Origin of the sequence: Parageobacillus sp. G301 (assembly GCF_030268025.1) — a bacterium.
Classification (GTDB): domain Bacteria; phylum Bacillota; class Bacilli; order Bacillales; family Anoxybacillaceae; genus Parageobacillus_B; species Parageobacillus_B toebii.
The window spans coordinates 481,201-538,871 of record NZ_BSDB01000002.1; the positions used below are offsets into that span (position 1 = coordinate 481,201).

General features: G+C 43.0%; 58 protein-coding genes, 1 tRNA gene and 7 pseudogenes (2 of these 66 only partly in view). 59 read left to right on the top strand and 7 right to left on the bottom strand.

Translation table 11 applies throughout. The annotated features are described in order from the left end of the window. Nucleotides 1–924 carry the 5' portion of an RNA-guided endonuclease InsQ/TnpB family protein gene (locus QSJ37_RS11040; protein WP_285755199.1) on the bottom strand. It extends 252 nt beyond the left edge of the window, so the window shows 924 of its 1,176 coding nt (coding positions 1–924); the start codon lies at nt 922–924; the stop codon falls past the left edge of the window. A gap of 237 nt (nt 925–1,161) precedes the next feature. Then, nucleotides 1,162–1,668, bottom strand: coding sequence for a MerR family transcriptional regulator (locus QSJ37_RS11045; RefSeq protein WP_285755200.1), 507 nt, complete (start codon nt 1,666–1,668; stop codon nt 1,162–1,164). 232 nt (nt 1,669–1,900) lie between these two features. Here QSJ37_RS11045 and QSJ37_RS11050 point away from each other — a divergent pair, with 232 nt between their 5' ends. The 12 genes from QSJ37_RS11050 (at nt 1,901) to QSJ37_RS11105 (ending at nt 14,235) form a co-directional block, all read left to right on the top strand. Next, on the top strand, nt 1,901–3,088 hold the full coding sequence (locus QSJ37_RS11050; RefSeq protein ID WP_285755201.1) for a PDZ domain-containing protein: 1,188 nt from the start codon (nt 1,901–1,903) through the stop codon (nt 3,086–3,088). Between the two features lie 16 nt (nt 3,089–3,104). After that, nucleotides 3,105–3,326 (top strand): CsbA family protein, encoded by a 222-nt coding sequence (locus QSJ37_RS11055; RefSeq protein WP_285755202.1) that lies wholly within the window; start codon nt 3,105–3,107, stop codon nt 3,324–3,326. A 166-nt stretch (nt 3,327–3,492) separates the two neighbouring features. Further along, nucleotides 3,493–5,472 carry an excinuclease ABC subunit UvrB gene (uvrB, locus tag QSJ37_RS11060; protein WP_285755203.1) on the top strand — a complete coding sequence of 660 codons (1,980 nt, stop codon included), beginning with the start codon at nt 3,493–3,495 and terminating at the stop codon, nt 5,470–5,472. A gap of 9 nt (nt 5,473–5,481) precedes the next feature. Then, a complete protein-coding gene (uvrA, locus tag QSJ37_RS11065; protein ID WP_285755204.1) occupies nt 5,482–8,346 on the top strand; it encodes an excinuclease ABC subunit UvrA in 2,865 nt (954 codons plus the stop codon). An 88-nt stretch (nt 8,347–8,434) separates the two neighbouring features. Beyond that, nucleotides 8,435–8,761: a magnetosome magnetite crystal formation protein family gene (locus QSJ37_RS11070; protein WP_285755205.1), complete on the top strand. Its 327-nt coding sequence runs from the start codon at nt 8,435–8,437 to the stop codon at nt 8,759–8,761. Nucleotides 8,762–8,782: 21 nt separating this feature from the next. Continuing rightward, nucleotides 8,783–9,862, top strand: coding sequence for a DUF4097 family beta strand repeat-containing protein (locus QSJ37_RS11075; protein WP_285755206.1), 1,080 nt, complete (start codon nt 8,783–8,785; stop codon nt 9,860–9,862). A gap of 33 nt (nt 9,863–9,895) precedes the next feature. Further along, a complete protein-coding gene (locus QSJ37_RS11080) occupies nt 9,896–10,255 on the top strand; it encodes a phage holin family protein (RefSeq protein ID WP_205424417.1) in 360 nt (119 codons plus the stop codon). Between the two features lie 100 nt (nt 10,256–10,355). Then, nucleotides 10,356–11,291 (top strand): HPr(Ser) kinase/phosphatase, encoded by a 936-nt coding sequence (gene hprK, locus QSJ37_RS11085; protein ID WP_285755207.1) that lies wholly within the window; start codon nt 10,356–10,358, stop codon nt 11,289–11,291. Nucleotides 11,292–11,311: 20 nt separating this feature from the next. Beyond that, nucleotides 11,312–12,121 carry a prolipoprotein diacylglyceryl transferase gene (gene lgt / locus QSJ37_RS11090; RefSeq protein ID WP_285755208.1) on the top strand — a complete coding sequence of 270 codons (810 nt, stop codon included), beginning with the start codon at nt 11,312–11,314 and terminating at the stop codon, nt 12,119–12,121. Nucleotides 12,122–12,137: 16 nt separating this feature from the next. Next, the gene (locus QSJ37_RS11095; RefSeq protein ID WP_285755209.1) at nt 12,138–13,076 is read left to right on the top strand and encodes a nucleoside recognition domain-containing protein; all 939 of its coding nucleotides are present in this window, start codon (nt 12,138–12,140) and stop codon (nt 13,074–13,076) included. Continuing rightward, a complete protein-coding gene (ppaX, locus tag QSJ37_RS11100; RefSeq protein WP_285755211.1) occupies nt 13,073–13,720 on the top strand; it encodes a pyrophosphatase PpaX in 648 nt (215 codons plus the stop codon). Before QSJ37_RS11095 ends, ppaX begins: the two co-directional genes overlap by 4 nt. After that, a complete protein-coding gene (locus QSJ37_RS11105) occupies nt 13,717–14,235 on the top strand; it encodes an acyltransferase (protein ID WP_285755212.1) in 519 nt (172 codons plus the stop codon). Before ppaX ends, QSJ37_RS11105 begins: the two co-directional genes overlap by 4 nt. Nucleotides 14,236–14,449: 214 nt before the next feature. Here the strand turns inward: QSJ37_RS11105 and QSJ37_RS11110 are convergent, their stop codons facing one another. Further along, nucleotides 14,450–14,905, bottom strand: a complete 456-nt coding sequence (locus tag QSJ37_RS11110; protein ID WP_285755214.1) for a MarR family winged helix-turn-helix transcriptional regulator — start codon at nt 14,903–14,905, stop codon at nt 14,450–14,452. 250 nt (nt 14,906–15,155) lie between these two features. On the opposite strand from QSJ37_RS11110, the gene QSJ37_RS11115 reads away from it, so the two are divergent. The 6 genes and pseudogenes from QSJ37_RS11115 to QSJ37_RS11140 all read left to right on the top strand — a co-directional run bounded on the left by QSJ37_RS11115 (nt 15,156) and on the right by QSJ37_RS11140 (nt 18,617). After that, nucleotides 15,156–15,338, top strand: a complete 183-nt coding sequence (locus tag QSJ37_RS11115) for a hypothetical protein (RefSeq protein ID WP_043906059.1) — start codon at nt 15,156–15,158, stop codon at nt 15,336–15,338. Then, nucleotides 15,314–15,775: pseudogene (locus QSJ37_RS11120) on the top strand (RHS repeat-associated core domain-containing protein); the annotation flags it as partial. The gene QSJ37_RS11115 and the pseudogene QSJ37_RS11120, both read left to right, overlap by 25 nt. 108 nt (nt 15,776–15,883) lie before the next feature. Next, the gene (locus tag QSJ37_RS11125; RefSeq protein WP_285755215.1) at nt 15,884–16,750 is read left to right on the top strand and encodes a leucine-rich repeat domain-containing protein; all 867 of its coding nucleotides are present in this window, start codon (nt 15,884–15,886) and stop codon (nt 16,748–16,750) included. A 19-nt stretch (nt 16,751–16,769) separates the two neighbouring features. Beyond that, nucleotides 16,770–16,850 (top strand): annotated as a pseudogene (locus tag QSJ37_RS11130) (ribonuclease E inhibitor RraB); the annotation flags it as partial. Nucleotides 16,851–16,943: 93 nt separating this feature from the next. After that, nucleotides 16,944–17,744 (top strand): annotated as a pseudogene (locus QSJ37_RS18105) (RHS repeat-associated core domain-containing protein); the annotation flags it as partial. Nucleotides 17,745–18,203: 459 nt separating this feature from the next. After that, entirely contained in the window at nt 18,204–18,617 is a 414-nt protein-coding gene (locus QSJ37_RS11140) for a hypothetical protein (RefSeq protein WP_285755216.1), read from the top strand. 191 nt (nt 18,618–18,808) lie between these two features. Here QSJ37_RS11140 and QSJ37_RS11145 read toward each other — a convergent pair whose 3' ends face one another. The 3 genes and pseudogenes from QSJ37_RS11145 to QSJ37_RS11155 all read right to left on the bottom strand — a co-directional run bounded on the left by QSJ37_RS11145 (nt 18,809) and on the right by QSJ37_RS11155 (nt 21,546). Beyond that, the gene (locus QSJ37_RS11145) at nt 18,809–19,609 is read right to left on the bottom strand and encodes an ExeA family protein (RefSeq protein WP_011229854.1); all 801 of its coding nucleotides are present in this window, start codon (nt 19,607–19,609) and stop codon (nt 18,809–18,811) included. After that, nucleotides 19,602–20,833, bottom strand: a pseudogene (locus QSJ37_RS11150) (IS481 family transposase). Before QSJ37_RS11150 ends, QSJ37_RS11145 begins: the two are co-directional and overlap by 8 nt. Before the next feature lie 149 nt (nt 20,834–20,982). Beyond that, nucleotides 20,983–21,546 (bottom strand): DUF6431 domain-containing protein, encoded by a 564-nt coding sequence (locus QSJ37_RS11155; protein WP_285755218.1) that lies wholly within the window; start codon nt 21,544–21,546, stop codon nt 20,983–20,985. Between the two features lie 742 nt (nt 21,547–22,288). Here QSJ37_RS11155 and QSJ37_RS11160 point away from each other — a divergent pair. The 29 genes and pseudogenes from QSJ37_RS11160 (at nt 22,289) to QSJ37_RS11295 (ending at nt 46,284) form a co-directional block, all read left to right on the top strand. After that, nucleotides 22,289–22,576 (top strand): hypothetical protein, encoded by a 288-nt coding sequence (locus tag QSJ37_RS11160; RefSeq protein WP_244380311.1) that lies wholly within the window; start codon nt 22,289–22,291, stop codon nt 22,574–22,576. An 88-nt stretch (nt 22,577–22,664) separates the two neighbouring features. Beyond that, on the top strand, nt 22,665–22,826 hold the full coding sequence (locus QSJ37_RS17965) for a hypothetical protein (RefSeq protein ID WP_352177323.1): 162 nt from the start codon (nt 22,665–22,667) through the stop codon (nt 22,824–22,826). An 11-nt stretch (nt 22,827–22,837) separates the two neighbouring features. Further along, nucleotides 22,838–23,296 (top strand): DUF4304 domain-containing protein, encoded by a 459-nt coding sequence (locus QSJ37_RS11165; RefSeq protein ID WP_244380310.1) that lies wholly within the window; start codon nt 22,838–22,840, stop codon nt 23,294–23,296. 258 nt (nt 23,297–23,554) lie between these two features. After that, complete coding sequence (locus QSJ37_RS11170) at nt 23,555–24,721, top strand: IS256 family transposase (protein WP_285755219.1); 1,167 nt, start codon at nt 23,555–23,557, stop codon at nt 24,719–24,721. Between the two features lie 257 nt (nt 24,722–24,978). Beyond that, nucleotides 24,979–25,893 (top strand): hypothetical protein, encoded by a 915-nt coding sequence (locus QSJ37_RS11175; RefSeq protein WP_285755220.1) that lies wholly within the window; start codon nt 24,979–24,981, stop codon nt 25,891–25,893. 12 nt (nt 25,894–25,905) lie between these two features. Continuing rightward, a pseudogene (locus QSJ37_RS17970) lies at nt 25,906–26,664 on the top strand (RHS repeat-associated core domain-containing protein); the annotation flags it as partial. Nucleotides 26,665–26,673: 9 nt separating this feature from the next. Beyond that, nucleotides 26,674–27,102 (top strand): YxiG family protein, encoded by a 429-nt coding sequence (locus QSJ37_RS11185; protein ID WP_221198441.1) that lies wholly within the window; start codon nt 26,674–26,676, stop codon nt 27,100–27,102. Nucleotides 27,103–27,397: 295 nt separating this feature from the next. Next, a complete protein-coding gene (locus QSJ37_RS11190; protein ID WP_052009605.1) occupies nt 27,398–27,826 on the top strand; it encodes a WapI family immunity protein in 429 nt (142 codons plus the stop codon). Between the two features lie 181 nt (nt 27,827–28,007). Beyond that, nucleotides 28,008–28,424, top strand: a complete 417-nt coding sequence (locus QSJ37_RS11195) for a DUF4304 domain-containing protein (protein ID WP_285755221.1) — start codon at nt 28,008–28,010, stop codon at nt 28,422–28,424. Nucleotides 28,425–28,522: 98 nt separating this feature from the next. Continuing rightward, the gene (locus QSJ37_RS11200; protein ID WP_285755222.1) at nt 28,523–29,269 is read left to right on the top strand and encodes an immunity 26/phosphotriesterase HocA family protein; all 747 of its coding nucleotides are present in this window, start codon (nt 28,523–28,525) and stop codon (nt 29,267–29,269) included. Nucleotides 29,270–29,314: 45 nt separating this feature from the next. Beyond that, nucleotides 29,315–30,223, top strand: a pseudogene (locus QSJ37_RS11205) (RHS repeat-associated core domain-containing protein); the annotation flags it as partial. 23 nt (nt 30,224–30,246) lie between these two features. Beyond that, a complete protein-coding gene (locus tag QSJ37_RS11210) occupies nt 30,247–31,044 on the top strand; it encodes a hypothetical protein (protein WP_285755223.1) in 798 nt (265 codons plus the stop codon). A gap of 362 nt (nt 31,045–31,406) precedes the next feature. Beyond that, on the top strand, nt 31,407–31,730 hold the full coding sequence (locus QSJ37_RS11215) for a hypothetical protein (RefSeq protein ID WP_006324135.1): 324 nt from the start codon (nt 31,407–31,409) through the stop codon (nt 31,728–31,730). A 237-nt stretch (nt 31,731–31,967) separates the two neighbouring features. Further along, nucleotides 31,968–32,274: pseudogene (locus QSJ37_RS11220) on the top strand (RHS repeat-associated core domain-containing protein); the annotation flags it as partial. A 482-nt stretch (nt 32,275–32,756) separates the two neighbouring features. After that, nucleotides 32,757–33,935 carry an ATP phosphoribosyltransferase regulatory subunit gene (locus tag QSJ37_RS11225; RefSeq protein ID WP_285755227.1) on the top strand — a complete coding sequence of 393 codons (1,179 nt, stop codon included), beginning with the start codon at nt 32,757–32,759 and terminating at the stop codon, nt 33,933–33,935. 293 nt (nt 33,936–34,228) lie between these two features. Then, nucleotides 34,229–34,849: an ATP phosphoribosyltransferase gene (hisG, locus tag QSJ37_RS11230; RefSeq protein ID WP_062755683.1), complete on the top strand. Its 621-nt coding sequence runs from the start codon at nt 34,229–34,231 to the stop codon at nt 34,847–34,849. Nucleotides 34,850–34,863: 14 nt separating this feature from the next. After that, on the top strand, nt 34,864–36,132 hold the full coding sequence (gene hisD, locus QSJ37_RS11235) for a histidinol dehydrogenase (RefSeq protein WP_285755228.1): 1,269 nt from the start codon (nt 34,864–34,866) through the stop codon (nt 36,130–36,132). Nucleotides 36,133–36,145: 13 nt separating this feature from the next. Continuing rightward, entirely contained in the window at nt 36,146–36,733 is a 588-nt protein-coding gene (gene hisB, locus QSJ37_RS11240; protein ID WP_285755229.1) for an imidazoleglycerol-phosphate dehydratase HisB, read from the top strand. A gap of 2 nt (nt 36,734–36,735) precedes the next feature. After that, entirely contained in the window at nt 36,736–37,371 is a 636-nt protein-coding gene (hisH, locus tag QSJ37_RS11245; protein ID WP_205424423.1) for an imidazole glycerol phosphate synthase subunit HisH, read from the top strand. Then, complete coding sequence (gene hisA, locus QSJ37_RS11250; protein WP_062677263.1) at nt 37,371–38,108, top strand: 1-(5-phosphoribosyl)-5-[(5-phosphoribosylamino)methylideneamino]imidazole-4-carboxamide isomerase; 738 nt, start codon at nt 37,371–37,373, stop codon at nt 38,106–38,108. Before hisH ends, hisA begins: the two co-directional genes overlap by 1 nt. Continuing rightward, nucleotides 38,105–38,863 carry an imidazole glycerol phosphate synthase subunit HisF gene (hisF, locus tag QSJ37_RS11255; protein WP_062677264.1) on the top strand — a complete coding sequence of 253 codons (759 nt, stop codon included), beginning with the start codon at nt 38,105–38,107 and terminating at the stop codon, nt 38,861–38,863. The genes hisA and hisF overlap by 4 nt, the downstream gene beginning before the upstream one ends. Next, nucleotides 38,860–39,492, top strand: coding sequence for a bifunctional phosphoribosyl-AMP cyclohydrolase/phosphoribosyl-ATP diphosphatase HisIE (gene hisIE, locus QSJ37_RS11260; RefSeq protein WP_285755230.1), 633 nt, complete (start codon nt 38,860–38,862; stop codon nt 39,490–39,492). Before hisF ends, hisIE begins: the two co-directional genes overlap by 4 nt. 107 nt (nt 39,493–39,599) lie before the next feature. Next, nucleotides 39,600–41,081 carry a tetratricopeptide repeat protein gene (locus QSJ37_RS11265; protein ID WP_285755231.1) on the top strand — a complete coding sequence of 494 codons (1,482 nt, stop codon included), beginning with the start codon at nt 39,600–39,602 and terminating at the stop codon, nt 41,079–41,081. 76 nt (nt 41,082–41,157) lie between these two features. Beyond that, entirely contained in the window at nt 41,158–42,105 is a 948-nt protein-coding gene (gene trxB, locus QSJ37_RS11270; RefSeq protein WP_062755699.1) for a thioredoxin-disulfide reductase, read from the top strand. A 569-nt stretch (nt 42,106–42,674) separates the two neighbouring features. After that, nucleotides 42,675–43,133 (top strand): 8-oxo-dGTP diphosphatase, encoded by a 459-nt coding sequence (locus QSJ37_RS11275; protein WP_285755232.1) that lies wholly within the window; start codon nt 42,675–42,677, stop codon nt 43,131–43,133. An 18-nt stretch (nt 43,134–43,151) separates the two neighbouring features. Next, nucleotides 43,152–44,045: an RNase adapter RapZ gene (gene rapZ, locus QSJ37_RS11280; protein ID WP_062677268.1), complete on the top strand. Its 894-nt coding sequence runs from the start codon at nt 43,152–43,154 to the stop codon at nt 44,043–44,045. After that, the gene (locus tag QSJ37_RS11285) at nt 44,042–45,013 is read left to right on the top strand and encodes a gluconeogenesis factor YvcK family protein (protein ID WP_062755701.1); all 972 of its coding nucleotides are present in this window, start codon (nt 44,042–44,044) and stop codon (nt 45,011–45,013) included. The genes rapZ and QSJ37_RS11285 overlap by 4 nt, the downstream gene beginning before the upstream one ends. Before the next feature lie 33 nt (nt 45,014–45,046). Next, complete coding sequence (gene whiA / locus QSJ37_RS11290) at nt 45,047–46,009, top strand: DNA-binding protein WhiA (protein ID WP_062677270.1); 963 nt, start codon at nt 45,047–45,049, stop codon at nt 46,007–46,009. 17 nt (nt 46,010–46,026) lie between these two features. After that, nucleotides 46,027–46,284: an HPr family phosphocarrier protein gene (locus QSJ37_RS11295; RefSeq protein WP_015865028.1), complete on the top strand. Its 258-nt coding sequence runs from the start codon at nt 46,027–46,029 to the stop codon at nt 46,282–46,284. 45 nt (nt 46,285–46,329) lie between these two features. Here the strand turns inward: QSJ37_RS11295 and clpP are convergent, their stop codons facing one another. Beyond that, nucleotides 46,330–46,920 carry an ATP-dependent Clp endopeptidase proteolytic subunit ClpP gene (clpP, locus tag QSJ37_RS11300; RefSeq protein ID WP_015865027.1) on the bottom strand — a complete coding sequence of 197 codons (591 nt, stop codon included), beginning with the start codon at nt 46,918–46,920 and terminating at the stop codon, nt 46,330–46,332. A 236-nt stretch (nt 46,921–47,156) separates the two neighbouring features. On the opposite strand from clpP, the gene QSJ37_RS11305 reads away from it, so the two are divergent. The 12 genes from QSJ37_RS11305 to rnr all read left to right on the top strand — a co-directional run. After that, nucleotides 47,157–47,228 (top strand) — tRNA-Arg (locus QSJ37_RS11305). A 229-nt stretch (nt 47,229–47,457) separates the two neighbouring features. Continuing rightward, a complete protein-coding gene (gene rpoN / locus QSJ37_RS11310; RefSeq protein ID WP_285755234.1) occupies nt 47,458–48,771 on the top strand; it encodes an RNA polymerase factor sigma-54 in 1,314 nt (437 codons plus the stop codon). Nucleotides 48,772–48,777: 6 nt separating this feature from the next. Beyond that, nucleotides 48,778–49,023, top strand: a complete 246-nt coding sequence (locus QSJ37_RS11315; protein WP_285755235.1) for a glutaredoxin family protein — start codon at nt 48,778–48,780, stop codon at nt 49,021–49,023. Nucleotides 49,024–49,146: 123 nt separating this feature from the next. Further along, the gene (locus tag QSJ37_RS11320) at nt 49,147–50,166 is read left to right on the top strand and encodes a sugar-binding transcriptional regulator (protein ID WP_285755236.1); all 1,020 of its coding nucleotides are present in this window, start codon (nt 49,147–49,149) and stop codon (nt 50,164–50,166) included. Nucleotides 50,167–50,208: 42 nt separating this feature from the next. Then, entirely contained in the window at nt 50,209–51,216 is a 1,008-nt protein-coding gene (gap, locus tag QSJ37_RS11325) for a type I glyceraldehyde-3-phosphate dehydrogenase (RefSeq protein ID WP_285755237.1), read from the top strand. A gap of 122 nt (nt 51,217–51,338) precedes the next feature. After that, nucleotides 51,339–52,523 carry a phosphoglycerate kinase gene (locus QSJ37_RS11330; protein ID WP_285755238.1) on the top strand — a complete coding sequence of 395 codons (1,185 nt, stop codon included), beginning with the start codon at nt 51,339–51,341 and terminating at the stop codon, nt 52,521–52,523. A 38-nt stretch (nt 52,524–52,561) separates the two neighbouring features. After that, nucleotides 52,562–53,323: a triose-phosphate isomerase gene (gene tpiA / locus QSJ37_RS11335; RefSeq protein ID WP_285756110.1), complete on the top strand. Its 762-nt coding sequence runs from the start codon at nt 52,562–52,564 to the stop codon at nt 53,321–53,323. After that, nucleotides 53,316–54,863: a 2,3-bisphosphoglycerate-independent phosphoglycerate mutase gene (gene gpmI, locus QSJ37_RS11340; protein WP_285755239.1), complete on the top strand. Its 1,548-nt coding sequence runs from the start codon at nt 53,316–53,318 to the stop codon at nt 54,861–54,863. Before tpiA ends, gpmI begins: the two co-directional genes overlap by 8 nt. A 2-nt stretch (nt 54,864–54,865) precedes the next feature. Continuing rightward, the gene (eno, locus tag QSJ37_RS11345; RefSeq protein WP_017435721.1) at nt 54,866–56,158 is read left to right on the top strand and encodes a phosphopyruvate hydratase; all 1,293 of its coding nucleotides are present in this window, start codon (nt 54,866–54,868) and stop codon (nt 56,156–56,158) included. Nucleotides 56,159–56,351: 193 nt separating this feature from the next. Continuing rightward, on the top strand, nt 56,352–56,585 hold the full coding sequence (gene secG, locus QSJ37_RS11350; RefSeq protein WP_015865018.1) for a preprotein translocase subunit SecG: 234 nt from the start codon (nt 56,352–56,354) through the stop codon (nt 56,583–56,585). A gap of 82 nt (nt 56,586–56,667) precedes the next feature. Further along, nucleotides 56,668–57,408 (top strand): alpha/beta hydrolase, encoded by a 741-nt coding sequence (locus QSJ37_RS11355; RefSeq protein ID WP_062678962.1) that lies wholly within the window; start codon nt 56,668–56,670, stop codon nt 57,406–57,408. A 23-nt stretch (nt 57,409–57,431) separates the two neighbouring features. Further along, nucleotides 57,432–57,671 carry the 5' end (the start) of a ribonuclease R gene (rnr, locus tag QSJ37_RS11360; protein WP_285756111.1) on the top strand. 2,049 nt of this gene lie beyond the right edge of the window, so 240 of the gene's 2,289 nt are visible here — the first part of the coding sequence; its start codon is at nt 57,432–57,434; its stop codon lies off the right edge, out of view.

The following is a 57,671-nucleotide window of genomic DNA, read 5'->3' on the forward strand; positions in this document are numbered from 1 at the left end:
CACTTTCCCGAATGACCAATTCGAGAGCTTTTGTGCTTGTTTGCGGCTTGCCCGCTTTTTCTTTCTTGTGTTTCGCTGCACCCCTTCGACGTTTCCGATATACACATCGGAGGCGGACTGTTTTAAGCACCAGTCGACAAACTGTTTCGTTGTTTTATGCAACGCATCCCGCAGCTGTCTTTCGGATTTGGATAACACGTATTGTTTCGCCCGCTCATACTTTTTCCATCGGCGGGATCCTTTTTGACATTTCGATTGTCGCCGCTGGATCTCCGCCAGTTTTTTATTCCGCAGCCGGTGCAGGGAGCGTATTTTTCTTCCCGTGATGAGGAGGGCTTGCCCGTTTTCGCAAAACGCTCCGATCGTATGCACTTCCCCAAGATCGACTCCGACGGAGAAGTTCGGTTTGTACGCTTTGGCCTTTTGTCCATCTTCATACGTCACAGCCAAATAAAGACCATGATCGAAGCAGCATTCGATTTCTTTGATCGTTCCTTTTGGCAGATGCGACACATACACGACGATTGGCTTTTCCCGTTTTCCGTGATGAATGCCCATGGAGAGTTCGATTTTTTCATTTTCATACACTTTGAAACCGTCTTTCACCCATTTCGTTGGGAAGTATTTCTTTTTCTTGTAGGGATAACGAGCAGGATGTCCTTGCTGGATGGCTTGGTGTGCAGCTTGTCTTGCGAAGAGGTATTTGTGGCAGACGGATTGAATCGATTGGCTGTGAAGATGGAACTTCCTTTTCGTTTGTTTTTGTAGCTCGCTTTTGGTGATCCAGCATCCATGTTGGAGAAAGTGTTCTTTTGCTAAGCGGAGACATTCATTCCAAACACGGGCGGATTCCCGATTGCAGGCATACAATCGGTCCAAATCCGCTTTCGATGCCCGGAAGAACACTTTTTGGCCACGAAGCATGAGCATTTCCTTCTTTCTTTGTTTGATGGATGGCTCAATTATAGCACATATGTTCGTATTTGGGAATCAAAAACCTCCTGATTTATCTTCCTCCTTCACTCCGTTTAGAGGAAGGGAGACTTCTCGGGAAAAATGTTAAAAAACAATAAAGAATAAATGAAGATGTAAAGGAAGTTTTTTAAAAGAAAAACTCCTTCTCTCTCTTTTTGGAAAAGAAAAAAGAGAGAAGGAGGGAGATTATACAAATAGACTCATAATGCGGCTGATGCCACGGCGTTTCGGTTTTTGCTTTGCATTTTCCGTTATAATCGCTTGTTCTCTATTAACGTTTTCTTCTAAGCGGGCAAGGCGTTGTTCAAGTGAATGAAGCTGGGAGGCTAGTTCTTCAATTTCTCGGCGATGATGCAAAAGCTGGACGGAAACGATATCGTCCGCTTTTTCGTTGAGCTTTTTTTCGATATTTTGGAGGCGGGAGGTAAACTCATTGAGCTGTGGTTCGATATAAACGTTGAACAACTCGTCAGCGGAGAATGGATGCTGCGGATTTTCTTGATTGATGCATGGTTCTAGGGCAGCGCCTTGTTCAAATTTAATTTGTTCCAGCAAGGCAACCGCTTCGGCATCGAATACGTAGTGTCCCGCTTCATTTTTTTGACACGGGACATTATATTTCTTTACCCAGCGCTGAATCGTTTTCGGTGATACACCAAGACGCTTCGCGACACTGCTTGTTTTTAATTCCATCTAAATGATTCCTCCTTTTTCATCCTCTTTTATATCATTTTCCATCAAGACGGAAATCCCTTCCTGCCTGACAAAACTAGTGTGGATTCGGCAAAGAAAATCGTTATGCGAAAGGATTCGCCAATAATAAGCAAATAATGTTGAAAAAATGTGTATGCGATCATAGGATTTATGAAAGTGATTTGGTAGAATAGTAGATAAAGAATCGCGAACATAGCGAGGTGGCGGCGATATGGCGATATGGGTGTTGGAGGCGCTCAAAGGCTTTGGGCGGCTGCTTGCGCAACCGTTGTTTTATTATGGGATCGCACTGGCGCTTGTTATCGGATGGCGGCGGGTGAAGCGGGAAAGAAGCTATTTTTCTATTCGCGTATACAACATGTTTCATGAAAGCAAGCTTTTTTGGCGAAGCGGCCTCGTTGCCGGCGGTATTTTGTCGTTAGCAGCGGTTGCTATTGGCATCGTGTTTCCGCGCGATGCTATTTCAATGATTGCACTTGTGACGATCATCATCGGATTGACGATGCAAATGCGGCTGCTTTCCCCGGCGTATACGATGGGGCTTGTGTTTTTTATCGTTAGTATTCTTGCCAATGATAAAGAAACGGCACCAGCTTTAAAGCGTTTTTTCCCGGAACTTAGCGAGACGAATATGGCTGCGCTTGCTATTTTGCTTGCTTTATTGCTTTTTGTGGAAGCATGGCTTATTTTACAAAACGGCGCTATCGAAACATCTCCACAGTTAGCGAAAAGCAAGCGTGGTTTTGTTGTCGGAGAACATTGGTCTCAGCGGCTCTGGTTCGTTCCTGTGCTGCTTCCGGTAACAGGAGAACTTCCGTCTCCATTTTCATGGTGGCCATTATTTCCTGTTGCTGGCGATTCTTATTCATTGATGCTTGTGCCGTTTTTGATCGGATTTTCTGAGCGTGTACAAGGGATGCATCCAAAAGCCTCGATTCGTTTAACTGGAAAAAGAGTGATGTTGCTCGCATGGATTGTCAGCTTGTTTGCTATAGGAGGCTATTGGTATGCGCCGCTTTCGATGATTGCGGCAGCCCTTGCATTGATTGGAAGGGAGTGGCTTGCTTTCTTCCAGCATCGTCAAGATCGCTTGAAACCTCCGTATTTTTCGAAGCGTGAGCAAGGGCTTGTCATTTTAGGGATTCTTCCGAATTCCAAGGCGGAAAAAATGGAGCTAGAAATTGGTGAAGTCATCACAAAAGTGAACGGAATGACGGTAAAAACGGAAACAGAGTTTTATGAAGCGTTGCAACGGAACCGCGCATTTTGTAAATTAGAGGTAGTCAATGAACATGGAGAAGTTCGTTTCGTTCAAGGGGCGTTATATGAAGATGAACATCACGAACTTGGGCTGCTGTTTGTAAAAGAACGGGAAAAATGGGCGTTAGAAGCCGTCTAAATAAGGAGTTTTTCATATGTGGTTTATAGCTGCGTTAATTGTGCCATGTTTGCTTGTACTGTTATTTACCCGTGTTACGTACAATCATTATATCGGAACACTATTGACCATCGCGCTATTGGTTGCTTCCTATTTCAAAGGATATACAGACGAACTGCATGAAATTTTAGCAGATATCGTATCAACGACAGTTGGGTTTTTGTATGCGCAAAAAATGGTAAAACAGTTGAAAAAATAATCGCGCGATAATGTTCGATAGTGGCGGACGGCGAATGCTGTCCGCCATTTTTCATTGGAAGGTACTTTCTATTTTGGAACGAATATAAGTTCGCATATTTTATGCATCTTTTTTAACAATGTGTTACAATGAAAATTAAGATGAAACGAAACAGGAGGTCGAATCCGTGGGGGACCGTTTTGAATTAGTGTCGGCATATAAGCCTCAAGGAGATCAACCACAAGCGATTGCAAAATTGGTCGAAGGAATTCGAAAAGGAGTAAAGCATCAAACGCTGTTGGGGGCAACAGGAACGGGAAAAACGTTTACGATTTCCAACGTCATTAAAGAGGTGAACAAACCGACGCTTGTGATTGCCCATAATAAAACGTTAGCGGGGCAGCTGTACAGCGAGTTAAAAGAGTTTTTTCCAAACAACGCGGTTGAATATTTTGTCAGCTATTACGATTATTATCAGCCGGAGGCGTATGTGCCGCAGACCGATACGTATATTGAAAAAGATGCAAGCATTAACGACGAAATTGATAAGCTGCGGCACTCGGCAACATCAGCGCTATTTGAGCGGCGCGATGTGATTATTGTCGCCAGTGTATCGTGCATTTACGGATTAGGGTCACCGGAAGAATATCGCGAACTGGTCGTGTCGTTGCGCGTCGGGATGGAAATCGAGCGCAACGCTTTATTGCGCCGCCTTGTCGATATCCAATATGAACGGAACGACATTGATTTTCAGCGCGGAACGTTCCGCGTTCGTGGGGATGTCGTCGAGATTTTTCCTGCTTCTCGGGACGAGCATTGTATTCGCGTTGAATTTTTTGGCGATGAAATTGACCGCATTCGCGAAGTTGACGCATTGACGGGGGAAATTATCGCAGAACGCGAGCATGTCGCGATTTTCCCGGCATCCCACTTCGTTACGCGTGAAGAAAAAATGCGTTTAGCGATCGAAAATATTGAAAAAGAATTAGAAGAGCGGTTGCGCGAATTGCGGGAACAAGGAAAACTGTTAGAAGCGCAGCGGCTCGAGCAGCGGACGCGTTACGATTTAGAGATGATGAGAGAAATGGGCTTTTGCTCGGGGATTGAAAACTACTCCCGGCATTTAGCGTTGCGTCCGCCAGGCTCGACTCCATATACACTGCTTGATTATTTTCCAGATGATTTTTTGATTATCATCGATGAGTCACACGTGACATTGCCGCAAATTCGCGGCATGTACAACGGAGACCGGGCGCGCAAGCAAGTGCTTGTCGATCACGGCTTCCGTCTGCCGTCTGCGCTCGATAACCGTCCGTTAACGTTTGAGGAGTTTGAACAAAAAATCAACCAAATTATTTATGTTTCCGCGACACCTGGTCCGTACGAGCTGGAACATAGCCCGGAAGTCGTGGAACAAATTATTCGTCCGACAGGGCTGTTGGATCCGACGATTGACGTTCGTCCGATTGAAGGGCAAATCGATGATTTAATCGGGGAAATTCATGAGCGGATCAAGCGAAATGAACGCACTCTCGTTACAACGTTAACGAAGAAAATGGCGGAAGATTTAACAGATTACTTAAAAGAAGTCGGCATTAAAGTCGCGTATTTACATTCCGAAATTAAAACGCTCGAGCGCATTGAAATTATTCGCGATTTGCGCATGGGCAAATACGATGTGCTCGTCGGGATTAACTTGTTGCGGGAAGGATTGGATATCCCGGAAGTATCGCTTGTCGCCATTCTCGATGCGGATAAAGAAGGATTTTTGCGCTCGGAACGTTCGCTTATTCAAACGATTGGGCGTGCGGCGCGAAACGCCAACGGCCATGTCATTATGTATGCCGATACGATAACAAAATCGATGGAAATTGCCATCAACGAAACGAAACGGCGCCGCGCGATTCAAGAAGCGTATAACAAAAAGCACGGCATTGTGCCGCAGACGGTGAAGAAAGAAATTCGCGATGTCATCCGTGCGACTTATGCAGCGGAAGAGAAAGAAACGTACGATACGAAACCGTCTTACGGCAAGATGACAAAGAAAGAACGAGAAAAACTTATTGCCGATTTAGAAAAAGAAATGAAAGAAGCAGCAAAAGCGCTTGATTTCGAGCGTGCTGCCCAATTGCGTGATATTATTTTTGAGTTAAAAGCGGAAGGATGATTGGAGTCTATGGCAACCGATAAAATCATCGTGAAAGGCGCAAGAGCTCATAATTTAAAGAATATCGATGTGGAAATTCCACGCGATAAGCTCGTCGTATTGACAGGATTGTCCGGCTCGGGGAAATCGTCGCTTGCGTTTGATACGATTTATGCGGAAGGGCAGCGGCGGTACGTCGAATCATTGTCGGCGTACGCCCGCCAGTTTTTAGGGCAAATGGATAAGCCGGATGTCGATGCGATTGAAGGGCTGTCGCCGGCCATTTCGATTGACCAAAAAACAACGAGCCGCAATCCGCGTTCTACTGTCGGAACCGTCACGGAAATTTACGATTATTTGCGGCTTTTGTTTGCCCGCATCGGCCGGCCTGTTTGCCCAGAACATGGCATTGAAATTAAGTCACAAACGATCGAACAAATGGTCGATCGGCTTCTTGCTTATCCGGAACGAACAAAAATGCAAATTCTCGCTCCCGTCGTTTCCGGGCGGAAAGGAACGCACGCAAAAACGCTGGAAGATATTCGAAAACAAGGATATGTGCGCGTGCGCGTGGACGGAGAAATGCGGGAACTCACGGAAGATATTGAACTTGAGAAAAATAAAAAACATTCGATTGAGGTCGTCGTGGACCGCATTATTATTAAGGAAGGAATTGCTACACGTTTGGCCGATTCATTAGAGACGGCCTTGAAGCTTGCAGACGGAAAAGTGCTTATTGATGTCATTGGCGAGGAAGAGCTGTTGTTTAGTGAAAAGCATGCATGTCCGTATTGCGGCTTCTCGATTGGAGAGCTAGAGCCGCGCATGTTTTCATTTAACAGTCCGTACGGCGCCTGCCCGGACTGCGATGGACTTGGCGCGAAGCTTGAGGTGGATCCGGATTTAGTCATCCCCAATGATGAACTGACGCTGCGCGAGCATGCGATTGCTCCATGGGAGCCGCAAAGCTCACAATATTATCCGCAGCTGTTAGAAGCGGTGTGCAACCATTACGGCATTGACATGGATGTGCCGGTAAAAGATTTGCCGAAGGAGCAGCTTGATAAAATTTTATACGGAAGCGGCGGCGAGAAAATTTACTTTCGCTACCAGAACGATTTCGGACAAGTTCGCGAGCAGTATATCGTTTTTGAAGGCGTTATTCCGAACGTCGAGCGCCGTTACCGTGAAACAAGCTCTGATTATGTTCGCGAACAAATGGAGAAATATATGGCGCAGCAGCCATGCCCGACTTGTAAAGGAAACCGCCTGAAAAAAGAAAGCCTCGCCGTGCTTGTCGGCGGCAAACATATCGGCGAAGTGACGGCATTATCCGTTACGGAGGCGCTCGAGTTTTTCCAAAACTTGCAGTTAAGCGAAAAAGAAAAGAAAATCGCCCATCTCATTTTGCGTGAAATACGTGAGCGGCTCGGCTTTTTAAAGAACGTCGGCCTCGACTATTTAACATTAAACCGTTCTGCTGGAACGCTTTCCGGCGGAGAAGCGCAGCGCATTCGTCTAGCGACGCAAATCGGCTCGCGCTTAACAGGAGTTCTGTATGTTTTGGACGAGCCGTCGATCGGACTTCATCAGCGCGATAATGACCGCTTGATTGCAACGTTAAAAAGCATGCGCGATATCGGCAATACGCTTATTGTTGTCGAACATGATGAAGATACGATGCTTGCCGCGGATTATTTAATTGATATTGGACCGGGTGCGGGTATTCATGGCGGCGAGGTTGTCGCTGCTGGAACGCCGCAAGAAGTGATGGACAATCCAAACTCGCTGACTGGACAATATTTATCAGGGAAAAAATTCATCCCGATCCCAGCCGAGCGCCGCAAGCCGGACGGACGCTGGGTCGAAATTGTTGGCGCGAAGGAAAATAACTTAAAAAACGTGTCTGTTAAAATTCCGCTTGGTACATTTGTCGCGGTCACGGGCGTATCTGGTTCTGGAAAAAGCACGCTCGTCAATGAAATTTTGTATAAGGCGCTTGCGCAAAAACTGCATGGCGCGAAGGCAAAGCCAGGCGAGCATAAAACGATTAAAGGGCTTGAGCATTTAGATAAAGTTATTGATATTGACCAATCGCCGATCGGTCGTACGCCGCGTTCCAATCCAGCGACATATACCGGCGTATTTGACGACATTCGTGAAGTGTTCGCGGCGACGAATGAAGCGAAAGTGCGCGGATATAAAAAAGGCCGATTCAGCTTCAACGTGAAAGGCGGACGGTGTGAAGCGTGCCGCGGGGACGGCATTATTAAAATTGAGATGCACTTTTTGCCGGATGTGTACGTTCCATGCGAAGTATGTCATGGTAAACGGTATAACCGTGAGACGCTGGAAGTAACGTACAAAGGAAAAAATATTGCGGAAGTGCTCGATATGACCGTGGAAGACGCACTTGAGTTTTTTGAAAATATCCCGAAAATTAAACGGAAATTACAGACGCTATATGATGTCGGCTTAGGGTATATGAAGCTTGGACAGCCGGCAACGACATTGTCGGGAGGAGAAGCACAGCGTGTCAAGTTAGCATCCGAATTGCATCGCCGCTCAAATGGCCGGACGCTCTATATTTTAGATGAGCCAACGACCGGGCTTCACGTCGATGATATTTCCCGTTTATTGAAAGTGTTGCAGCGCTTAGTTGATAATGGGGATACCGTTCTTGTGATTGAGCATAATCTCGATGTCATTAAAACGGCGGACTACATTATCGATCTCGGGCCAGAAGGCGGCGATCATGGCGGGCAAATTGTCGCGAAAGGAACGCCGGAAGAAGTGGCCGAAGTAGAAAGTTCGTATACCGGTCGCTATTTAAAACCGATATTGGAGCGCGACCGTGAACGAATGCGCGCGTTATATGAAACGGCAAGGGCATAGCCTTTGCCGTTTTGTTTTTCTTTAAATCGCATCTCCTGAGAAACTTTTCTAGATCGCGGTCGTATATAAAAACAAAGGGGGAGTTTTCGTGAATTCCAATAAAGTGCTTGCATCATTATGTTACTTCAGTATTTTCTTTGCTGGATTCATCTTTCCGATTGTCGTTTACTTTGTCGCCGATGATCAAGCAGTGAAACAACACGCGAAAAAAGCGTTTCTTTCCCATTTGATTCCAGCCGCGACCATTTTGTTGTTTATCATCAGTGCTATTTTTGCTGGATTGACAGGGGGAGGCAGCGATGTGTCATTTTGGGTCGGCAGCGGCCTAGTATGGCTCGGTTTTGTTATAGCGGGGGTCGTCAACTTGGTCGTTGTAGTTTGGAATATTATCAAAGGGATTCAAGTGTTGAAATGAGATAATGGGAGGGGATCGCCCATGGAAAAGAAAAAACGCATATTAAAAATGGTGAAGGAAGGGAAAATTACAATAGAAGAGGCGCTTACGCTGCTTGAACAGCTGGATGAACAAAAAAGCAGTGTTGGCCCGTTTGAACTTCTTCATGTATCCGGATCGCATTCGCATTCAAAGCAACATTCCGTAAAAATGGCTTCGTTGAAAGAAAAACTATTTGATTTTTTAGACACGACCGTAAAAAAAGTGAAAGAGTTTGACCTTCCATTTGCCAATGCGTTTGAAGTAAGACATATTTTTCAACAAAGTAATGTGGCTTTGCAGAACATCGATGTGCATATCGCCAATGGAAATATCAAGGTAGTGCCATGGGATCAAGCGGACGTTCGAATCGAATGTGAAACAAAAGTATATCGTTCTGAATCGCTCGATGCGGCGCGGCGGTCATTTATAGAAGAGTCGTTGTTTCTTGTGCAAAATGAGCACTTCCGATTTTCCGTTTCGAAACCGTTTATGAAAACAAATGCGATCATTTATGTTCCGCAAACACGTTATCAAGGCGCAAAATTTCGCCTTTTTAACGGGGATATCGGCATCGAGCGTCTGCATGCAAACGAGTTGCATATCAAAAACGTAAACGGTTCGATCACACTTCAGCGTTTGCTTGCAGAAGAAGCGGAATTAGAGACGGCAAATGGGGCAATTGTATTGGAACATAGCGCGATCGAGGAAGTCGAAGCAGAAACGATTCATGGAGAAATTAAACTGAACGGGGATTACCGCTACGTGCGTTTACGGACATTCAGCGGAGGAATTACGTATGCAACGGGAAGAAAAGATGGGGTTATTACCGGAAAAACGGTAACGGGAAACATTACATTGTTTCTTCCTTGCGATATATGTTTAGAAGGAGAAATGAGAACGAACCTTGGTGGATTGATCTGCGAGCATCCGAACGTATCACCTGTGGAGGAAAAACAAGAAACTGCGCAAAAAACGATTCGTTTTGCGTGTGAAAATTCCTCCAAACCGCCGCTTCATATTTGCGCGGATTCGAAAGCAGGATCGATTTCGCTGCAAATGATGGAGGGCAGTAGTGAGTAACAGAAGACAATCATGAAAAGACGGTGATGGTAGATGATCAATTGGTTAATCGGTGTATTTGTGAATACGGTTTTATTGGCGGCGATTGATGGATATTTTGATTCCATTCGATTTAGCGGCATCGGCGCCGCTTTTATCGCCAGCATGATTTTATCCATTTTAAACGTTGTCGTGCGTCCCATTTTAATTTTATTAACATTGCCTGTAACGATTTTAACACTTGGATTGTTTCTATTTGTCATTAATGCCATTACCTTGATGATGACAGCAGCATTAATGGGGAATGCGTTTGAAATAAACGGGTTTGGCACCGCACTGCTTGCTTCGATTGTTCTTTCCTTTTTCCATTTACTTATTGAAAAAGCGATCATTGAGCCGTTGCGGCAAAAATAAGTATAAGAGGCGGAACGAAGGGATCCGCCTCTTTTTGATTCAACGCAAGAAAGAAAAGTGCTAAAATGGAAAAAGACAAAGAAAGGGGAGAAATGCCGACATGCCGAAAGTGCGTACAAAAGATATTATCGAAAAGTTTCAGTTGGAATTAGTAAGCGGAGCGGAAGGAATTCATCGTCCGATTACGACAAGCGATTTGTCTCGTCCTGGTATTGAAATGGCAGGTTATTTCACGTATTATCCAGCAGAGCGAATTCAATTATTAGGAAAAACAGAGCTTTCATTTTATGAAACGTTAAGCCCGGAAGAGAAAAAGATGAGAATGGAGCGGCTTTGTACTGATATTACTCCGGGGATTATCATATCGCGCGGATTGGAAGTGCCGCCGGAACTGATCGAAGCTTCCGAACGGCAATCGGTGCCGGTGATGCGTTCGACGATGAAAACGACCCGTCTTTCGAGCCGTTTGACGAACTATTTAGAAAGTAAATTGGCTCCGACAACGGCTGTCCATGGCGTGTTGGTCGACGTTTACGGCGTCGGAGTATTAATTACAGGAAAAAGCGGGGTCGGCAAAAGTGAAACAGCTTTGGAATTAGTCAAGCGCGGCCATCGGCTTGTCGCGGATGACTGTGTGGAAATTCGCCAAGAAGATGAAGGGGTGCTCGTTGGCAGCGCGCCGGAGTTGATTGAACATTTGCTGGAAATTCGCGGGTTAGGCATTATTAATATGATGACATTATTTGGCGCTGGAGCGGTGCGGACGCATAAACGCATTTCGTTAGTGATCGATTTGGAACTTTGGGATCCAAATAAACAATATGATCGTCTCGGATTGGAAGAAGAAAAAGTAAAAATTTTGGATACAGAATTAACGAAATTAACGATACCGGTTCGGCCGGGACGAAATTTAGCTGTGATTGTCGAAGTGGCCGCGATGAATTTCCGTTTGAAACGGATGGGGGTCAACGCAGCGGAAGAGTTTTCCGCGCGTCTAACCGATGCGATTGAAGATGGCGAACATGATTACGAATAACAGTTAGGAGGAATGAGCGAATGGATTCGACGATTCAGCCGCTAGACCGTGTTTTTTTACACCTCGGTCCGATCACGATTTATTGGTATGGTGTCATTATCGGAACGGGGGTATTGATCGGATTATGGCTGGCGACAAGAGAAGGGGCGCGGCGCGGACTCCCGAAAGAAACATTTGTCGACCTCGTCTTGTTCGCAGTGCCGATCGCGATTTTGTGCGCGCGCGCCTATTACGTGATTTTTGAATGGGATTATTATTCAAAACATTTATCGGAAATCCCGCAAATTTGGGAAGGCGGTCTTGCAATTCACGGCGGATTGATCGGCGCGGTCGCAACAGGGGCCGTTTTTGCGAAAGTGAGAGGGCTTTCGTTTTGGAAGCTGGCGGACATTGCGGCGCCAAGCATTATCTTAGGGCAGGCGATCGGGCGCTGGGGCAATTTTATGAACCAAGAGGCGCATGGCGGTCCGGTAACGCGGGAGTTTCTCGAAAGCTTGCATTTACCGGATTTTATTATTAATCAAATGTATATTAACGGACAATATTACCATCCGACCTTTTTGTACGAATCGCTTTGGAATTTAGCGGGCTTTTTGCTGCTGTTGTGGCTGCGGCGCGTTAATTTGCGGCGAGGAGAGTTATTCCTCAGCTATCTTATTTGGTATTCCATCGGACGTTTCTTTATTGAAGGAATGCGCACCGATAGTTTAATGCTAGCGGGCCATCTTCGCATCGCGCAAGTCGTTTCCGTTGCGCTCATTATACTTTCAGTCTGTTTATGGGTATTTCGCAGAGTAAAAGGATTAGCAAAAGAGCGGTATAACGATTAGAAAAGGGGAGAAGAGAATGGTCGGAATATTACAAAGGGGATTCGCGGTTGGCCTGCAAACGACGTGGACGCTCGGAAAAGTGATTTTTCCCATTACGCTCATCATGTCCATTTTACAGCATACCCCCGTGCTGCAATGGATCATTCAGCTGGTAACTCCATTTATGAAATGGATCGGGCTTCCGGGAGATGCGGCCATCCCGCTTGTGCTCGGCAACTTATTAAACTTGTACGCCGCAATTGGCGCCATACTGACACTGCACTTAACAGTAAAAGAAGTATTGATTTTGGCGGTTATGCTTTCGTTTTCCCATAACTTGCTCATCGAGTCGACCGTCGCGTCGCGCACCGGTATGAGCGTTGCGCTAATGGTTATTGTTCGCGTCGGGCTCGCGCTTGTTTCCGCTCTATTGATTCATTATCTTTGGCAAGGAGGAAGTGAAACGGCGCAATACGGCTTTGTTTCCAATTCTCCAGAGCAGCTGACAAGCTGGGGAGCTATTTTGCTTGCCGGGTTGAAAAAGGCGTGCCTTGGGATTGTGCAGTTAGCGATGATTGTTATTCCGCTTATGATTGGGATTCAAATATTAAAAGAGCTAAAATGGATTCATATTTTTTCGCGTTGGATGGCGCCGGTGATGAAATTGCTCGGTATGAAAGAAAATACCTCTTTGACATTGGCGGCCGGACTCGTGTTCGGTTTAGCGTATGGTGCGGGAGTGATGATTCAGGCGGTAAAAGAAGACGGCGTATCAAAACGCGATTTAACATTGGCCTTTATTTTTCTTGTGTCCTGCCACGCCGTTATAGAAGATACGCTCGTATTTGTTCCGCTTGGAATTCCGGTATGGCCGCTGCTTGTCATTCGGCTGGTCACCGCTATTTTATTAACCATGCTTATTAGCTTTATTTGGAATCGTGTCGAAGATACAAAAAGGAAGGAAGCTGCAGTATGACCATTCGTACAATATTATTTGATCTCGATGGAACATTGATCGATACCAATGAATTAATTATTCAATCGTTTTTACATACGTTAGAAAAATATTATCCAGGCAAATATAAACGCGAGGATGTCTTGCCGTTTATTGGCCCTCCGCTTTATGAAACGTTCAACGCATTGGATCCGTCGCGCGTACAAGAAATGATTGATACGTATCGCGCATTCAATCATGCGCAGCATGACGCGCTCATCCGTGAATTTGAAACGGTGTATGAAACGATTGAAACGCTGCATCAAAACGGGTTTCGTCTCGGCGTGGTAACAACAAAAATTCATCAAACAGCAGTGATGGGATTAAAGAAAACGAGACTAGAACCATTTTTCGACTGCGTCATTGGGCTCGATGACGTCAAACATGCAAAGCCGGACCCAGAGCCAATTTATAAAGCGCTGGACTTGCTGCAATCCACGCCGGATGAAGCGTTAATGGTCGGCGACAATTATCACGATATTTTAGCGGGAAAACGCGCTGGCACGAAAACGGCAGGAGTAGCATGGGCGATTAAAGGACGGGAGTACTTGGAACAATATGAACCGGATTTTATGCTTGAAAAAATGAGCGATTTGCTGGCGATTGTAGGAGTGAAAAACGGGTGAGGCGGACGACGAAATATCCGGTATCAGGAGCCAATTCCTTATGGCAAATTTATAAAACGGTGTCGTTTTGGAAAGTGCTTAAAAACGTGATCATCATCCAGATCGGGCGCTACACGCCGTTTTTAGCGGTAAAAAACTGGCTGTACCGCACGTTTTTGCGCATGAAAATCGGAGAAAAAACGGCGCTTGCCTTTATGGTCATGCCGGATATTATGTTTCCAGAAAAAATTCAAATCGGCCGCAATTGCATCATTGGCTACAATACGACGATTTTGGCGCATGAATATTTAATTGATGAATACCGCCTTGGCGATGTGATTATTGGGGACGAAGTGATGATCGGCGCCAACTCGACGGTGCTTCCCGGGGTGGTGATTGGCGATCGCGCCGTCGTCGCCGCCGGCACGGTCGTCCATAAAGATGTGCCTGCCGGTGCGTTTGTCGCCGGCAATCCGATGCGCATCGTTTATACGAAAGAAGAAATGGAACGAAGAAAAGGTCATTCTAATGAATAGGTTCAGTCTCCCACCTACTTTATGTAGAGGTGGGAGATTGGCTTCTCCTTCATCCAGCAAGCTCCACAGTTCCCGAGGTTAATTTGGCAGATTGTTAACAATTAGATTTCTTCCCAAAATCATTCCTTTCCCACCTTTTGTCCAATTAAGATCTCATCCTAAAATTGTAAGTTTTAGCTTCCATTGTTTCATGCACAATGCCGTTCGGAAAAGCCTACTCGAGCTTGTCCATAATTCGAATCATTTTGGTGATCGCATAGTCCAAGTCCATCAAGTCATCCTCGCTGAGTTTCCCTAACTTGTCGCAAAATAGATGATAAATTTCCTCCCAGCGCTTTTTTACGATGTCTTTCCCTTTTTCGGTCAGCGTGAGTATAACAACTCGTCGATCAGCAGCATCTTGCTCTTTTATTACATAGTCTTTTTCCTCCAATTTTCGAATCAGAGGGGTCAACTGCTGTTTGGAAATTCTTAAGTGTTGGGCCAGCTCCGTCATCGAAATTCCGGTCTTTGCATGGAACAGAGCTTCCAAAATGTGAAACTGCAAAGGAGTTAAATCCGATTTTTTTTTCGGAACCGGAGTAGCCTGGATGATCGGTTTGAAAACTTTGTTATCAAACAGAGGAAGAAGTTGGGCAAAGCTTTCAGCGATTTTTTGAATCCGTGTCATTTGTATGCATCCTTTCTTTTTTCAAAAGCGCATTGACATTTAGTAAACGATTATTTATTTTCCGAAGATAAAAGTAAATATTTTTATTAAATATTTTTGGGTTTATAGAAAATATTTATTTACTAAAGTTAGTTTATCGTGATGCGAATCACAATGCAATTTCATTTGTCGCCAAGGTAAGTTGCAAAATAATACAAACCTAACCGGTTGGTTGTATGATTTCTCAAAAATAAGGAAGAGAGGTTCTTTCATGATTTCATCTGGCTTAATTTTTGGGGGTTATCCGTTTAGTGTGGCGGGGAAGCCGACAGGCTTAGCAGTTGGGCCGAAGGATGATGATGAGAAAATTTATTTGGCATTAAAAGAGCTTCAAGGGACAGCAAAAACATTATTACCTAGAACCTATACGGCCGACGCATCCAAAAGAATGTGAATGGTGTCATTACGAACTACCATTACCAAGACGACAGCCTAAACGTTCTGTATGAAACCGATGCGGATGGAAATGTGGTAAGATCATATATATACGGAGAAAACGGGCAACTCCTTGCCATGAAAAAAGGCAATGCGACGTATTTTTACCACTATAACGCGCATGGGGATGTCATCGCCCTGACGGATGAACAAGGAAACATTGTTGCCCGCTATCAATACGATGCGTGGGGGAATATTCTTTCCCAATCCGGTGCCTTGGCGGACGAAAACCCATACCGATATGCGGGGTACCAATATGACAAAGAAACGGGTCTGTACTATCTGATCGCCCGGTACTACCACCCAACGCATGGCGTGTTCCTTTCTTTGGATCTAGACCCAGGGGATGAGGACGATATCCTCACGCAGAATGGGTATGCGTATGTGAACAACAATCATAAGTAAAAAGTGTGTTTAAAATAGTTTGACAAAAGCGTCTTCCCATTCAATTCTTGATGGAAGACGCTCATTGTCTTAACTTGCACCTATGTTTTAGGAGGAGTTATGTATAAAATGTTTGAAATAGACGGAATTAAAATCAAACAAGAACCGACTGGGAATATAATTACAGTAAAATCTGAAAAATTAGATTTATGTATCGACATCATTAATCGTTATGATATCAAGAGAATAAATATAAGGGATGGCAGTTATCACTACCAAGATATTGATTTTCTAGAAAAATGTCCGAATGTTGAAGAGGTTTATATTCGCCATTATAATCTTCAAGACTACTCGGGGCTCTATTCAATCAAAAATTTAAAAATTTTGGCGTTAGATGAAACCAAGAGTAAGATTGATTTGAATTTTGAAAAACTTTCCACCCTGCAAATCTTATACGTTGATTGGCAGCCGAAAATGAAAGGGCTGCGTTTTTTAAAAAACTTGAAGGAATTACAGCTGTTTAGGTTTAGTTCTAAAAATAAAGATCTTGGGGATTTAGCGGGTTTATCTCAATTAGAAACGCTTATTCTTACACATGGAAACATCGAAACTTTGAAAGGAATTGAAGAACTGAAGAGTTTAAAAAATCTTCAGCTAAATTATATCCGCGGATTAGCTGATATAGACAGCATTAAGTTTCTTCGCGAGTTAGAGTACTTGGAAATACAGTCTTGTAAGAAAATTAAAAGCTTCGAGTGTATAAAAGAGTTAAGAAAATTAAAAAAGTTGATACTGGACAAAGTTGGCGATATTCCTTCACTCAGTTTTGTTAAAAATTTAAAATATTTAAAACATTTAGCTTTTGTCGAATGTAACGTAGTGGATGGTGATTTAAGTTACTGTCAAGGAATTGAATACGTATATTTTACACAAAAGAAACATTACTCGCATAAATTAAAAGATTTTAATTCAATCATTAGCGAATAACAAGAGAGGAGAATTTTTGATGAGATTTCCTAAAGATGAAGACGGGCAAACGTTGGAACTATTATATAAAAACGGTATTGATTTTAATAAAAAGCATCTACGAGAAACAAAATCAAAAATGGTGCATTTAGTCTTTTTAAGGTTATCCCGTGATTAAGGGATAACCTTTTTATTGTACAGTGAAGACAGTTGACGAATTCAAAAGAATGTGAATGGCGTCGTTACGAACTACCATTACCAAGGCGACAGCCTAAACGTTCTGTATGAAACCGATGCGAGCGGAAATGTGGTAAGATCGTATGTATACGGAGAAAACGGTCAGCTGTTGGCGATGAAAAAAGGTGGTGCTACGTACTTCTACCACTATAACGCCCATGGCGATGTCATCGCCTTAACGGATGCGCAAGGAAACATCGTCGCGCGCTATCAATACGATGCGTGGGGGAACATTCTTTCCCAATCCGGTGCCTTGGCGGACGAAAACCCATACCGATATGCGGGGTACCAATATGACAACGAAACGGGTCTCTATTACTTAATTGCCCGGTACTATCATCCAACGCATGGCGTGTTCCTTTCTTTGGATCCAGACCCAGGGGATGCGGACGATATCCTCACACAAAACGGCTATACGTACGCAAACAACAATCCGGTGATGTATGTTGACCCAGATGGAAACAAATCAAAAAGAAATAATCCAGCAGACACAGTCCTATCGGCAACTACAGCGCTAGTTTCTCTTGTAACTGCTTTACGTGAAATGGGAATATACTTTTTGAGAGTAAGCTGGCATGCTGCAGAAAGAATGGTTGAAAGAAAAGTTGTTTCTAAGATGATAGCCAAGGCTATAAAACATGGTAAAGTATATTATGATCCTTGGTATGGTTCATATGTATATTATTACAATGGTTTAGCTATTGCGGTTACCAAAGATAAGATAATAACAACTGTTTATTGGGGAAAGCCTAAAAAAAGACGGATAAAAATAAAATAACTCGTTTGGAAGGAAGATCATTAACTATGTTTTTTAAAAAACGTTGTAATCACTAAAGAGCCTATAAAGTAGAAGCAGATTTTGCTGATCCTATTTGGTGTGCAGATTGTAATTAGAATTTTGATATTGATGATTTGCCAATCTCTGAGGAATTAAAGACGGAATTTGTACAATGGATAGTAGAATATCAGAAAGAAATTCCATTACTAAAGGAACAGTCATCTGAATATTTACAAGAATTTATATCTAAACATAATGACAAGGGAAGAAGATTAACAGAAAGATTAATAAAGGAACTAGGGGGGAATATATCCATAACTTTTGTCCCTATTTCTCAAATCTAAATTTTCCACCCAAGGGTTCAAATGCTCATTGAACTCTTGGGTGAAGTATTTTACAAAAAGCTTAGCATAATTATTATTAGAATTGTCTAGGTAAAATTATGTGGAGGCGGTAAGATTGGAATTTGTATTTCATGTTATAAAAAACGTGAATAGTGATTTATCAATGATTAGGTTATCAATACATGGAGTGATTGTTCACTTTTTAAAACAATATGAGCATCGTATTAATGTTGACTTAAGTAAATTGCTGAAAATAAAGGTTGATGATTTTATTTATTTTTACGAAGAAGAAGTTCAAGAAATACGGGAGATTAGCAAAGATTTACTTAATGAGCTTAAAAGCGGCCGTTTAGATCATGAGATTGTGGAATATAGGCAACAATATGGGATGAACGAAGACGATATTAGCAAAGAGGATTTAATAGAGCTTGCATTGCATCTTTGTCATCTCTGTGATACGACTCTTAGTACCGGAAAATTGCTTATGGCATATGGATCGGCTTTCGATTGGATTTCTACTGGAGTGTAAATTAGCACATTATTTCAGAATCCCTTTTTCAAATTATTTCGGACGGATTCGGAAATAATGTGCAAAATCTTTGCGAATTATTCCAGGTTTTGCAGATTATTTCCGAACGTTTGCACATTATTTCGGATGATTAACTAGAATGAGGATGGATCGGGATGAAACATAACAGGGGCCGATCAGCCCCTGCTGTGTCAGTACCCCATTTCTTCGGCTGCCATACGCACAATGTCTTCGTCAATCATATGTTTTTTTAATTGAGCGCCGTATAACAGGCAAGTGGTGGCGAGGTTGTTGATGATCCGCGGCCACCCCTGCGACTGCAGGGCAATCGCTTCTAAGGCAGCTGGGGTAAAAATCGGGTGTTTCGCCCCCGCCTGTTTCAGGCGGTGTTCGATATATCCTACCACTTCTTCCTTATCAAGAGGCCCCATCTGGTATCGCATGATGATTCGTTGGTGAAGCGGACGGTGTTGATTCAACCGTAGTTTTGCCTGTAAATGGGGCAGCCCCGCCAAAATCAAGACAAACGGATTCGTTGAGTCCATGTGAAAGTTGAACAGGATCGCGATATCCTGCAGAAAGGCATCCTTCGCTAAATGCATTTCATCGAGGATGAACACTGACGTTACCCGTTGTTCATGATACAAGCGCTCGATCCCTTGTTGGATTTGATAAAACAAGTCGACCTTGCGGTACTTCGGCTCTTCCCCGAGCCCGAAGGCAAGGCCGCGATAAAAGTCCATCACGCTTCCCGTTGACAATGGAAAATAAACGACGTGATACAGTGACGGATTCAGGGATTCCTTAAATGCCCGAAGGGCGAATGTCTTGCCGGCCCCTGGTTCACCAATCAATAGCCCGATCCCTCTTGTTCGTTTCACGTAGTCCAAAGCGGCGAGGGCCTCTTGATACGAGGCCCCTTGATAAGCCTCTGGTGGATTCGTCTCCTTCGAAAACGGCTCTCGGGAAAGGGAATAAAACGTTTTATACATCGTTTTCGCCTCCCTCTACCGGAACCGTCGCAAACGGTGACCGATGGCGTTTCACATAGGCATTGTCCTCGAAGCGAACAAGGACCGCTTCGGCGACCCGTTGACCGTCTTCGTACACATACACGCCTTGTTCATCATAACGGAGTTCGATCGATTGTCCGATGAACCGGAGCGGAACTTCATACAGCTGCTTGTTCAACGTGACCGTACCATCGGCCTTCACTTTACGGTATTCGCGTTTCAAAAAGATCGAGTCGAGCCAATCCGAATCCTCGACGAACGACACCAAATGGACTTGCGATTGAAACACTTCATGTGGCGTCTTCCCGTTCAACGAGGCATGCGGTTTTCGATGGTAATCTTCCTCCAACCACTTCCAAAATCGCTCGTTTAGCTCTTCGAGCGACTTCGGTGAATTCATTTCGAGCAACGGGTAAAACCGCGTCTGTACGGTGCGGAAAAATCGTTCGATTTTCCCTTTGCTTTGCGGATCGTACGGCTGGGTATGGATCAAGGTGATCCCTAACTCCGCGCAGGCGTACTGCAAGGGTTCCGCCCGATAAATCTTGCCGTTATCCGAGTAAATTCGCTTCGGCTTTCCGTATCGAAGCAGCGCTTCCTTGGTTACGATCCGCAACCCGTCAAATTTCTCGGAAGAGAAAAACTGAGCGTACGGCACGACCCGCGAGCAGTCATCGATATAGGCAATCAAAAACGTTTTTTGCGTTTTGCCATTCACGCGAATCAACGGGCCATGGGACAAATCACCTTGCCAGAGCTCATTGACCTGATCGTACGCGAATCGTTTTCGTTCAGGAATCGGTAAAATTTCTTTCCCCACGAGGTTGTATTTTTTTAAAAGTCGGTATATAGTGAAATAAGAGATGGATTGGATTTCCCCCTGCTCGATAAGGTGTTGGTAAAACACCGTCACGGGCATGTGGGGGTGTTTTTTTCTCAGGGCTAAAATGTGATCCTCTTCTTCAGGTGACAGCCTCCGGGAATGGCCACGGTCCGACCGTCGTTTAAGCCCCCTTTTTTGTACTGCGTGCACCAGTCGAGGATCGTTTTGGCGGCGATGCGTTTCTCTCCATGGTGGGGAACTTGATGGATCCGTTCCGCTACTTCCTTCAAGTACGTTTTTGGATCGACTTGTCCATTCACCAATGGAGCGATCAATCCATACCGAAATAAAGCGATCTCCTGTCTCATCGACTCATTCATTTCGATCTCCTCCTTCGTTCATCCCATTCTAGGACCTTATCGGTCCATCCTGTCTCTATCCTATCGGATCATTCCCCGACCGTCGAGAGGAAAGGTTTGTGGAATCTATAAATGATTCCATATAAGGGTATAAGGGGATATAAGTAAAATCAGGAACTGAATGTACGTGCAAAAAGATGCGTCGATCGGTGCTCCCATATCTCTTGGATGACGAAAAAGAGGCCGATCTCCTCCATCGTCTGGATCCACCATAGGGCTCGTTCTCTCGCTTGGGCGATGGCAGGACCAATTTTTCTCCAGCGCTCCGCAAAAAACCAATGAAGGTGGTTCAAATTTCGAAATAAACGTCGGACATAAAATAAAACCCCTTCATCCGTAGGAAGGAGTGGAGCCTCCTCCATCCCCCGTTTCGGAGTCAGGCCCAACCGTTCTTTCACCACTCTCCATATGGTGGGCAACGTATACTGAAAATAGGGGAGAAGAAATGAAGGCAACACGGCCACCGTCCTCCTGCACTCCGGGCAGTGATACCGAGCGATCCAAATGCGATAAGACTGATGCGACGTCACGGCATTTCGTTCGTAGTACCCATGGCGATAAAGAGGTCGTTTTGCCTGGCAATGAGGGCACCGCTTAAGAAGGGGAAAGTCGTTTTGTTTTCCCCGCTGGGCATATGTCTGGACATCGACCTGAAAGTCATTAAACCGAATCACGTCCTCGTCCCCCCTCTGGAAATCACCCATGTCCCATTCCGAAATAATTCACAAAAAATTTAGCACATTCTTTCGGAAAGGGGGAGAGGGATATTCCGAAGGAATGTGCAAAAAAGAGTCTTTTTTGTGCGGAAATAAAGTGATAATTTACACTGGAGATTAAATAAACATTTAATAGTTTTTATGTTTCGGTGTAGAATGGATCATCACACCCGGAGGTTATTTAATTACAAACTAATGAGTTGAACTGAGATTTTGGGGGTTCAATTGCTTATGTCGCAATGCATTCCTTACACGATACTATCAGCATAGTGATTGGAAACACAATCGCCAACTTTACGTATAATCTAGAAGACTTGCGGAAAACAAAAACGGTCAACAGAGTAATATACTATTACCACACTATGACGGGTCGAATTTAATCCGTATCACCGATGATAATGGGCAAACTATTTGGGTGTTTATATGGGCGAATGGAAAGCCGAACAATGTTACAAATCACAACGGTGACACGTTCTAGTATGTAACAAACTACCGCGGCGATGTCGTTTGCATCGTGGATGATATAGGAGCAACGGTAGCTTCCTATAGCTACGGTCCATGGGGCAAAGACCTGTCTGCTTCGGAAGATGCGGCTATAGATGGATAACCACTTGGGTATGTGGGGGATTATTATGACAAAGAAACGAAATTATATTATCTCCAAGCACGGTAATATGATCCGGAGACGGTGAGGTTTCTTTTGAGAGACCCATATCCGGGAGATAAAGATGATCCAACCACTCAAAATGGATATACGTATGCGAACAACAATCCGGTGATGCTGATCGATCCGGATGGGCATTTTTTCTGGTTTGCGGTTAACGCCGGATTTGCGGCGATGGGTATAAGGCGTATAAAACCGGCAGAGGATGGATGTATGTCGCCAAAAAAACGGCCCTCGGTGCGATTGATGGAGGAAGGTTTAAACTTGTTAGAAATACAGCTAGGTATATTATTAGAAGTAGAGCATATACAAAATCTAGTTTAAAACTTGGTCGACAGATTCATAAACAATATATGGCTCATTTGCATAATCCAGCAAAAGGAAGGATTAAAGAATATAGAGACATACCAGTATTCATCCAGATTTTGTAGACCTCAATACAAGAACAATCTATGAATTAAAGCCTTATAATCCTAAAGCAATAGCTCAAGGAAAGCGACAGTTAAGAAAATATAAGCGAGCATTCAAACAAAAAATTGGATTAAAATGGAAAACAGTTTTGCATCTTTATTAAGGGGTGATAAAATGGATGAATCTGAATTTATAAAATATTTAGATGAGTTATTTAAAGCTCATTCTTTTAAAAAGAAGGGGACTCAGTGGAGTTTTAGTAATGACGAGATTATAAAAATAATTAAATTAGCAAAATCAAGATATGGTAATTATTACTATATTGATTATGGGTTTATTATAAAAAAACTGGAACTTGATGGTCTTTTGATGCATGTTTACCATGTATTAGGTTCTTCGGATGAGAAAGAAAATGCAAGAATTATGGAGTTATTAGATTTTGATATTTCTATAGCTGATGAAGATAGAAAGAAAGAACTAAAAAAGTTTATTGAAAGGGAAATATTAGGATTGTTTAGTCGTATTAATAATGAACAAGATCTGTTATTGGAGTTAAAGAAACGCGCTCATTTAAATGATATTCCATTATGCGTGAAAAAATATTTTGAGTTAGAAGATGTCGATGAATGTTAAGAGTGTTTTATTTCGAGTTAGAACGAAGTAACAGATGTGCTTTAGCGTACTAACCTTAGGAGAGTATATACCTCTCTTAAGGTTTTTCTCTTTTTTAAGAAAAGTTTGCCGAAATCTAGCTTATGAAAGGAAATCTGCGGGTGACAAACGATGATGTATAAAATTTTGTGTAAAGCATTTTGCTAGGCAAAAAGAAAAAAGGTAGGGTATTCTCTGATTTGGACCACAACACATTCCAGAGAAAGGAGAACCCTACCTATGTCTAAAAGTATACCGAATGTCGACTGGGCAAATCAACTGGAAAATGTCATTCGTCAGTTTGTAAAGGAAAAATTAGAACTGATCATGCGGGAAGAAATCAAGAATTTCCTCGAAATAGAACAGGCCGGAACATCAAATATGAGAAACGGCTACTATCAACGAAATCTAGATACGCAATATGGCCGGATTGAAGGTCTTTTGGTCCCTAGAGACCGAAACGGAGAATTTCAAACCCAATTGTTCGCTCCTTACCAACGCCACACCGGCTGGCTCGAGGAAGCCGTCATCAGAATGTATCAAAGTGGCGTGAGTACGCGTGAAATTGGCAAGTTTATTGAACAAATTTTAGGCAATGCCTATTCTCCTGCAACGATCAGCCGTATTACCGATGTAGTGAAGGAAGACATCGAGAAATGGCACACTCGTCCACTGCACAAGCGTTATTCCGTCTTATATTTGGATGGCTTATACGTAAAACTTCGTCGCGAAACCGTGGAGAAAGAAGTCATTTATGTGGTGTTAGGGGTGAACGAAGAAGGATATCGCGAAATTCTTGATTTCTTTGTGGGAGGACAGGAAAGTGCCTATGTATGGCAGGAGATTCTTCAACAACTATACAACAGGGGCGTCAAGGAAGTGCTTCTGGGCGTATTCGATGGACTACCTGGGTTGGAGGAAGCCTTTAAGGCGGTGTATCCGAAAGCCGATGTACAGCGTTGTGTCGTTCACAAAGTCCGTAACACGCTCAGTCGTGTTCGGAAAAAAGACCAATTCGAAATGGCGGAAGATTTGAAACTCATTTATCGATCTCCGAATAAAACAATGGCACTGGAGATGTTTCAACAGTTTGAATCGAAATGGTCAAGCAAGTATCCGAGAGAAGTCCAATCTTGGGCCAATGAATTGGATGTCCTCCTTACATTTATGGATTATCCAAGCAGTATTCGAAGTGTGATTTACACGACCAATGCCATCGAACGAATGATCAAGGAGATTCGGAAACGTCTCAAGCCCATGAACAGTTTGAGCAGTTTAGAAGCCGCTGAAAAAATCGTGTATTTGACGATTCAAGATTTTAACGAGAAATGGGCAGGAAGAAAGTTACGAGGATTTGCCGAAGCGCATGAAGCTCTTCAACGAATGTTTGAAGAACGTTATTGTTAACCAAATATTGTAAATAAACAAAATAAGGGGATTCTCCCTTTCCGCACAAGAGACTGAATATTCAGTCTCTTGTGTGGAGGAAATATCCCCCCTCTATTCTAAATCCATTTCAGAGATACCCTATCTATCTTACATTACACAAAATTCTTGACGGTACCAAGCCGGCGCATGGATTATAATTAGGGCAAGTTATTAAAGATATTTTGGGCCACACACTCAGAGTGTGTCCCTCTTTGATAGTTTTAGGGGTGAAAAATATGAATCAATATGAGGGGACGGTTGGAAATTTAGTTAATAATTTCAATGAGCATAATATAGATATAGTTGCTCAAGATTTAGCTAAGATGGGAAGAGACATAATTACTATCCTACAAAAATACTTTTATAAAGTAGATCCTACTGGCAAGATTGGTATATTAGAAACATTGAAATTATTAAATGACAGTAGTGTAATCCCTTTTCTGAAAACTATTCTTGAAGATGAGACAGAGATATTTTTTGTTAAAGCTTATGCAGAAAGTGTATTGGATTTTTTAGAGGGTAAGGAAACTCAATTAAAAAGAAAGATTCACAATTTATCTAAAAAAAGTGGCACGGATTTAATCGCAGATATAGCTATGATAGGAGTAATTGGCGATTATAACGCTATAAGAGAATTAGACAAAATCAAGACGGATAACAAAGAGGTACTGGAACAAATCAAGGTAGCAAAATTACAAATAATGTGTGGAATAGAAGAAATAATCAAGGAGTACAGAAAACCAGATTCCCGTTATTCTCATAAAGCATTAGCAGAGGCTATTTATCATTCATTTGATTATCCAGAAGCATCAAAAGTTATAATAGAAGATCTCTTTAGTGAGGAATTTGAGCGTATTTTTAGTGCCGTTACTCTACTTGCTTTCGCGGAAAAATTTCCTAAGGACAAAGTTACCAGGGATGTAGTAAATAAGTTCTTTGAAATTTTAACGGGTGATTTTAATACAACACTAAAGAATCATGCCATACTTGCAATAGGTAGATATGGAAATACTGATGATGCATCAAGGCTTGAAAGAATTGTTGAGGAAAAAAAGTATTTAACAAAAAAGAAATTTTGGAAATGGCTAAGTGAAAGCGCACTATTAGACGATATCAAAATCACAATAAAGAAATTGAAACGAAAGAAATAGACGATTCACACTCTAAATGAGCAACAAGGAAACATTGTTGCCCGCTATCAATACGATGCGTGGGGGAATATTCTTTCCCAATCCGGCGCCTTGGCGGATGAAAACCCATACCGATATGCGGGATACCAATATGACAACGAAACGGGTCTCTATTACTTAATTGCCCGGTACTATCATCCAACGCATGGCGTGTTCCTTTCCTTGGATCCAAGCCCAGGGGATGCGGATGATATCCTCACACAGAACGGATATACGTATGCGAACAACAATCCAGTGATGTTGGTGGATCCAGATGGGCATTGGGTCTGGCTGGCCATCAATGCAGGGTTTGCGGTTTATGATGGATATAAGGCATTTAAAAAAGGTGGATGGAAGGCTGCGGCAATTGCTGTAGGTGTAGGGATTGTTGGCGGTGTTGCATTCAAAGGTGTGAAAATCGCTTATGGTGCCTATAAATTAGGTAAGTTTTCAAGAACTTATAGGCTGGCGAAAAAAGTGTCAAAAAAATTTGGGGGAACTTTAGGAAGAACTAAAGGCGATGGATGGAAGGTAACTATTCCAGACGGTAAAAAACCCCTAGTTGTAAGAGTTATGAATAAAGGCGGAATACGTAATAAACCGTACTTTAGAATAAGTAAAGATGGACGCGGCTCTTTGACGTTAGATGGTGAATGGTCTAATCGTCGGGAGCTCACACATATTAATGTATCGAGAAGATCCTATAAACAAATTGTGAGAATGATTAATAAATACAGAGGAGAGATTAGGTGAGTGATTAGTATGAATCAAAAAAAATTAGTTGCTTTATTAAATGAAATGTGGGCTACCGTAGTCAAAAGTTTTCATATTGATATTTTATCTCATACGATTAGTCTAAATGTGAAAGTAGTTGATAATGAGAAATATTATAAGATTGTGTTCAAAGGTGTTTCCTCTTTTTATTTCGTAGAAAACTCTGGAGATTCCCGCTTGAACCCAGTTGATCCAGAAGATGGAGATTACATTGAGCTAACTTCAATTGATTATTATAAGAATGGTATAGGTAAAATTCATATCAGTTCGTCAAAAGAAATTTGGGTTGGTGAATACTTTTCTTCAGCTAACTTTGTACTTGAGTTTTGGGAGGCACTATTATTTATTGAAGCTAAAAGTATAGTGATCAATGGAGAGGAGTTTCTAGTAGATTATCCAGTTAAAGTGCAAAGTTAAAAAATTTTTGATTGATTAATATTGCAAAATGGGCTGTCACATCTATATAGGGCAGCCCTTTGAAAATGCATAAAAGAATTTCCTGAAAATTAAGATATAGGTACTTTTACCACTATAATACACATGGAGATGTCATCGCCCTAACGGATGAGCAAGGAAATATGTGAGTTCCGGAAATTACAAGTATAAAGAATATCAGTTAACAGTTGTATATAATAAGAGAACCAAACGGGTACGTCATTTCCACTATGAGCCATATAAGCAACGAATATAACTGGTAGAAAGGATGCAAAGCATGAAAGTATTTGTATGTGAGGAAGACGCAGATCGAAGCCTAGAGCTAATTATCACGGACTTTGAAAATGAAGGGGATCCGTTTTTTGGTGGATGCTACTTTACAGGAAAAGTAAAGCTAAAAGGTAGTGGCTTTATAGCTGAAACGGTTCACTTTCATTTTGACAATCATGATATCTTTCATTTCTATGAAAGTTTAAAGAAAATATACAGAGAACAAGAAGGTAAAGCAGTTTTTCATTCAGAATCTAAGGAACTAAATGTTGTAGTGCAAATCTACAATAGTGGAGGAGGAATTGTTCAGGTTCAGTTTAAGGATTTACACAGCGAGGATTTTTTTAGTAGCAGTCTGCATATACACATTTCTACATTACCGTATATGCTTGACCAACTGCGGCACCATCTAGATATTTTTAAATACTGCTCATAGTTACTTATGTCATATAGACTCAAAATCAGTTAAGATGGTTTGAGTATCAGACTGTTGTAGACAAAATAGAATTCAGACACCCAGCTTGAATCCTATTTTGCTTTAATGGCACGTACTGTATTAAATTATTTCAAATTTAACAAGTAAAGGGGGGATCTTTATATTATCTAATAAGGATAAAATGGTCGGTGCTTTAAAGAAAATAGTAGTCCCAGAATTAAGAAACAGGGGATTTAAAGGGGCTTTTCCTCATTTTAGGAAGCAAGAAGGTCAGTTAGGTTATTTGCTATCGTTTCAATTTGATAAATGGGGAGGAGGATTTATAATAGAAGCTGGAGTAGCAAGAGTTAATGAGGAAGGAAACGTGGTAGTTGATGGTATCGTTCGACCATTTCAAAAGATGAACGCTTTTCACTTAAACAATCGTTTTAGAATAATGAATAATAAAAATGGAGATAAGGATTGGTTTAAATTCGATAACGAAAACGAAAATTTAGAGGAAGCAGAATTTATTCGAATAGCTAAGAATGTTTTACCATATTTGGATATTGCAGAAAATTGGTTTGAAAAAATAAAGCAAAAGCAAACAGTACGATAGAACCAATCTAGGCGACCTGCTTGCTTTATAGCAGTGTCGTCTTTTTTATAACAATTTAGATAAGCTATTGACTCAAGAAAAAGTAGTAATAAGATGGTATGGTTGGTGATACAATGTCATTTTGGGAAAGCATAAAGAACAAGGAAACAGTTGTTTTAAGTGATGATGCAATCGATTTGTTAAGTGATACGCTCTTAGAAATCAAAAAAATTTATCAAGAAGATTTAGAAAGAATGCCAACGGTAGCTGAATTGGAAGCATTAATTTTGAAGGCTTTACAACTTGATTCAAATATTAATGAACAATTAGGGGAAATGGAAATCGTCGATGTAAATTTTAAATTGAAAAAGAAAAGAAAGACGCCTAATATTGAACCAGGTATTGTATTCGCAATCCCGCTTAAAGAAATTGAAAAATATGCTTATGGTTTAGTAGTAAAAGGAAAAGGATTAAAGGATGACATCTATATACAATATTTCGATATCTTCACTAATGAAATATTAGATATAAAAAACTTTAGTAATCAATTTGAAAAACTTTCTGTTCTATATACTATTAACAGTGGAATATATGGAATCGTTAATAAAGAATGGAGAATTATTGGGAAATTGTCTAAAGGTAAATTCAACCCTGAAGAATATGAGTTACCTGATTTTGTGTTTTACAATGGCAAGGAATATTTTGTGAGTCGAGGGGATGCGAATACACCAATAGCAGAATTAGAGCCTATTTCTAAAGAGGAAGGGGAAAAAATAAAAAATCCAATTGGTCTGATTGGTAGTAATAATATAGTGGAAATGCTTATTAATTCTTACTACGAGAAACAAAATCAAAAATGTATTTAGCCTTTTTAAGGTTATCCCGTGATTTAAGGGATAACCTTTTTATTGTACAGTGAAGACAGCGGGCGCATCCAAAAGAATGTGAATGACGTCATTACGAATTACCATTACTAAGGCGACAGCTTAAACGTCCTGTATGAAACGGACGCAAGTGGAAATGTGGTAAGAGCGTATATATACGGAGAAAACGGGCAACTCCTCGCCATGAAAAAAGGCAATGCGACGTATTTTTACCACTATAACGCGCATGGGGATGTCATCGCCCTGACGGATGCGTAAGGAAACATCGTCGCGCGCTATCAATACGATGCGTGGGGGCACATTCTTTCCCAATCCGGCCAGATGGCAGCCGAAAACCCATACCGATATGCGGGGTACCAATATGACCAAGAAACGGGTCTTTATTACCTGATTGCCCGGTACTACCGCCCAGAACAAGGTGTGTTCCTATCCTTGGATCCAGACCCAGGTGATGAGGACGATATCCTCACACAAAACGGCTATACGTACGCGAACAACAATCCGGTGATGTTGGTGGATTTGGATGGGCATTATGCTCATATTGTTATTATAGCTGGAGTGGGGGCTTATAGAGTTTATAAGATTTATAAGGTCTACAAGAAATATAGAAAGATTTCAAAAAAATATCATTCGAATAGTAAAAGAAATCCTGCGATACATCATGGATATGAAATTTATGATAAAAAAACTAATAAAGTAGTCAAAGTTGGTATTAGTGATGGAAGGATTTCTAAAAAGGGAAAATCATATCGCGCTGAAAGGCGAGTTAGAAAGTGGAATAAGCGATACAAGACAGATCGGTATGCTTCACGAATAGTAAAAACTAACATACGTGGTAGGTATAATGCACTGAGATGGGAAAAAAGGCATACGGAATACATTAATAGAATCCAGCCTAACAACAAATTATCACCTCCATTTCACTATCGCCCATAAATTTAATAAAAGGAAGTGAAAAAATGACTGTTATAAGGGATATTCAACTTTCTATTCCAAGTGATATAAACTATTTTGATCATACTGTAATAGTTGACTATGATACTGGTGAGACAAGCCCCTTTACCGATTATAGGCAAAGCAAGTCCGCCATCTTTCATTATGAAACAAGATGTATTACATCACTTTATACTCGTCTTTTGCCCGAAATTCATACAGATGGGGAAAAGGGAGTTATCATTCAATGCGTACCGGATCTATCTAAATTAAGCGAGAAAGAAATTGAAATGGAAATGGTACCCGATTTTATTACTGTTTATGTTGAAATGGATTATAATCAATACTTCTCTCTTACGGATGACTTGGAAAAAAAGAAAATGGCATTAGAAGTGTTACAAAAGGGTATGGAAAAACTTGCTGATGAGCGAGGATGGGATAAGCAAATTTTTCGTGAAATATACAACAAGATAAAAGAATTAAATTACAAAAATACATTTATCTATAAGAAAAAGAGCAGTCCTAATCGTAGATATATATGTAGCATTATATGTGAACACGAAGTCTCTTATGTAGATATATATTTAGAAATAAAACGTCAAAAAGGAAATAAGGTTTTAAAGAAAGAAAGATTAGTAAGAGTAGACAGATCACACGAATCTTTTTATTGGAGATATTTAGGTGATTTAACATGGACACTAAATCATAAGGTGACATTTACTGATCGTTTACATCATTTCGGGTGGGTTGTAACTTTTTTAGAAAAAGAAAACGAAACACAGATTATATGGAAAGTAAATAAAGTGTCTTATCTTTCTTCATAAACTGTTTAATGCAAAATAAAACTGATAAAAATTAAGCACTAAATTGGAAACAAAACAGGTCAGTTTTTCTCAAAAAATATAATTTCACAGACACGGCTTTACATGGAGTGGCGTGCATGGTAGGCTGGTTGCCTCTGCGAATTCCTTTTGTGCTGCGGCCTTCGCAAAATAATCCATGCACGCAGAGGATCCATGTCAAGCCTTATAGGGTAAGATAATTTATATTGGTATATGGATTATATTTACTTTTATGGAACATAGGGTGCTAAACTTTTTCATTGCATTTCGCTTAAATTTTTAGTTGCAGAAAACAATCGTAGTAAACAGGAAAGATATTATCCTGATGAATGGAGGCCATGATAATGAACGACTATGAAATACTTTTTCAAAAATATGTAAAAGAATTAAAAGAGGCAATTGAAGAAGAAAAGGAATTTTTAGATCCGAATCTTGACAAAGAGAGATATGAATACGAATTAAGTATTAGCGGAAGAGTAATTGCCGTATTTAGGAAATATTGGTTTGAGTGTGACAAGTTAAACGATAATGAGGAAAATGAATACTATGTAAATCCAAAAGATTTTTGTGTTGATTGGTTGTCAGGTGAACATGAGGAGCTATTTAGAATTATTGAAAAAATGCCATATTATCCAATAGGAATAGACGAACATGGAAATTATGTTTAAAAAAACAGCTGTAATATGGGCTATCTCATGATTTATGAGATAGTCTTTTTATTTTTATGTGAAAAAAATGAATAGAAAACAAAGAAAAAATTTAGGTATATAGGTTGTAATAAAGAATTTCCGATCTCCATGTCCCGTCTTTATCACCTGACAAGCTGGCACGGTGACAAGAAGAGCGAACAATGCCATGTAAAACAAAATTGCAACTTATATAGTTTCTCATCACAAAAAAGTACTTCCATGTATTTTTATCACTATAACGCCCATGGCGATGTCATCGCCTTAACGGATGCGCAAGGAAACATCGTGGCCCGTTACCAATACGATGCGTGGGGGGACATTCTTTCCCAATCCAGCGCCTTAGCAGATGAAAACTCATACCGATATGCGGGGTACCAATATAACAACGAAACAGGTCTGTATTATCTGATCGTCCGGTACTACCACCCAACGCATGGCGTGTTCCTTTCCTTTGATCCAGACCCAGGAGATGCGGAATGACATTCTTACGCAGAATGGCTATACGTATGCGAACAAACAGCCTGATGATAGTCCGGATAGGGGATTCGCGTATACTGTAGGGTTTTAATTTTGTTCGTATAAGTAAAATGTTTGTTAGAGAAAATCGGCTTTATTCTTTATCGAAGGAGATGGGTAAAGAAAAAGAGAATTACATAAAAAGAGTTCTCTTCTTGTAAGATAGCAATTTGGACCAAAAAACGAATGCCTATGCAAAAAGATAACCCCATTCTCCGCCTGTCGCTAAGCCTAAAAGAATGGGGAGGGGAATTGTTTCGGTTATTGCGGAAATGCTTCGCAGAGCGTGATTTAGCGTGTACTAGTGAGGGAAAACGCTTGACTAAATCTGTAAATAACATTTCCTTCAAAAATTCTCCTCCAACATTTTGAATCAGTCGATATAAAGTTTATGGTTGACGTCACGGCCAATGAGGAGTAAACTACTAATAACTTCACTTCTCTACCATATTAGCAAACTAAAGTATTTATTATAAAGGACGTGTGAACATGACCAAAAAGTTGTTTATGTTCGAAAAACCGTTAGGCATGCGTGATACATTGCCGTTTTTATATGAAATAAAAAAACGTGTTCGCCAGGCGATGATTCGTGAAATTGAAACATGGGGATATGAATTGATCGAAACGCCTACATTGGAATATTACGAGACAGTCGGGACCGTATCGGCGATTGACGACCATCAGTTGTTTAAACTGCTTGACCAGCAAGGTCATACCCTTGTCCTTCGTCCCGATATGACCGCTCCGATCGCAAGGCTGGCTGCTTCCCGTCTTTACAAGGAAGGCAATCCGCTCCGCCTTGCGTATAACGCAAACGTGTTCCGCGCCCAGCAGCGCGAGGGAGGACGCCCGGCGGAATTTGAACAAATTGGTGTCGAATGCATTGGGGACGGCACGGTCGCAGCGGATGCGGAAGTGATTAGTGTCATGATTGCGGCGCTTAAGCAGGCTGGGCTGCAGCATTTCACGGTGACAATCGGTCATATCGGCTACGTCAACGCTTTGTTTTTAGAGATTGTAGGGAATGAGGAACGTGCCAGCGTATTGCGCCGCTTTTTATACGAGAAAAATTACGTTGGCTATAGGGAGCATGTGAAGTCTCTGCCCCTTTCTTCCATTGACCAAAAGCGCCTGCTTCAATTATTGCATTTACACGGCAACGACATGACGATGGAAGAAGCCAAGGAGCTTGTTCATAGCGAGGAAGGAAAGCGAGCGGTCGATGATCTTTGCGAACTTTCGAACGCGCTTCAACTATATGGCGTTGATGATGTAGTGAAAATCGATATGACGCTTGTTAGCCATATGAGTTATTATACGGGCATTTTATTTGAAGTATATGCTGAACACGTTGGCTTCCCAATTGGAAATGGAGGCCGTTATGACGAGCTGTTGGAGAAATTTTCTCGGAAAGCCCCAGCGACCGGGTTTGGCATTCGCGTCGACCGATTAATCGAGGCGCTCGGGGAATCGGAAGAGGAGGCAGCGATCGAGTGCATCGTATTTAGCCAAGAGCGGTTCGCTGAAGCGATTGAGCTTGCAAAAACAAAGCGGCGGGAAGGAAAGCGCGTGGTGCTTCAGCATATTTCTGGGATCCGTGATATTGATGCCTACAGCAAACGGTATAAGCCAATTACTTATTTGCTCGGCAGCACGGAAAAAGAGTGATCAGGCGCGTTGATTGACCAATAAAAAACAGTTACCTTGGTCGATACATAGCTTTTTTGCCGGAGTCGGCAAAGCCAATGCTTGCCGACTGGGCATGCGACGCATGCCCATCCCCAACGGCGAACGCCTTGCGGACAAACTTGATTTGTCCGCTAGCGTTCCCGTTTGGGGATTACGGCAGAAAAGCTGAGTTCACTCTTTGTTCCCCCTGACTATATAGACCTATATAGACTTATTGCTACACTATTATGCCTTCATAATAGATAATCAACACTCATGAGGAGTGATAAACAATGCTGACGATTGCGATGCCGAAAGGGAGGATTTTCGACGAAGCGCTCGAACTGCTCCGGAAAGCGGATTATACGCTCCCTCCGGAATTTGCCGAGTCAAGAAAACTAATGATTGAAGTTCCGGAAGAAAACATGCGCTTTATTCTCGCCAAGCCGATGGACGTCGTCACCTATGTGGAACATGGGGTAGCCGATTTAGGCATTGCCGGTAAAGACGTGATGATGGAAGAAGAGCGTGATGTGTACGAGCTGTTAGATTTAAAGATTAGCAAATGTCATTTAGCGGTGGCAGGATTGCCGGGTGTGCGCATGAATCAAATCGCGCCGCGCGTAGCGACGAAATACCCAAATATCGCCTCCAGCTATTTTCGCGAACAAGGCGAGCAAGTCGAAATTATTCGGTTGAATGGCTCCATTGAGCTTGCTCCGCTCATTGGGCTTGCCGACCGCATCGTCGATATAGTCTCAACCGGACGGACGCTGAAAGAAAACGGGCTGGTGGAATTGGAGAAAATCGCTGATGTCACATCGCGATTAATCGTCAACCCGGTCAGCTACCGCATGAAAGACGAAGCGGTTGATGAGCTAGTTCATCGTTTATCCGAAGTCATTCCGCAATGAAGGAGAGAGCAAACGTGAAAATCGAACGAGTGACAAACCGTGTATCATTGCGCCGTACGATTGAATCGGGAACGGAAGAACAGCGCAGTAAGGTTCTGGAGATTATTGCCGATGTGCGCGCTCGCGGTGATGAAGCGCTAAAAAGTTATACAGAAAAATTCGATGGCGTCCGCCTTGATTCGCTGTGCGTGACAAACGAAGAAATAGAAAGAGCGTATCAGAACGTAAGCGCAGAAGTGCTTCGGATCATCCAAGAGGCGGCGGAAAACATTCGCGATTATCATGAACGGCAAAAGAGAGAGTCATGGATCATGACAAAAGAAGACGGCACGATGCTCGGTCAGAAAATAACGCCGCTTGATGCGGTTGGACTGTATGTTCCAGGAGGAACAGCCGCCTACCCGTCATCGGTGCTCATGAACGTTGTTCCTGCCCAAGTGGCAGGTGTCAAACGAATTGTGATCACATCTCCGCCAAATAAAGACGGAACGCTTCCGGCCGGCGTGTTAGTGGCGGCGAACGAATTAGGAGTGAAAGAAATATATAAAGTCGGCGGTGCGCAGGCGATTGCCGCGCTTGCGTACGGAACGGAGACGATTCGTCCGGTCGATAAAATTTTCGGGCCAGGCAACATTTACGTGGCGCTCGCGAAACGCGAAGTGTTCGGGCAAGTCGCGATTGATATGATTGCCGGACCGAGCGAAATCGTCGTGTTGGCGGATGAAACGGCAAAGGCGAACGAAATTGCCGCTGATTTGTTGTCACAAGCCGAGCATGATGAGCGCGCTTCCGCGATTCTCGTCACTCCATCGATGAAATTGGCGCTTGCAGTCGCACGCGAGGTCGAAAAACAGCTTGAGACGCTGCCGCGCAAAGCGATTGCCGCTGCATCGCTCGAGAACTACGGAGCCATTTACGTCACAGAAACGCTTGCGGAAGCGGTGGAAGTTGTGAATGAATTAGCACCGGAGCATTTGGAAGTGATGACAGCCGAACCGATGCAACTCCTTGGTCAAATCCGCCATGCGGGAGCGATTTTTTTAGGGCGCTTCAGCTCGGAGCCGGTTGGCGATTACTTCGCCGGTCCGAACCACGTGCTGCCGACGAATGGTACAGCCCGGTTTTCGAGCGGATTAAGCGTGGATGAATTTGTGAAAAAATCGAGCATCATTTTTTATAGCGAACCGACGCTAAAGCAAAACGCGGAAAAAATCGCGGCGTTTGCCAGACTTGAAGGGCTTGAAGCACATGCGCGCGCCGTTGAAGAACGTTTTAAAAAATAAGGGGGATTTTTCCATGGAAAGACATGCATCGATTTTGCGGAAGACAAATGAGACGGATATTCAACTAGCATTTACGATTGACGGGGAAGGAAGAGCGGAACTGGATACCGGTGTGCCGTTTTTAACGCATATGCTCGATTTGTTTACAAAGCACGGCCAATTTAATTTAACGGTCACCGCCAAAGGTGATACGGAGGTGGATGATCACCATACGACCGAAGATATCGGGATTTGTCTCGGTCAGGCGCTGCGGGAGGCGCTTGGCGATAAAAAAGGAATAAAACGTTACGGAAATGCGTTTGTGCCGATGGATGAAGCGCTCGCCCAAGTCGTCGTCGATTTAAGCAACCGTCCGCATTTTGAGTTTCGCGGAGAGTTTCCAAGCCAAAAAGTCGGAACGTTTGATGTCGAACTTGTGCATGAATTTTTATGGAAATTGGCGCTCGAAGCGCGCATGAATTTGCACGTCATTATCCATTATGGGCGCAATACGCATCACATGATTGAAGCGGTGTTTAAAGCATTAGGGCGCGCGCTCGATGAAGCGACGATGATCGACCCGCGCGTCAAAGGCGTTCCATCAACGAAAGGGATGTTGTAACGATGATTGGCATTATTGATTATGGAATGGGCAACTTATACAGCGTCAGCAAAGCGTTAGAGCGCTTGCGCTATGAGTACATTATTTCCGATGATCCAAAGGAATTGAAAAACGCGAAAGGACTCATTTTGCCTGGGGTCGGTTCGTTTAAAGATGCGATGCATATTTTGCGGGAAACAGGGCTTGCCAAGTTTGTTTGCGAGGCGGTAAATGAAGGCACTCCACTTCTTGGCATTTGTCTTGGCATGCAGCTATTGTTTGAAGAAAGCGAGGAAAACGGGTTAACAGAAGGATTAGGGCTGCTTAGCGGCCGTGTCGTTCGCATTCCCGGCGTGACGGCAACCGGAAAGCGGTATAAAGTGCCGCATATGGGCTGGAACCGTCTCGTTTTCCGTCATCCATCTCCGCTTTTGCAAAACGTGGAAGAAGGGCACGTTTATTTCGTCCATTCGTACTATGTGGTGACCGATGATGACGATGTTGTGCTTGCAAGCAGTTTTTACAATGTGGAGGTGCCCGCTGTCGTTGGAAAAGGAAACGTGTATGGGACACAGTTTCATCCGGAAAAAAGCGGCGAGATCGGCATGAAAATTTTGCAAAACTATGCGGCGATCGCCGAAGGAAAGGGGAGTATGTGATGGCGGCATTTACGATTTATCCGGCGATTGATATGCGCGGCGGCAAATGCGTCCGTCTTTTGCAAGGGGATTATCATAAAGAAACGGTATATGGCGATTCACCGGTTGAAATGGCCGCTTTCTTCGCTGAACAAGGAGCCGAATGGATTCATATGGTCGACCTTGACGGAGCGAAAGAAGGAAAACGCATAAACGACCAGTTCGTCGTCGAAGTGGCGAAACAGCTGCCGGTGAAAGTGCAAATTGGCGGCGGCATTCGCACGGAAGACGATATTGTGTATTATTTAGAAAACGGTGTGGCACGCGTCATTTTAGGAAGCGCTGCTATCGCCGATCCGCCGTTTGTAAAAGAAATGCTGAAAAAATACGGAGAGCGCATCGCCATCGGTATTGATGCGAAAAATGGATTTGTTGCGACGGAAGGATGGTTGAACACATCGAATGTCAAAGCAACCGACCTTGGGAAAGAGCTTGCAGAAGCTGGGGCGCAAACGTTTATTTTTACGGATATCGCAACGGACGGAATGTTGTCAGGCCCGAATATTCAAGCGGTTGTGGAAATGGCGCGCGCAACTGAAAAACATGTCATCGCATCAGGTGGCGTCAGCTCTCTGGAGGATTTGGTGTCGCTCCAAACATATGCCGATGCCGGCGTGATTGGCGCGATTGTCGGCAAAGCGCTCTATACGAAGAAATTCACGGTCGCGGAAGCGCTGAAGGTGGTGCAAGGGAAATGATTACGAAGCGCATTATTCCTTGTTTGGATGTGAAAGATGGACGCGTCGTGAAAGGGGTGCAGTTTGTTCAGCTTCGCGACGCCGGAGATCCAGTCGAACTGGCGAAGTTTTACGATGAACAAGGAGCGGACGAGCTTGTCTTTTTAGATATTTCCGCCTCTTACGAAGGGCGGAAAACGATGGTGGAAGTCGTCGAGAAAGTCGCCGCACAGTTGGCGATTCCGTTTACGGTCGGCGGCGGGATCAATTCGTTGGATGATATGAAAACGATCTTGCGCGCCGGTGCGGATAAAGTGTCGCTCAATACCGCCGCTGTTCGCAACCCGAACCTCATTACGGAAGGAGCGGACTTTTTTGGGTCGCAATGCATTGTCGTTGCGATTGATGCGAAATATGATGAGACGATTGGCTCGTGGCGCGTGTATACGCACGGCGGGAGAAACGCAACGGACTTGGAAGTGGTCGAATGGGCAAAAGAGGCGGTCCGCCGCGGTGCGGGGGAAATTTTATTGACAAGCATGGATTGCGATGGTGAAAAAAATGGTTTTGATATTGCGTTAACGAGAACGGTAAGCGAAGCGGTTTCCGTTCCGGTCATTGCTTCGGGCGGAGCCGGCAACGCGAAACATTTCCTTGAAGTGTTTGAAAAAGGGAAAGCAGATGCGGCGCTTGCTGCTTCGATTTTTCATTATAAAGAAACATCGGTGAAAGAAGTAAAAGCGTATTTAAAAGAAAGAGGGGTAAACATCCGATGAACCTCGCAAACATCCGATTTGACGAAAAAGGTCTCGTTCCGGCAATTGTCCAAGACGCGCAAAGCAAAGAAGTGTTGATGCTTGCCTATATGAATGAAGAATCGCTAAAAAAATCGCTCGAAACAGGCGAAACATGGTTTTACAGCCGCTCGCGCGGGGAACTTTGGCATAAAGGCGCAACTTCCGGCAATACGCAGCGCATTGTCGAGATGCGTTATGATTGTGACAGTGACGCGCTTTTGGTGCTTGTCGAGCCAGCCGGACCAGCTTGCCATACGGGAAGCTATTCGTGTTTTTCGAACCGTATTAATGGAGAAAAATACGAAGCTTCTCTAAACCGATTTGCGATTATTAACACGTTAGAGGAGATCATCGCGAAACGGGATGCGGAACGTCCTGAAGGAGCGTATACGACGTATTTATTTGAAAAAGGCGTGGATAAAATTTTAAAGAAAGTCGGTGAGGAAGCGGCCGAAGTTATTATTGCCGCGAAAAATCGCAGCCATGACGAATTGAAATGGGAAGTTGCCGATTTATTGTATCATTTGCTTGTGCTGCTAAGGGAGCAAAAACTTCCGCTTGATGCGGTGTTGGAAGTGCTAACTAAGCGGCATAGTGCTAAGCAGTGACGTCGAGCTGGCTTCTTGCTGGGCCAGCTTTTATTATTTTTATGTTTGCTTTTCCGAAGAATGTGGTATACTTTTTTCGGTAAATTCAACAATAGATGGAGGATTCCATGGAAAAGCAACTAAAGTCAAAGCAGCAAAAAGCGAAAATTATTCCATTTATCCAAAACGGTGAATACTATTTCAAAAAAGGAATGCAAGCGTATCAACAACGCGATTTATATAAAGCAAAAAAATATTTTGAACGAGCCGTTCAATATGATAAAAACGATGCTACATTTGTATTGCAGCTTGCCTCCGTGCTTGCTGAGTTAGGAGAATATCAGGCTTCGAATCAATGGTTATTCAAGATTGTCCATGAATTAGATGAAACGATGTATGAATGTTTTTATTTTTTAGCAAACAACTTTGCTCATCTCGGATTATTCCGCGAGGCGATGAAGTATGCGGAAATGTATTTAGCTTGTGATCCAAATGGCCATTTTGTCGAAGATACAGAGGACTTAATAGAATTGTTAAAAATCGATCAAGAAGATGAAAACAGCGATGAGCAGGATGATTTAATTGTATTGCAGGAACGGGCGCGGTTTTTATTGGAAAAAGAGGAGTTTCCAGAAGCAATTCGCCTGCTAGAAACGATAATTGCGAACTATCCTGAATTTTGGTCAGCGTACAATAATTTGGCGCTCGCCTACTTTTACAACGGAAATGTGCAAAAGGCGCAAGAAATTGTCGAACAAGTGCTAGAGCGAAACCCAGGTAATTTACATGCGCTTTGCAATCTCCTTGTCTTTTATTATTATTTGCGCAATGAACAGCAAGTAAAACGTCTTTCTGACAAATTGGCATGTGTGTATCCGTTTTTTATCGAGCATCGCTATAAGCTTGGAGCGACATTCGCGCTTGTCGGCCGTTTCGACCTCGCTTTTAAATGGCTATATCATTTATATAAAATGGGCTATGATGGAGATGATGCCTTTTATTATTGGCTTACCTATGCAGCCTATTATACCGGCCGCGAAGAATTAGCGAAAAATGTTTGGGAGAAGGTAATAAAAGTAAATCCTGACAAACGCGGAGAGGAGCCGTGGACGTTTTCCTCTCTATCTGTCGACCATGAACTTCGGAGCATTATTCGTTGGTTTAACCAAACGAATATAGCAGAAATGTTATATGGACTTTATTTGCTTAGTCAATCGCCGTACAAAAATGATCCCGCGCTTTCCATTGCGATTCGTCGTTATTTGACTGATCATCCGCTCCTTAGTCAATTTGCCGATTATTTTCTATTTCATATGACAGAAACGTCTCCTTCATATGTCATCAATAGCCATATCATTATCAATGAGTTATCGATGAAAAATGATCAGATCGACGAAAACATGTATATTTCATGGTTTTCCGTCGTCGTAAACGCATTGCCGACAAAAGAGCGATTTTCTAACCATTCTGCTTGGGCGGCGGCGATGGAGTATGTATGGCGGCAGCAACAAGGGCAACGTGTAACACAAAAATGGATTGCGGATAAGTATCATGTTTCATTATCAACGGTGAAAAAATATGTAAAGAAAGTGAAAGAGCTGTTATCGTGAGCAAATTAATAGACGCTCATTCGAAACTTCTATACGATAATGGTAAAAGACTAATCAATGAAGGAGTGGAAGCAACGTGTCAGAGGAAAAAATTTACGACGTCATTATCGCGGGAGCCGGACCAGCAGGGATGACTGCCGCTGTCTATACATCTCGCGCCAATTTATCTACATTAATGATTGAGCGTGGTGTACCAGGAGGACAAATGGTAAATACAGAAGACGTGGAAAATTATCCTGGATATGAGAATATCTTAGGTCCAGAATTGGCGACAAAAATGTTTGAACATGCAAAGAAATTTGGTGCGGAATATGCATACGGCGAAGTAAAAGAAATTATTGACGGCGAAGCATATAAAACGGTGATTGTCGGCGATAAACAATACAAAGCACGCGCTGTCATTATTGCAACTGGTGCGGAGTATAAAAAACTCGGTGTACCTGGTGAAGCGGAATTTAGCGGCCGCGGTGTTTCTTATTGCGCTGTCTGTGACGGGGCGTTCTTTAAAGGAAAAAATCTCGTTGTCGTTGGTGGCGGGGACTCCGCGGTAGAAGAAGGGATCTATTTAACTCGCTTTGCTAATAAGGTAACGATCGTTCATCGCCGTGACCAATTACGTGCGCAAAAAATTTTACAAGACCGCGCATTTGCCAATGAAAAAATTGATTTTATTTGGAACCATACCGTAAAACAAATTAATGGAAAAGATGGGAAAGTAAACAGCGTGACACTTGTTCATACGCAAACGGGAGAGGAACGGGAATTTCCGTGCGATGGCGTGTTTATTTATATCGGCATGCTTCCGCTTTCGAAGCCATTTGAGAGCCTTGGCATTACGAACGAAAACGGATATATCGAAACGAATGAGCTTATGGAAACAAAAGTGCCGGGTATTTTTGCGGCAGGAGACGTCCGCGAAAAATCATTACGGCAAATCGTTACAGCAACGGGGGACGGAAGCATTGCAGCGCAAAGCGCACAACATTATGTGGAAGAGTTAAAGGAAAAATTAAACATAAAGTAATGAAATCGTAATAGACGTTTAATTCTGCTGTAACACGCATGAAACATTTTTTTTGTATGCTAAAAGTAAGTAATTGACCCCCTTTTATATAGATCTTTTTGTTCAGCACGGGTACCCTTTCCCGTGCTTCTTTTTTTATGTGTGAACAAGTATGTGTGTGTTGCGGAGGCGCCTTCCGCTTTTCTTCGTTGGCTAGCTCGGCGGCTAGCTCTCTTGTGCGAAATAACCTTCTCCCTTGAAGTGCAAGCACTTCAGCGGTCGAAGAACATTTCGCTTCGAGAGCTGTTCGCGCCGCCTCCGCTTTTCTTTTTGTCTAGCTCCAGGCGCCATCGGCTCGCGACGCTTCGGCCCCGCTGTGGCGGCGACACATTGAATTAACTTCTCTGAGTAACCCACGCAAGACCAAACTTTGTTTGGTCTGAGCTTCCTCGCGGGTCCTCTAGCGCGTTTCGCCGATAAGCGGGCGCCTTCCGCTTTTCTTCGTTGTAGCGAACTGTAAGAAATAGTATAATAAAATAAATGGAATTCTAAGACTTTGGATGTTATGTAGTTATGTTGAGGTGAGCGTGTTGCAACGCGTGACGAATTGCGTTTTACTAAAATATGGAAAAGTATTATTATTGCAAAAGCCGAAGCGGGGTTGGTGGGTTGCCCCGGGAGGAAAGATGGAACAAGGAGAATCCATCCGCGAAGCGTGCATTCGCGAATATCGCGAGGAAACAGGGATTTACTTAAAAAACCCAAAGCTCAAAGGAATTTTTACGATGGTCATCAAAGAACAAGAACAAATCGTTTCTGAATGGATGATGTTTACTTTTTTTGCCGAACAATTTGACGGAGAAAATGTTCCATATTCCGAAGAAGGAAAGTTGGAATGGCATCCGATGGAAACAATCCATCAGCTTCCGATGGCACCAGGTGATTATCATATTTTAGATTACGCGCTAAAAGGATCAGACATTATGTACGGGACGTTTATATATACGAAAGATTTTGAGCTGCTTTCCTATCGGTTAGATCCCAGTTAATAGAGTGGAGGGAGAGGCATGAGCACAGGTTCGGCCAACCATATTCAAATGGTGATTATAACAGGGATGTCTGGCGCTGGAAAAACGGTCGCTATTCAGAGTTTTGAAGACTTAGGTTTTTTTTGTGTCGATAATTTGCCGCCGACGTTGCTCCCAAAATTTTTGGAGTTGATGAAAGAGTCGGGGAATAAAATGAATAAAGTGGCGTTAGTAATGGATTTGCGAAGCCGTGACTTTTTCGATAGTTTGTTTACCGCGCTAGACGAGTTGGCGGAGCAATCATGGGTGACGCCGCAGATTTTATTTTTAGATGCGAAAGATTCGACGCTTGTGGCGCGATATAAAGAAACGAGACGCACACACCCGCTTGCCCCAAATGGATTGCCGCTTGAAGGCATCCGTTTAGAGCGCAAATTGCTCGAAGAGTTAAAAGGGCGGGCGCAAATTATTTATGATACGTCTGATTTAAAGCCACGGGAGTTAAGGGAAAAAATTTTACAGCAATTTTCTTCTCACACGCAACAGACGTTTACCGTCAACGTGATGTCGTTTGGCTTTAAATACGGCATTCCGATTGACGCTGATTTAGTTTTTGATGTCCGCTTTTTGCCAAATCCTCATTATATTGACCATATGCGGCCGAAAACAGGGTTGGATGAAGAAGTTTCCTCCTATGTGTTAAAGTGGAGTGAAACGCAGAAATTTCTTGAGAAACTAATTGATTTATTAGCCTTTATGCTCCCTCATTATAAGCGAGAAGGAAAAAGCCAGCTTGTGATCGCCATCGGCTGTACAGGGGGGCAGCACCGGTCGGTTGCCATTGCCGAATATATTGCCCGTTATTTTTCGAAAGATTATAAAACCCATGTGTCCCACCGTGACATGGAGAGGAGAAAGGAAAAGCATAAATGAGTGTGAAGCATCAGCCTAAGATTGTCGTTATCGGCGGCGGAACAGGGCTCCCTGTATTGTTGCGCGGCTTGAAGCAGTATGCCATTGATATTACGGCAATCGTTACTGTCGCTGATGATGGCGGCAGCTCAGGAAGATTGCGCGATGAACTAGACATTCCGCCACCGGGAGATGTGCGCAACGTATTGGCAGCGCTGTCAGATGTCGAGCCGCTTATTGTTGAATTGTTCCAACATCGATTTAAAAACGGCAACGGTCTATCAGGACATTCGTTAGGTAATTTAATTTTGGCAGCGTTGACGTCCATTACCGGCGATTTTGTCAAAGCCATCCGCGAGATGAGCAAAGTGCTGAAAGTGCACGGACAAGTATTGCCAGCGGCGAATAAAAGCGTCGTTCTTCATGCGGAAATGGAAGACGGCGTCATTGTTTCTGGAGAATCGAAAATTCCTTATTCCGGCAAAAGGATAAAAAAAGTATTTTTGACACCGGAAAATATTGAACCGCTTCCAGAAACGATTGAAGCGATTCGTTCTGCGGATTTGATCGTCATCGGTCCGGGAAGTTTATATACGAGTATTTTGCCAAATTTACTTGTGCCGAAAATCGGACAAGAAGTTTGTCAAGCAAAAGCAAAAAAAGTGTATATATGTAATGTGATGACCCAAGCGGGTGAGACGCTGCACTACACGGTAAGCGACCATGTCAAAGCGCTCCATGACCATATGGGATGTTTATTTTTGGATGTCGTTGTTGTGAATAATGGTCATATTCCGGAAGAAATTCAAAAACGTTATGCAGAAGAGCTGGCGGAACCGGTGAAGGATGATAGCGACCGGCTCATCGATTTAGGAATTCAAGTGATTCGCGATAATATCGTCAGCTATGAAGATCACGTCATTCGTCACGATACGAAAAAAGTGGCATCGTTACTTATTTCGCTGATTACAGCACCTCCTTCCTCCTGATTACGATGAATGAACCGTTGGAGGTGACTAACCATGTCGTTTGCGTCAGAAACGAAAAAAGAACTAACGAATTTGGAAGTGAAACCGTGCTGTTTAAAAGCAGAATTGTCAGCGCTTCTGCGCATGAATGGTTTGCTGTCTTTTTCCAATCAGCAAATGATTGTGGATGTGCAAACGGAAAATGCCGCGATCGCGCGAAGAATTTATACTCTTTTAAAAAAAGGGTATACGGTAACAGTAGAACTATTAGTTCGAAAAAAAATGCGCCTGAAAAAAAATAATGTATACATCGTTCGAATTATTGACGGCGCTCATGAACTATTAAAGGATTTAAAAATATTGAAGGAGGATTTTTCACTAATTCGCGTGATTTCACCAGAATTAGTGAAAAAAAAGTGCTGTAAGCGTTCTTATTTGCGCGGTGCGTTTCTTGCCGGAGGATCTGTAAACAATCCGGAAACGTCATCGTACCATTTAGAAATTTTTTCTCTTTATGAAGAACATAACAATTCATTATGTGAATTAATGAACAGCCACTTTTTTCTTAATGCCAAAACATTGGAACGAAAAAAAGGGTTTATTACGTATTTAAAAGAAGCGGAAAAAATCTCTGAGTTTTTAAATATTATTGGCGCACATCAAGCGTTATTGCGCTTTGAAGATATTCGCATTGTACGCGATATGAGAAATTCGGTAAACCGTCTTGTCAATTGCGAAACAGCAAACTTAAATAAAACGATTGGCGCAGCGCTTCGCCAAGTAGAAAACATTCGTTATATTGACGAAACCATCGGATTAAGCGCCCTTCCTGATAAATTGCGGGAAATTGCGGAATTGCGGATGATGTACCAAGATGTAACGTTAAAAGAATTAGGCGAGTTAGTATCCGGTGGAAAGATTAGTAAATCAGGAATTAATCACCGTCTGCGAAAAATTGATGAGATTGCGGAACGATTGCGGGCAGGTAAGCCTGTTGATTTTCATAAGTCATTATAAAAAAGGGGAGATGGAGAATGGTAGAGAAACAAGTAGAAGTACGATTAAAAACGGGATTACAAGCACGCCCGGCAGCGTTGTTTGTTCAGGAAGCGAATCGCTTTTCTTCCGATATTTATCTAGAAAAAGACGGAAAGAAAGTGAACGCAAAAAGCATTATGGGGCTAATGAGCCTTGCGATCAGCACCGGTTCTGTCATTAAGTTGATTGCGGATGGTCCGGATGAAAACGAAGCAATTGAAAAATTGGCAAACTATGTACAAAAAGAAAAATAAAGAATAGGCTGCTTCTATGTCAAGCGAAGCAGCCTGTTTTTTGTTTTATTTTTCATCTATACGTGTTAATACACGGTCGATAATGCCGTATTCTTGTGCTTTTTGCGCTGTCATGAAGTTATCGCGGTCTGTATCGCGTTCAATCACTTCGACTGGTTGGCCAGTATTTTCAGCAAGAATGCGATTTAACTTATCGCGCAAGAAGAGAATCCGTTTTGCGGCGATTTCAATTTCTGTCGCTTGACCTTGCGCGCCGCCAAGCGGTTGGTGAATCATAATTTCGCTGTTTGGCAAGGCAAACCGTTTTCCTTTTGCTCCTGCGGCAAGCAAGAACGCACCCATCGAAGCAGCCATACCGATACAAATCGTAGAAACGTCTGGCTTAATAAATTGCATCGTATCATAAATTGCCAAGCCAGCAGTAATCGAACCACCCGGGCTATTGATGTAAAGCGAAATATCTTTTTCAGGATCCTCGGCCGCTAAAAATAATAATTGGGAAACGATCGAGTTTGCCACTTGATCATCAATTGGGCTGCCAAGAATAATAATGCGGTCTTTTAATAAACGAGAATAAATGTCATAAGCACGTTCTCCGCGGCTTGTTTGCTCAATAACTGTAGGAATTAAATTCATGAAGCTTCCTCCTTTACCAATCGCTTAATCGTATGTACCTCTATCATACCTAAATGGTCAATGAAGGTCAAACAAAAAATATCGGCCTTACTTTATTATTATTCGCTATAAACGTAGGACATCCCTTTTTTCATCATAACCTCTTTTTCATTTTTTAAACACATTTTCCCTCTTGCAATATAAAGATGTTTTCAATATAATTGAATATGCAACTGATAATAGCAACTAAATATAATGCCCTCGTAGTGTAGTGGATAGCACGAGAGATTCCGGTTCTCTTAGCGTGGGTTCGAATCCTGCCGAGGGCGTATCAAGTGAAAACCTGCTGCGAAACGCAGCAGGTTTTTTTGTGCCTTGAATATAATATAATCAACAGTCTGGCTCGATGATCGACTGTTGGCGTACCAATCTGCCTTTTTGAATGACGGATAAAGTTCAGTCACCGCCAATGGTTTTATAAACAATAGGTTTAACAATTATTTTTTTATATACTGCCGGGGCGACAGTATTGTACAATAAAAAAAAGGGGGCTTGACAATGAGGGCCGAATTATTGCAGGAGCAGCGACTGAAGCTATCGCTTACAAAGGAATTGACTCAAGCAATCGAACTGTTGCAATATTCTGCTGTGGAATTACAGTCCTTTTTGTATGAGCAGTCGTTGGAAAATCCTTTTCTCGAAATTCGCGACTACCGGTTAAAGCGAAACTTCCGCAACTTATCGGATAAGGAAAAACAGCAGTGGATTGAAAATATGAGCACTTATTCGGAAACGCTTTCATCATATTTAACTGCACAGCTTCCAGCTCTTTCGCTTTCGGAACACGAAGAACGCATCGTGCATTATATGATTGCTTGCCTTGATGAAGATGGGTATTTGCGGGTAAATATCGAAGAAATTGCAGAACGATTTGCTATTTCCAAACAGGAAGCAGAAAAGGCGCTTCAGATCATTCAGTCATTAGAGCCGGCTGGTGTTGGCGCCCGCAACTTGCAAGAATGTTTATATTTACAGTTAAAGCGCTTACCATATCGCGATGAATTCGCGGAACAGATTATACAGCACCATTTTTCGTTATTTGTCGAAAAAGCTTGGAAAACGTTGGCGAAACAACTTGGCGTGGATATCGCTTCATTGCAGCGTGTATGGGATTTAATTCGCACGCTTGAACCGCGTCCTGGCATCCATTATACAAAAGAGAGACCGCATTTTATTGTTCCCGATATAATTGTCCAACGCAGCGAAGAAGGTGATTGGCGCATTTTTTACAATGAAGATGTGCATCCGGAACTCATCTGGAATCGGGTATACGAGCAAAAGATTTCCAGCTGTCAAGACGGGCAGGTTCACGCGTTTGTAAAAGATAAATATCGCCAGTTTTTATGGTTAGCAAAAAGTCTGGAACAGCGCAAACAAACATTGCTGAACATTATGCATGTTATTGTCGATAAACAAAAACAATGTTTTGAAACTGGTTTTGCAGCCTTAAAGCCCCTTAAAATGCGTGAAGTTGCGGAAGAGATTGGCATTCACGAATCTACTGTCAGCCGCGCGGTAAAAAACAAATATGTTCAAACGCCGTTTGGCACAGTGGAACTTCGCCGCTTTTTTTCAAGCGCTGTTTCTTCTGTTTACATGGATGAAGATGCTGCCTCTTCTGTAAAAGTAAAAATGTTTATCAAGCAGTTAATTGAACAGGAAAATAAGCAGCAGCCGCTTTCTGACCAAAAGATCGCCGATTTATTACATGAGCAATACGGTGTGGTGATCTCGCGCAGAACGGTTGCAAAATATCGTGAACAACTGCATATTCCATCATCTGCAAAACGAAAACAGTATGTAGGGAAGTGACAGCAAGTGGTGATCAACTTATACTCGAAAACAAACTGTCCGTTATGTGATAAAGCAAAACAAGTGTTGCAAGAACTGCAACGGGAATTCTCGTTTCAAATCAATGAAATTGATATTTATCAAGATGATGCATTACTGGAAAAATATCAATTGATGATTCCGGTTGTCGAAATCGATGGGGAAGAAGTAGATTTTGGGATGGTTCAAAAAGATGTCATAAGAAAACGTTTACTCGAGGCGCAAAGTGGTTGAACATTATGATTCCTCCTGTTACAATGAATTGTGCAGGGAGGAATTTTTTTTCACACAAGTGGGACATAATAAGTCATAGCGGGACAATTAATGTCCATATATTTTGCAAGGAGAAGGGGACCAATGCAATCATTAATTGAAGCGCAAAAAAAATTATTGCCCGACCTTCTTGAAGTTATGCAAAAAAGATATCGTATTTTGCACTACATTTCGCTTATGCAGCCAATCGGGAGGAGAGTACTGTCGGGCAGTTTAGGAATAACTGAGCGTGTGCTTCGTTCGGAAGTGCAGTTTTTGAAAGAGCAAAATTTGCTAACCATCAGTTCCGCTGGCATGAGTTTGACCCAAGAAGGCAAGGAATTGTTGCATGCGCTCGAGGATGTTATGAGAGAAGTATTAGGCCTAAAAGATTTAGAAACAAAATTAATGGAGAAACTTCATATTGAAGGGGTTATCGTTGTTGCTGGAGATAGTGACCTTTCTCCTTGGGTAAAAAAAGAAATGGGAAGAGCTTGTGTGACCTGCATGAAAGAAAGATTGACAAACGGCGACATCGTGGCAGTGACAGGAGGCACAACACTTGCCGCTGTTGCCGAGATGATGACTCCCGATCCAAAACAAAACCGTATTTTATTTGTTCCGGCACGGGGCGGCTTAGGTGAAGATGTGAAAAACCAAGCGAACACCATTTGTGCAAAGATGGCGGAAAAAGCGTTAGGAAACTATCGGCTTCTTCATGTTCCTGACCACCTAAGTCGTGAGGCGTATGAATCTTTAATTGAAGAACCGACTGTGAAAGAAGTGCTGGAACTTATTAAATCATGCCGCATGGTCGTGCATGGAATCGGAGATGCTATCACAATGGCGGAACGCCGGAAAACCTCAAAAGAGGATATGGAGAAAATTAAAGAACGACATGCGGTTGCCGAAGCGTTTGGCTATTACTTTAATGAGGCAGGAGAAGTTGTGCATAAAGTGAAAACGGTCGGCATCCAGCTTGAAGACCTTCCGAATGTTGAACATGTCATCGCGGTGGCTGGAGGGTCTTCGAAAGCAAAAGCTATTCAGGCGTATATGAAACGAGCGCCTCATTCCATTCTCATTACCGATGAAGGAGCAGCAAGAGCGTTACTAGGGGAGTAACATCCCTTAATATATAAAACCATTTTAAAGGAGGAACCATCCATGGCTGTAAAAATTGGTATTAACGGTTTTGGCCGTATTGGTCGCAATGTTTTTCGTGCGGCATTAAAAAATCCGAATGTTGAAGTAGTAGCGGTAAATGACTTAACGGATGCAAACACATTAGCTCATCTTTTAAAATATGACTCTGTTCACGGAAAATTAGACGCGGAAGTATCCGTTAATGGAAATAATATCGTTGTAAACGGAAAAGAAATCGTTGTAAAAGCGGAGCGCGACCCAGCTAAACTAGCATGGAACGAATTAGGTGTGGACATTGTCGTTGAATCGACAGGTCGCTTCACGAAACGTGAAGACGCGGCAAAACATTTAGAGGCTGGCGCGAAAAAAGTAATCATTTCCGCACCGGCGAAAGACGAAGATATTACGATCGTGATGGGTGTAAACCAAGACAAATACGATCCTGCGAACCATCACATTATTTCCAACGCTTCTTGTACAACGAACTGCTTAGCGCCATTTGCAAAAGTGCTTCATGAAAAATTCGGTATTGTTCGCGGAATGATGACAACAGTTCACGCTTATACGAACGACCAACAAATTTTAGACTTGCCTCATAAAGATTTGCGCCGTGCGCGTGCTGCAGCGGAATCGATTATTCCGACAACAACAGGTGCGGCAAAAGCAGTTGCCCTTGTACTTCCTGAACTAAAAGGCAAACTAAACGGTATGGCAATGCGCGTACCAACACCAAACGTGTCTGTTGTCGACCTTGTTGCGGAGCTTGAAAAAGAAGTAACAGTAGAAGAAGTCAACGCAGCATTGAAAGAAGCGGCGGAAGGCGAATTAAAAGGCATCTTAGCTTACAGTGAAGAGCCGCTTGTATCTCGCGACTATAATGGCAGCACGGCATCTTCGACCATCGACGCGCTTTCCACAATGGTCCTGGAAGGAAAAATGGTAAAAGTCGTTTCTTGGTACGATAATGAAACAGGCTACTCTCATCGTGTTGTCGACCTTGCAGCATATATTGCATCCAAAGGACTATAAGGATAGGCGTTGTTTTTAGCACCCAGTCAAGTCTATAATAGGATGGTGGAGGGGAGCGGGGAAATGATCCCCACTCCTCTTCGTTTGTGGGAACGATATCATCAAAAAGGGGGCATAGCGCCATGAACAAAAAAACGGTTCGGGACGTAGATGTGAAAGGAAAACGAGTGTTTTGCCGTGTCGACTTTAATGTGCCGTTGGAAAATGGTGCGATTACAGACGACACACGCATTCGCGCAGCACTTCCAACGATTCGTTATCTAATGGAACAAGGTGCAAAAGTGATCCTAGCGAGCCATCTTGGCCGGCCAAAAGGAAAAGTCGTCGAAGAATTACGCTTAAATGCGGTTGCACGGCGTTTAAGTGAACTGCTTGGAAAACATGTGACAAAAACAGATGAGGCATACGGCGATGCAGTAAAAGAAGCAATTTCGAAAATGAATGAAGGCGATGTATTGCTTCTAGAAAACGTTCGTTTTTACCCAGGTGAAGAGAAAAACGATCCAGAGCTTGCGAAAGCATTTGCTGAATTGGCCGATATTTATGTGAACGATGCGTTTGGTGCTGCCCATCGGGCTCATGCTTCTACAGAAGGAATTGCACACTATTTGCCAGCCGTTGCTGGATTTTTAATGGAAAAAGAAATTGAAGTGCTTGGAAAAGCTCTTTCTAACCCAGATCGTCCATTTACGGCGATCATTGGCGGCGCAAAAGTAAAAGACAAAATCGGCGTCATTGAAAACTTACTAAATAAAGTGGACAACCTTATTATCGGTGGAGGGCTTGCGTATACGTTTGTTAAAGCGCTTGGCCATGAAATTGGAAAATCATTGCTAGAAGAAGATAAGATTGAACTGGCAAAATCATTTATGGAAAAAGCGAAAGAAAAAGGGGTTAATTTCTATATGCCGGTTGACGTCGTCGTAGCCGATCGGTTCGCGAACGACGCCAATACGAAAGTCGTTGCGATTGATGAGATTCCAAGCGATTGGGAAGCGCTCGATATTGGGCCGAAAACGCGTGAGCTTTATCGCGATGTCATTATGAAATCCAAGCTTGTTGTTTGGAATGGTCCAATGGGCGTATTTGAAATGGATGCTTTTGCCGAAGGAACAAAAGCGGTTGCCCAAGCGTTGGCGGATGCTGTCGATACATACTCGGTCATCGGCGGCGGCGATTCGGCAGCGGCAGTAGAAAAATTCGGCTTGGCGGAAAAAATGAGCCATATCTCCACCGGTGGCGGCGCATCGCTTGAATTTATGGAAGGAAAACAACTTCCTGGAGTGGTTGCGTTAAACGATAAATAACGCGCTAACTCCTTTCTTGAGAAAGGAAGGGATCAATGATGAGAAAACGAATTATCGCAGGAAACTGGAAAATGCATAAAACATTGACAGAAGCGGTACACTTCGTTGAAGAAGTGAAACGGCTTGTTCCACCAGCGGAACAAGTCGACACCGTCATTTGCGCACCTTTCCTATTTTTAGAGCGGCTTGTGCAAAGTGCGCAAGGATCTGATTTAAAAATTGGCGCGCAAAATATGCATTTTGAAGACAAAGGAGCGTTTACTGGCGAAATTAGCCCAGTTGCGCTGAAAGATATCGGTGTTACTTACGTTATTATCGGTCATTCCGAACGCCGCGAAATGTTTGCGGAAACGGATGAAACGGTGAATAAAAAAGTACTTGCCGCTTTTAAACACGGGCTTATTCCAATTGTTTGCTGCGGTGAAACGTTAGAACAACGGGAAAGCGGCAAAACAAATGACATTGTTGGCGTGCAAGTAAAAAGAGCGCTAGCCGGCTTAACCGTAGAACAAGCAAAACAAGTGGTCATTGCTTATGAACCAGTTTGGGCAATTGGCACGGGCAAATCATCGACCGCTGAAGATGCAAATGAAGTATGCGGTCATATCCGTTCGATTCTTGCAGACATCTTTTCAGAAGAAGTGGCCCAAGCCGTACGCATTCAGTACGGTGGCAGCGTAAAACCGGAAAACATTCGCGAATTTTTAGCGCAAGAACATATTGATGGCGCCCTTGTCGGCGGTGCAAGCCTCGATCCAAAATCATTTTTACAACTAGTGGAGGCTGGACAACATGAGTAAAAAACCAGTGGCGTTAATCATTTTAGACGGATTCGCGCTTCGCGAAGAAACGTATGGCAATGCGGTAGCGCAAGCGAAAAAACCGAATTTTGACCGCTATTGGAACGAATATCCGCACGCTACATTAACTGCTTGCGGCGAAGCGGTCGGGCTTCCAGAAGGACAAATGGGGAACTCGGAAGTCGGTCACTTGAATATCGGTGCCGGCCGCATTGTCTATCAAAGCTTAACACGCGTAAACATTGCGATTCGCGAGGGAGAGTTTGACCGGAACGAAACGTTTTTAGCGGCGATGAATCATGTAAAAGAAAAAGGAACGAATTTGCACATTTTCGGTCTTCTCTCCGACGGCGGCGTTCATAGCCATATTAACCATCTATATGCGCTATTAAGATTAGCCGCTAAAGAAGGCGTAAAAAACGTTTACGTTCACGGCTTCTTAGATGGCCGCGATGTCGGACCGCAAACGGCGCCGAAATATATTAAAGAACTGCAAGAAAAAATAAAAGAGTACGGTGTCGGTGAAATCGCGACCTTATCAGGCCGCTATTACTCGATGGACCGCGATAAGCGGTGGGAGCGCGTTGAAAAAGCGTACCGTGCGATGGTATATGGAGAAGGACCGACGTATCGCGATCCTCTTGAATGCATTGAAGACTCTTATCAACATGGCATTTACGATGAGTTCGTTCTTCCATCCGTTATGGTACGCGAAGACGGATCGCCGGTGGCGACGATTAAAGACGAAGACGCGATCATTTTCTACAACTTCCGTCCAGACCGGGCGATTCAAATTTCGAACACGTTTACGAACGAAGACTTCCGCGAGTTCGACCGCGGACCGAAACATCCGAAAAACTTGTTCTTTGTCTGCTTGACACACTTTAGCGAAACGGTAAAAGGGTATGTTGCGTTTAAACCGACAAATCTGGATAATACGCTCGGTGAAGTTATATCACAACATGGATTGCGCCAGCTTCGCATTGCGGAAACGGAAAAATATCCGCATGTTACGTTCTTTATGAGCGGCGGACGAGAAGAGAAGTTTCCAGGTGAAGACCGCATCTTAATCAACTCACCAAAAGTTGCGACGTATGACTTGAAACCGGAAATGAGCGCTTACGAAGTAACGGATGCGCTCCTGAAAGAAATTGAAGCAGATAAATATGATGCAATCATTTTAAACTATGCGAACCCGGACATGGTCGGCCACTCCGGCAAGCTGGAGCCGACAATTAAAGCGGTCGAAGCGGTCGATGAATGTCTTGGCAAAGTCGTCGACGCGATTTTAGCCAAAGGTGGCATCGCCATTATTACGGCAGACCACGGAAACGCGGATGAAGTATTGACGCCGGATGGCAAACCGCAAACCGCGCATACGACAAATCCGGTTCCAGTGATCGTAACGAAAAAAGGCATCGAGCTTCGCAAAGACGGAATTTTAGGCGATTTAGCGCCAACCATGCTTGATTTGCTTGGCTTGCCACAGCCGAAAGAAATGACGGGAAAAACATTAATTATCAATAAAAGGAGAGTGTGAACATGTCTGCAATTGTAGATGTATACGCACGTGAAGTATTAGACTCTCGCGGCAATCCGACAGTAGAAGTGGAAGTATATACGGAAGATGGCGGTTTTGGCCGCGCATTAGTACCAAGCGGTGCATCAACAGGAGAATACGAAGCAGTCGAATTGCGCGACGGCGATAAAAGCCGTTATCTTGGCAAAGGCGTATTAAAAGCGGTGGAAAACGTCAATGAAATTATCGCACCGGCGATTATCGGCTTTGAAGTGACAGATCAAGTTGGCATTGACAAAACGTTAATCGAACTAGACGGAACAGAAAACAAAAGCAAATTAGGGGCAAACGCGATTTTAGGCGTATCTTTGGCAGTAGCGCGCGCAGCAGCAGATGAATTAGACATGCCATTATACCAATATCTTGGCGGATTTAACGCGAAAACATTGCCTGTGCCGATGATGAACATTTTAAACGGCGGCGCGCATGCTGATAACAATGTTGATATTCAAGAATTTATGATTATGCCTGTCGGCGCGAAAAGCTTCCGTGAAGCGCTTCGCATGGGCGCAGAAATTTTCCATAGCTTAAAAGCGGTATTAAAAGCAAAAGGCTACAACACTGCGGTAGGTGACGAAGGCGGATTCGCGCCAAACTTAAAATCGAACGAAGAAGCGCTGCAAACGATCATTGAAGCGATTGAAAAAGCCGGTTATAAACCAGGCGAAGAAGTTATGCTTGCGATGGACGTTGCTTCTTCCGAGCTTTACAACAAAGAAGACGGCAAATACCATCTTGAAGGCGAAGGCGTTGTAAGAACGTCCGAAGAAATGGTCGCATGGTATGAAGAACTCGTTTCAAAATACCCAATCATTTCCATCGAAGACGGTTTAGATGAAAACGACTGGGAAGGCCATAAGCTATTAACAGAACGTCTCGGCAAAAAAGTACAGCTTGTCGGTGACGACTTGTTTGTAACGAATACGAAAAAACTAGCGGAAGGAATCGAAAAAGGCGTCGGCAACTCGATTCTGATTAAAGTCAACCAAATCGGTACATTAACCGAAACGTTCGATGCGATTGAAATGGCAAAACGCGCTGGATATACTGCCGTTGTTTCCCACCGTTCTGGTGAAACGGAAGACAGCACGATCGCTGACATCGCGGTAGCGACAAACGCCGGTCAAATTAAAACAGGGGCGCCTTCCCGCACCGACCGCGTCGCGAAATACAACCAATTGCTTCGCATCGAAGATCAGCTTGGCGACACAGCGATTTACAACGGCATTAAATCGTTCTATAACTTGAAAAAATAATGATTAAGCAAGGGAACCTAACCGAATCGTTCGGTTAGGTTCTTTTTATTTCATAAAATAATGGATTATTTTTTTGTTTTAGAAGAAATTTGCTATAATGAATAATGCATGCTCCTCATTCCTATTGTGCAAGCTCCGCGTTTATGTTAAACTGAAAGCATTGTAGTGCGTGTTTTTAAAGGAGGATTAGGCAATGCATACATTGCTTGTCACATTGTTAGTCATTGTTTCGATTGGACTTATCGTGATCGTTTTGTTGCAATCGGGAAGAAGCGCGGGCCTTTCCGGCGCCATTACAGGCGGTGCGGAGCAGCTGTTTGGAAAGCAAAAAGCGCGCGGATTGGACGCGGTATTGCAACGCATTACAGTTGTGTTGGCAGTGTTGTTTTTTGTATTATCGATTGCGGTGACGTATATGCAACTTTAATGATGAAAACAATGGGGGCGGTCCAACCATTTGCTCGGGCTGCCTTTTCTGTTTTTTCATATAAAGAAAGGAGTTGTGCATTATGAAGATCGTCCCACCAAAGCCATTTTTCTTTGAAGCAGGAGAACGTGCGGTTTTATTGCTTCATGGTTTTACTGGAAACTCGTCGGATGTAAGAATGTTGGGACGTTTTCTTGAATCAAAAGGATATACATGCCATGCGCCGATTTATAAAGGCCATGGGGTGCCGCCAGAAGAGCTTGTACATACCGGACCGGATGACTGGTGGCAAGATGTAATGAACGCTTATGAATTTTTAAAAAATAAAGGATACGAAAAAATCGCAGTCGCTGGACTATCGCTTGGCGGCGTATTTTCCCTTAAATTAGGCTACACTGTACCTGTAGTAGGAATTATTCCAATGTGCGCGCCGATGTATATTAAAAGCGAAGAAACCATGTATCAAGGTGTGCTGCAGTATGCGCGCGAATATAAAAAACGGGAAGGAAAAACGCCGGAACAAATTGAAAAAGAAATGGAAGAGTTTAAAAAGACGCCGATGAAAACGTTAAAGGCGCTGCAAGAGCTGATTGCGGATGTACGCGACCATATCGATTTAATTTATGCGCCGACATTTGTCGTGCAAGCGCGCCACGATGAAATGATTAACCCTGATAGTGCCAATATTATTTATAACGGTATTGAATCACCAGTAAAAAAAATCAAATGGTATGAAGAATCGGGCCATGTCATTACGCTAGATAAAGAAAAAGAACAGCTGCATGAAGATATTTTTGAGTTTTTAGAGTCGTTAGATTGGTAATCATATTGAAAGGAGGGAAAATGATGGATCAATCATTAGTCGATCGAATTTTAACGTTTATGCGGGACGAGGCGTACAAGCCTCTTACTGTTCAAGAGTTGGAAGAAGCGTTCGGCATTACGGATGCGGCAGAGTTCAAGGAATTTGTGAAGGCGCTTGTCGCTATGGAAGAACAAGGGCTTGTTGTGCGTACGAGAAGCAATCGCTACGGTGTGCCGGAAAAAATGAACTTAGTGCGCGGAAAAGTGTCCGGACACGCAAAA

Bases quoted from the DNA above. Each gene is read 5' to 3' on its own strand.
- QSJ37_RS11045 (WP_285755200.1), bottom strand. From the start codon at position 1,668: ATGGAATTAAAAACAAGCAGTGTCGCGAAGCGTCTTGGTGTATCACCG.
- eno (WP_017435721.1), top strand. From the start codon at position 54,866: ATGTCTGCAATTGTAGATGTATACGCACGTGAAGTATTAGACTCTCGC.
- whiA (WP_062677270.1), top strand. From the start codon at position 45,047: ATGTCGTTTGCGTCAGAAACGAAAAAAGAACTAACGAATTTGGAAGTG.
- QSJ37_RS11330 (WP_285755238.1), top strand. From the start codon at position 51,339: ATGAACAAAAAAACGGTTCGGGACGTAGATGTGAAAGGAAAACGAGTG.
- QSJ37_RS11225 (WP_285755227.1), top strand. From the start codon at position 32,757: ATGACCAAAAAGTTGTTTATGTTCGAAAAACCGTTAGGCATGCGTGAT.
- QSJ37_RS11115 (WP_043906059.1), top strand. From the start codon at position 15,156: ATGATTTCATCTGGCTTAATTTTTGGGGGTTATCCGTTTAGTGTGGCG.
- QSJ37_RS11190 (WP_052009605.1), top strand. From the start codon at position 27,398: ATGAAAGTATTTGTATGTGAGGAAGACGCAGATCGAAGCCTAGAGCTA.
- QSJ37_RS11210 (WP_285755223.1), top strand. From the start codon at position 30,247: ATGACTGTTATAAGGGATATTCAACTTTCTATTCCAAGTGATATAAAC.
- QSJ37_RS11295 (WP_015865028.1), top strand. From the start codon at position 46,027: ATGGTAGAGAAACAAGTAGAAGTACGATTAAAAACGGGATTACAAGCA.
- hprK (WP_285755207.1), top strand. From the start codon at position 10,356: ATGCCGAAAGTGCGTACAAAAGATATTATCGAAAAGTTTCAGTTGGAA.
- lgt (WP_285755208.1), top strand. From the start codon at position 11,312: ATGGATTCGACGATTCAGCCGCTAGACCGTGTTTTTTTACACCTCGGT.
- QSJ37_RS11145 (WP_011229854.1), bottom strand. From the start codon at position 19,609: ATGTATAAAACGTTTTATTCCCTTTCCCGAGAGCCGTTTTCGAAGGAG.
- QSJ37_RS11320 (WP_285755236.1), top strand. From the start codon at position 49,147: ATGCAATCATTAATTGAAGCGCAAAAAAAATTATTGCCCGACCTTCTT.
- QSJ37_RS11080 (WP_205424417.1), top strand. From the start codon at position 9,896: ATGATCAATTGGTTAATCGGTGTATTTGTGAATACGGTTTTATTGGCG.
- QSJ37_RS11170 (WP_285755219.1), top strand. From the start codon at position 23,555: ATGTCTAAAAGTATACCGAATGTCGACTGGGCAAATCAACTGGAAAAT.
- QSJ37_RS11195 (WP_285755221.1), top strand. From the start codon at position 28,008: ATGGTCGGTGCTTTAAAGAAAATAGTAGTCCCAGAATTAAGAAACAGG.
- secG (WP_015865018.1), top strand. From the start codon at position 56,352: ATGCATACATTGCTTGTCACATTGTTAGTCATTGTTTCGATTGGACTT.
- clpP (WP_015865027.1), bottom strand. From the start codon at position 46,920: ATGAATTTAATTCCTACAGTTATTGAGCAAACAAGCCGCGGAGAACGT.
- QSJ37_RS11175 (WP_285755220.1), top strand. From the start codon at position 24,979: ATGAATCAATATGAGGGGACGGTTGGAAATTTAGTTAATAATTTCAAT.
- QSJ37_RS11050 (WP_285755201.1), top strand. From the start codon at position 1,901: ATGGCGATATGGGTGTTGGAGGCGCTCAAAGGCTTTGGGCGGCTGCTT.
- QSJ37_RS11055 (WP_285755202.1), top strand. From the start codon at position 3,105: ATGTGGTTTATAGCTGCGTTAATTGTGCCATGTTTGCTTGTACTGTTA.
- QSJ37_RS11215 (WP_006324135.1), top strand. From the start codon at position 31,407: ATGAACGACTATGAAATACTTTTTCAAAAATATGTAAAAGAATTAAAA.
- QSJ37_RS11125 (WP_285755215.1), top strand. From the start codon at position 15,884: ATGTATAAAATGTTTGAAATAGACGGAATTAAAATCAAACAAGAACCG.
- hisF (WP_062677264.1), top strand. From the start codon at position 38,105: ATGATTACGAAGCGCATTATTCCTTGTTTGGATGTGAAAGATGGACGC.
- QSJ37_RS11165 (WP_244380310.1), top strand. From the start codon at position 22,838: ATGGATGAATCTGAATTTATAAAATATTTAGATGAGTTATTTAAAGCT.
- QSJ37_RS11185 (WP_221198441.1), top strand. From the start codon at position 26,674: ATGAATCAAAAAAAATTAGTTGCTTTATTAAATGAAATGTGGGCTACC.
- hisG (WP_062755683.1), top strand. From the start codon at position 34,229: ATGCTGACGATTGCGATGCCGAAAGGGAGGATTTTCGACGAAGCGCTC.
- hisB (WP_285755229.1), top strand. From the start codon at position 36,146: ATGGAAAGACATGCATCGATTTTGCGGAAGACAAATGAGACGGATATT.
- QSJ37_RS11265 (WP_285755231.1), top strand. From the start codon at position 39,600: ATGGAAAAGCAACTAAAGTCAAAGCAGCAAAAAGCGAAAATTATTCCA.
- QSJ37_RS11285 (WP_062755701.1), top strand. From the start codon at position 44,042: ATGAGTGTGAAGCATCAGCCTAAGATTGTCGTTATCGGCGGCGGAACA.
- gpmI (WP_285755239.1), top strand. From the start codon at position 53,316: ATGAGTAAAAAACCAGTGGCGTTAATCATTTTAGACGGATTCGCGCTT.
- hisA (WP_062677263.1), top strand. From the start codon at position 37,371: ATGGCGGCATTTACGATTTATCCGGCGATTGATATGCGCGGCGGCAAA.
- QSJ37_RS11200 (WP_285755222.1), top strand. From the start codon at position 28,523: ATGGTTGGTGATACAATGTCATTTTGGGAAAGCATAAAGAACAAGGAA.
- uvrA (WP_285755204.1), top strand. From the start codon at position 5,482: ATGGCAACCGATAAAATCATCGTGAAAGGCGCAAGAGCTCATAATTTA.
- QSJ37_RS11075 (WP_285755206.1), top strand. From the start codon at position 8,783: ATGGAAAAGAAAAAACGCATATTAAAAATGGTGAAGGAAGGGAAAATT.
- ppaX (WP_285755211.1), top strand. From the start codon at position 13,073: ATGACCATTCGTACAATATTATTTGATCTCGATGGAACATTGATCGAT.
- tpiA (WP_285756110.1), top strand. From the start codon at position 52,562: ATGAGAAAACGAATTATCGCAGGAAACTGGAAAATGCATAAAACATTG.
- rapZ (WP_062677268.1), top strand. From the start codon at position 43,152: ATGAGCACAGGTTCGGCCAACCATATTCAAATGGTGATTATAACAGGG.
- hisH (WP_205424423.1), top strand. From the start codon at position 36,736: ATGATTGGCATTATTGATTATGGAATGGGCAACTTATACAGCGTCAGC.
- QSJ37_RS11355 (WP_062678962.1), top strand. From the start codon at position 56,668: ATGAAGATCGTCCCACCAAAGCCATTTTTCTTTGAAGCAGGAGAACGT.
- QSJ37_RS11110 (WP_285755214.1), bottom strand. From the start codon at position 14,905: ATGACACGGATTCAAAAAATCGCTGAAAGCTTTGCCCAACTTCTTCCT.
- gap (WP_285755237.1), top strand. From the start codon at position 50,209: ATGGCTGTAAAAATTGGTATTAACGGTTTTGGCCGTATTGGTCGCAAT.
- QSJ37_RS11095 (WP_285755209.1), top strand. From the start codon at position 12,138: ATGGTCGGAATATTACAAAGGGGATTCGCGGTTGGCCTGCAAACGACG.
- rpoN (WP_285755234.1), top strand. From the start codon at position 47,458: ATGAGGGCCGAATTATTGCAGGAGCAGCGACTGAAGCTATCGCTTACA.
- hisIE (WP_285755230.1), top strand. From the start codon at position 38,860: ATGAACCTCGCAAACATCCGATTTGACGAAAAAGGTCTCGTTCCGGCA.